This is a genomic window from Shouchella shacheensis (genome assembly GCF_001484965.1).
GTDB lineage: Bacteria > Bacillota > Bacilli > Bacillales > Bacillaceae_D > Shouchella > Shouchella shacheensis.
Genome location: NZ_KQ947395.1, coordinates 1 through 55,297, shown reverse-complemented (window position 1 = coordinate 55,297; position 55,297 = coordinate 1). Strand labels below are relative to the sequence as shown.

Here is a 55,297-nt window from a genome sequence, read left to right as displayed (position 1 = left end):
ACGACAGGACAACTCAAACTAAGAGAGGATGAATCGCTCTTTTTCTGATTGACAGACGAGGGCTTTTTCTGGAAAATAAGAAGAGAGAAGCAACGTATGACGAATAGGAGCGGGGGCTTAGAAAAATGAAATATGCTATTTTAGACGATCACATCGTTCCTGAAGAGGAGGTCAAGATCCAGCTAATGGACCGAGGCTATCACTTTGGAGACGGCATCTACGAAGTCGTACGGCTTTACAACGGATCTTTTTTTGCGATGGACGCTCACCTTGAGCGCTTGTTTTCTAGCGCTGCGAAGCTTGATATGGATATCCCTTTTACCCAGGAAAAATTAGTGAACTTGAGCACCGAGCTCGTGAAAAAGGAAGCCTTACATGATGGGGCGATTTATATGCAGCTAACCCGTGGAGCTACTCCGCGAAACCACTTGTACCAACGCGGCGAAAAGCCGATCCTCACCGGGTTCACTCTTCCAGCAAAACCGCCGGTGGAAGACCAGAAACAGGGCATTTCCGCCTACGTTACCGATGACATTCGCTGGCTCCGCTGCGACATCAAAAGCATCAACTTGCTCGGCAACGTCATGGCCAAACGAGAAGCGAGCGATCATGAGTGCGGAGAAGCGATCATGCACCGTGACGGCATCGTGACTGAGGGCTCCTCCTCAAACCTTTTCCTTGTTAACGACCGCACGCTTTACACGCATCCTGCAAACCATCTTATATTAAATGGCATCACCCGCCAGCAAGTGATTGAACTCGCAAAGAAACTCGATCTTCAAGTTGTCGAAGAGCCTTTTCCAAAAGAAGTGCTCGCCCAAGCAGACGAAGCCTTTGTTACGAGCACGTCAATTGAAGTGACGCCTATCACTACCTTTAAAGGTCAGGTGGAAGCCAGTCTTTCTATTGGCACTGTCACACGCGAGCTACAGGAAGCTTTTGCTTCCCTGATTCCGAAGTAAAGAGGGAAAGGAAAGAGCTTTTTCTAAAAATCCTGTATCACTTTAAAAGTGGTACGGGATCGCTTGTTTTGAGGTTCTTTTAACTGTTAAAGTGAGGACTAAAAATGGCTTTTTTATCCATAAAGGTGTGTGGAGGTGGGGACGCACCTTCAGCTTATGATTTCTCCGCTCCTGCTTGTAAAGTGTGTCGCGTCCCTCTTAACTACCTCAACTTTCGGAGTTTAAAAACATAGTTGACCCTCTCGTTTGGTCCGGATTATCACTGCTTGTTCGGATTCCTCCGACAGCGTCAGTGGCCTTAGTTCCTTTGTATCAGGGAATGAGTTGTATTTTACGTGTCCGAAAGTTGAGCTAACTACCCTTCGTGTACAGCTCTCCAGGCACAGCTTCCACCCACCGAGACGGCTGTCCAATCGAAAAGACCGCAAGCTTGTGCATCGCTCGTGTACATGCGGTGTAAAGATGGAATCGTTCCTGCTCTGCCCCATACACTCCATCGGAAGCATCGTAGACGATGACAGCATCGAACTCGATGCCTTTCGCCAGATAAACCGGCAATATCACCAATCCTCTTGCATACTCGTGATCATCCTGTTTGAGTAGCTGAATATCAAACCATTCACTCAAGCGTGCATGAGCATCTGCCGCCTCCCTTGCGGTTTTCGTAATGACCGCAACAGTCGCGATCTCTTCATCCGCGAACGCTTGGAGCTGGTCCTTCACTGGCGTGACAAGCGCTTCTTTTGAAGCTACCACGTTAAGCGTCGGTTTTGTCCCCTCCCGCTCAAAAGGCTGGACATCTGCCGGGTTTGGTAGAAGCTCTCGAGCAAATCGCATAATCGGCTCTGTGGAGCGGTAGCTTTTTGAAAAACGAAGCAGCCGCACATCCTCCTGCTCGCCCAGCTGCTGCAAGACCCCTTGACTGGTTGCATGTGTAAATAGTGCCTGACTTCTATCCCCGACAATCGTAAAGCGGGCAGCTGGATAGAGTCGCTGCATGAAAGCCAATTGAAAAGAGGAGTAGTCCTGCGCTTCATCGATAAACACATGCCTGATCGAACGATCGACGCGTAGTCCTTTCAAGCGGTCCTGCAAATACATATAGGGCGTGGCATCTTCGTACGGCAAAACTCCGTGGTCGAGCTGGTCCTTTGTCCAAAGGGCGATGGCACCCCAATGCTCCACGTTCCCATGGACGTCCGCAAACAAAAACGCCTCATACATTTGCTGATCATCAACAAAGCCGTACGTTTTGACCCACTTCTTGAGAGGCTTAAACGCTTCTGCCGTCAAATACCGAGCGAGCCGCTTATGCTGTTTTTCCTCCTCTGCAAACACATCCTCGTTCGGATACGCTTGCTGAATTTCATGATGAATCTTGAGCAGCGTTTCCTTATCAACAAGTTCTCGTTCTTGCTCGACCCACTCACTGGAACGCTCTCGCCCTTCCTCCTTCGCTAGCTCCTTTAATAGCCACTCCGCTGTCTGCCGAAGACGGTTTTGAATAGGATTGTCTTGATTCAAACAATAAAAATACGTCTGCAGATCGCTTTTGGAGACGAGCACGCGCCCACGGAAGGTCACGTCGTGAAACGAAAATCCATCTCCTTCCAGTTGATCAACATACGCATCAAGTCTGTCCTTAAACGAAAGCCCGGCCTTCTCCCTTATTCCCACCAGTCTAATCGTGTAGGCGCTGTCTTCCTTCGCACCAAGCACATACTCCAGCTGTTCAAAGCCGTTCTCGACCTCAAACCGCTTGCCTAGACGCTTGTATACATAAGTGCGAAACGTCATTTGCGCCATGTTTTCTTCTCCGAGCTCCGGCAGGACTGTTGAGACATAGCTTGCAAATAGCTGGTTGGGCGAGAAAAGAACAAGCTGGTTCGCATGAATCGAGTTGCGGTGCTTATAGAGCAAGTAGGCAGCGCGCTGCATCGCGACCGAGGTTTTTCCGCTCCCTGCCACCCCTTGAACAACGAGAAAACGGCTCTTGTGATCCCGAATTGCCGTGTTTTGTTCCTTTTGAATGGTTGACACAATCGTCTTCATCTGTGTATTCGCCTGGTGGCTGAGCGCTTCTTTCAAGCGCTCGTCGCCGATCGTAATCGCCGTATCGAACATTGTCTTCAGCGCTCCGCGCCGGAATACATACTGACGCTTGTTTTCAAGCATTGCGTGGACAACCCCTGCAGGAGCCTCGTAGTGCACGTCCCCCGGACCGAAGTCATAGTAGACGCTCGAGATCGGCGCCCGCCAGTCATAGATATAAAATTCATTTTCGGTTTCATCCATAAGCGAAGCAAGACCAATATAAATCGGCTCGGCTTTTGTTTCGCCTTCTTCGATCAAGTCAATGCGTCCAAAATACGGGGACTCCGCTAAGCGACGCAGCGTCTTCATATGTCGTTTCACCAGTTCTCCACTTCGTTCTCGTTCATTGAGGAGCTCCGCCTGCTGCTTGATGCTGGAAATGGTCTCTGCCGCGTCCTCTGTGTTCGAGAGGTTTACGGTCACATTCTCCCAAAACGTTTCCTTTAACTCCATTTCGTCAGACGAAACCCCTTCTGCCTTTTCACGCAGCAATGCTTGTTTCGTGCGGATATAGGCATGAATAAAGGCCGCTCGTTCTTGTTCGTACATCCAGTCATTGTTCGTGGACATGGGCCAACACGCCCTTTCTCATAGTGCTCTTTACAATTAACATAATATACCATTTATCCAATTCAAGTTTTATCATAGCATATTTCTAAACAGAGGCACAAGCATTCAACAGCCGAGAAAAACCGCTGCTCTACTGGTAGGCAGCGGTTTAGCGGCGATAGTTCCACTCGTCGGTTTCGTAGCGATTTTTGGCAATCGAAAGGACGGACTCTTCTTCTTCCGCGCTCAACTCGTAAAGCTCAAGCGTTATTCCAAGACCTTTCTCAAAGCCTTTTTTAAAGGCTGCGCTCGCCTCGTTTAAGTCAATAGGCGTCTCCCTTAACGCGTTAATAGCTACGGCTTTTTTTGAGAACTGCCGCTGCATCCGCTCACGCAAGCGTTCGTTTTTATAGTTAAAAAGGTCAAAGAGTTTATCTTCTTCCATATCAAGCAAAATCGAGCCATGTTGCAAAATCACGCCTTTTTGTCTCGTTTGCGCACTTCCTGCCACTTTCCGGCCCTCGACCACGAGTTCATACCACGACGGGGCATCAAAACAAACCGAAGAGCGAGGATTTTTTAGCGCCTCCTTTTCTTTTTCTGTTGAAGGAATCGAGAAAGAGGCATCCAGCCCGACCGCTCTAAACCCTTCAAGCAACCCCTCAGAAATTACCCGGTACGCCTCTGTCACCGACGTAGGCATACCCGAATGTTCTTCCGAGACTATGACGCTATAGGTCAGTTCATGCTCATGCAGAACTCCACGCCCGCCTGTTGGTCGTCTGACAAACCCAAGGCCATATTCCTTCACCGCTTCCAAGTTGATCTCTTTTTCGACTCGCTGGAAATACCCAACCGACAGCGTCGCAGGCTCCCAGCCATAGAAGCGAATTGTTGGGGGGATTTTGCCTTCACTGTGCCACTGCAGCAGCGCCTCGTCCAAGGCCATATTGTAGGATGGTGAACGCTTGCCTGAATCAATAAATCGCCATACCTCCGTCATCGTACATCTCTTCTTTCTGCTCTATGTATGCTACCTTCTATTCTAGTGTAGCAAACCTCGACGGGCGATGCCAAAAAAGAAGATTCTTCTCTGGAACAACATTGCGAAACCGTGTCAGACTAGCTATAATGAGGAGTGGAACTTGATATTGCAAAGGGGAGAACCACGGCTATTATGGAAACACAAATGATCATTTTGCTCATACTCACCGTTTTACTCACTATTTTTATGATAACGAGATTAAAGACACCTAGCTACTTAACAGCACTTACTCAAGAAGAATTCATTAAAGGATACCGCAAAGTTCAACTGATAGACGTTCGCGAAACAAAGGAATTCGACGGTGGTCACATTCTCGGCGCTCGGAACATCCCGATGTCCCAGCTCAAACAGCGCATGAACGAGGTTCGCACCGACCAAGCCGTCTACCTCTACGATCAAAACAGCACGCGCAGCAAGCAGGCGGCCAGACTCCTTAAGAAAAAGCGAGGCGTGAAAAACCTATACTACCTCAAAGGCGGTTTCCGAAAGTGGACGGGCAAGGTTAAGAAGAAAAAATAGAAAACACGCTCGCGTGAGGCGGGCGTGTTTTCTTTGGGACGGAGCAAGTGGTAGTGGCTTACTTAACGTTGCTCCAGCCCTTGTTGTGCTGAACTATATAGGCTTTATCCTCACACACGGATTTCGCTCACGCACATTCCCTCTCGCATCCGCGCTCTTCTCTCTCACATTCGTGCCCTTCTCACGCACATCCACGCTCCCCTACCAAGCACATGCAAAAAACCGCTCGAGCGTTTAATCTCAAGCGGCTTCATCCTCCCTTTAAACAGTCGCTGTTTCTTTTTGATACCGCAGCACCGGTTTCCGCGCAGCGAGCGTTTCGTCCAAGCGACCGATGACCGTGTGGTGCGGCGCTTCCTGCACGACTTCTGGCTCTTCTTCGGCCTCGCGCGCAATTTGAATCATCGCGTCGATAAACTCATCAAGCGTTTCTTTGGATTCCGTTTCCGTTGGCTCAATCATCATGCATTCTTCCACGTTGAGCGGGAAGTAAATCGTCGGCGGATGATAGCCAAAGTCAAGCAGGCGCTTGGCGACATCAAGCGTACGCACGCCGAGTTTTTTCTGGCGTTTGCCGGAAATCACAAATTCGTGTTGGCAGTGCTGCGTGTACGGCAAGTCAAAATGCGGCTCAAGACGACGCATCATGTAGTTGGCGTTCAACACGGCGAATTCTGAGACTTGACGCAGACCTTCTGGCCCCATCGTGCGGATGTACGTATAGGCGCGAACATTGATGCCATAATTGCCGTAATATGGCTTGACGCGACCGATGGAATCTGGACGGTCGTGATCAAAGCGAAACGCCTCCCCGTCTTTCACAAGAATTGGCTTTGGCAAGAACCGGCTTAGTTCTTTTTTCACGCCGACAGGGCCTGATCCTGGTCCGCCCCCGCCATGTGGACCGGTGAACGTCTTATGGAGGTTCAAATGGACGACGTCAAAGCCCATGTCTCCCGGCCTGGCAATGCCAAGAATTGCATTCGAGTTGGCTCCGTCATAGTACAGCTTCCCACCGGCACTATGAATGATCTCAGCCATTTCTTGGATGTGCGTTTCAAACAAACCAAGCGTATTCGGGTTGGTCAGCATTAGCGCCGCTGTGTCTTCGCCCACGACTTCGCGAAGATGATCCAAATCAACAAGCCCATGCTCATTCGTTTTGACCGTCACCGCTTCAAAACCAGCGACCGTTGCAGAGGCCGGATTGGTGCCGTGAGCCGAGTCGGGCACAATGACTTTTGTCCGCTCTGCCTCTCCATTTGCTTCGTGATAGGCGCGAATCATCATCAGTCCGGTCCACTCCCCGTGCGCGCCGGCGGCTGGCTGAAGCGTCACTTCATCCATGCCCGTAATTTCAGCAAGGGACGTTTGCAAATTGTACATGAGGCGCAAAGAACCTTGTACTTGTTCCACCGGTTGGTACGGATGCACGTGGGCAAGCCCCGGGATGCGAGCAACGTCCTCATTGATTTTCGGGTTGTATTTCATCGTGCAGGAACCGAGCGGGTAAAAACCAGAGTCCACCCCATGGTTTCGTTTGGAGAGCGCCGTGTAGTGTCTCATGATTTGCAGCTCAGAAACTTCCGGTAGATCAGGTGCTTCCTCGCGCATGAACTCTGCTGGAATCACTTCACTTACGTCAGTTTCTGGAATGTCTAGTTCTGGCAGGCTGTGTCCTACGCGATCCTGCTTGCTTCGCTCAAAAATAAGTGACATCTGGTTCGCCTTCATACAACAATCGCCCCCAATTCTTGTGCAAATCGATCGAGTTCATTTTTCGTCCGCAGCTCTGTTACGGCTAGAAGCATTTGGCCTTTGCGCTCCGTGTCATCCTTGCCAAGGTCATAACCGCCGATAAAGCCTTTTTCAAACAGCTTTTTATTCACGGTTGCCACTTCATCATTCATTTGAACGACAAACTCGTTAAACGTGGAGGCTTCATGAACAAGTGCGACACCGTTTTGCTTGAGCGCCTGTTTCAAATAGGTCGCTTTTTGCACATTCTGCGTCGCCATTTCCTTCACCCCTTGCTTGCCAAGAGCCGTCATCGCCACGGAGGCAGCAAGCGCATTGAGCGCCTGGTTGGAACAGATGTTGGATGTTGCTTTGTCGCGACGGATATGCTGTTCACGTGCTTGCAGCGTGAGGACAAAGCCGCGATCGCCGTTTTCATCAACCGTCTGACCAACAAGGCGACCAGGGGTTTTGCGCATCAGCTTTTTCGTGGTTGCAAAATAACCACAGTGCGGGCCGCCAAACTGTGTTGAGATGCCAAACGGCTGGGCGTCGCCTATAACAATGTCGGCGCCGAACGCACCTGGTGGCTTTAGCAGTCCGAGCGCAAGTGGATTGCTTGAAACAACAAACTGGGCTTTGCCCTGATGTGCAATGGCTTCAATTTCCGCAAGCGGCTCAAGGCTGCCAAAGAAGTTTGGATGCTGGACAATCACACAAGCTGTGTCATCGCCGTAATTCGCTTCTAAGTCTTCCACGTCCGTCGTGCCATTCGCCGCATCAATTTCCACTACATTGAACCCTTGTCCGTATGCGTTGGTCGCGAGAACCGCACGGGCTTCAGGGTGCACTGCTTTGGATACGAGAATCGTTTTCTTTTTCGTATGCCCGCAAGAGAGCATCGCCGCCTCCGATAACGCGGTCGGTCCGTCGTACATCGAGGAGTTGGCGATGTCCATTCCCGTCAACTCACAGATCATCGATTGAAACTCAAAAATCGCTTGAAGCTCCCCCTGCGAAATCTCTGGTTGATACGGAGTGTAAGCCGTGTAGAATTCCGAGCGAGAAATGACGTGGTCCACTATCGATGGAATGTAGTGTTCGTAGACCCCAGCCCCTAAAAAAGATGGGTAGTCTTTTACGGAGACATTTTCGTTGGCTAGCTTTTGAAAAAACGAGACAAGCTCCGGCTCTTTAAGGGCCTTCTCAATCTGTAATGACTTATTGTAGCGAATCGACTCCGGAATATCAGCAAATAAGTCGTCAATCGACGACACTCCGATGAGATCGAGCATCTCACGCTCATCGGCATTTGTCATCGGCAAATAGCGGTTATTGGTTGTCATTGCTGCACCTCCTGCTGGTTCTCTCTACTTTTCTCGTTTATAAAACGGGGTCTTAACGACAACGGCTTCGACGCGCTTGCCGCGAATCTCCACGTCCAGATGATTCTCAAGAACTGCTTGGTTCGCCTCCACAATTGCCAGCCCAACGTTTAAACCGAGAGTGGGCGACTGCGTTCCGGTCGTCACAAAACCGACTTCCGTTTCTCCGGCAAATACTTTATAGCCTGTGCGTGGAATGCCGCGGCCGGTCATCTTCAGACCTACGAGCTTACGGGCCAGCCCCCCTTCCTTTTGTTCCTTCAAAACCTCTTGGCCAATAAACGGGACCTCTTTGTTTACTTTCACAGCGAACCCGATCCCGGCCTCAAGCGGGCTAATCTCCCTCGTCAACTCCTGGCCGTACAAAGGCAGTCGTGCTTCGAAGCGAAGCGTATCCCTCGCCCCAAGCCCGCACAGAAGGAGTCCATGTTCCTCACCCGCTTCAAGCACAGCGTTCCATACGACCGGCGCTTGCTCGGCCCCGACATACAGCTCAAATCCATCTTCCCCCGTATACCCCGTGCGCGAAGCAAAAACGGGTACTCCAGCGATTTCCACGCCCTCTGAAAAGCGGAACGGACGAATGGCATCCAGGTCGCTAGAAGTCAGCTTTTGCAAGACCTCAACTGCTTTCGGTCCCTGTACCGCGAGCAGGGCTGTTTCTTCGGAAATATTGCGAAGGTTCACATCGCCCTCCACATGTTCGCTAATCCAAGCAATGTCACTCTCAATATTGGCAGCGTTTAACACGAGCAGATAGCGATTCTCATCACGACGATACACGATCAGGTCGTCCACGGTTCCTCCTGATTCGGTGCACATCGTGTTATACTGCGCCTGCTGATCACCGATTTTTGAAAGGTCGTTCGTAAGAAGCTTCTGTAAATTGGCAAGCGCGTCGCTACCCTCCACTTCTAGCTCGCCCATATGAGACACATCAAATAGACCTGCCGCCGTTCGTACAGCCTCATGTTCTTCTTTAATGCTAGAAAAGGACACAGGCAACTCCCACCCACCAAAATCGACGGTCTTTGCCTTGCCCGCCTTCGCATACTCGGGAAAAAGCGGTGTTCGTTTTAACGCAGTCATTTTCATTCCTCCTCATAATCCAGTTGCGGCGGGTAAAAGCTCGAGATTTTCGCCCTGGCAAGCGTTAGCCAAGATCGGAATTTCTTTTGTCAGGTCTCCAAAATTCTCGCTTCTGTTCGACCCGCCTCCACTTTTTTTATCAAAAAAGGACAGAGCAAACACATCTGTGTCTGCTCTGTCCTTGAACCAGAAAGTTTCCCCAAACGCTTTCGCGCCGGATTGTCTTCGTAGGTGGCCTGCCTTGCAAGCACTCTCCAGAGTTGCGTCAAGTAAAAGTCTTCTTTGCCTGAGAGATTCGCTTTCGCTTGCTCCTTCGGCGCTGCGCGACAGGCGCAGTCTCTCCCTTTACTCTCATCCGCCACTATTTTATGTACATAGTTTTTCCATTTGCCCGGCATACTACCCTATAAGACTGCAAAGCCTTGGATACTTCTAATCCTACCAATGCCGAGCAAGGTTGGCAACTCATTTTTTTAAAATACATGTATTCATCTGAAAAAATAAGGACGTGAGCACTCTGGATATTAACATTCATTTTGACGAAAGCTGGAATGTTCGGTTTTTGGAACGTGTCGAGCAAGATGGTCCGTGGTCAGACCTTGAAACCTTTAAACTCGCTTATGAAGCACAGGTTCACCAGCAGATTCCAGACTTTCATGGGTTGCTTGCCCCTAGCTACTTGCCGACGCTTCAACCCTTCGACCATCAAATCGAGGCCGCTCAAACGGTGATTGAACAAATGAACGGCAAAGCGATTCTCGCTGATGAAGTGGGGCTTGGGAAAACGATCGAAGCTGGACTCATTTTAAAAGAATACATGATTCGCGGCCTTGTTAAAAAAGCACTCATTCTCGTGCCCGCCTCTCTCGTTTCCCAGTGGGCTGTTGAGCTGAATTCGAAATTTCATATTCCGGCCGTCCCGCAAAAAAAATCGTACGTCTGGGAACAGTGCGAGGTGGTCGTCGCCTCCATTGATACCGCAAAGCGTCAGCCACATCGTGACATCGTTTTGAATCAACCGTATGACATGGTCATTATCGATGAAGCGCACAAGCTCAAAAACCCAAAAACAAAAAACTACGAGTTCATTCGCTTGCTGAAAAAGAAGTTCTGTCTGCTGCTTACGGCCACACCCGTACAAAACAAGCTCGAGGAAATCTTTAATCTTGTTTCTCTCCTGAAGCCTGGACACCTTGGAGACCTTGATTCGTTTGATAAAGAATATCGTTCCAACTCCCGCTCAGCCAAAAACGACGAGCAGCTTAAGGCGTTGATTCAAAAAGTGATGGTGCGAAACCGCCGCGAGGAAACAGGGATTGAGTGGACAAAACGAATCGTCGAAACGGTTCCGATCACGTTTAGCGACAACGAACGTTCCTTTTACGATACCATTGATGAACTCGGGGCTGGCATGAACCATTTCTCCTTGCTTACCTTGAAACGAGAGATTTGCTCCAGTCGTGAAGCCGTCTTTATGACGCTTAAGAGTATGATTGAACGCGCACAGGCCGATGAGCGCGATCCAGGTACCTATGTGAATCTGCTGAATCAAGCCGCGGGAATCGAAGGCCATGCCAAAGCCGAAAAAGCGCTTGAGCTCATTCAAAAAATCGACGACAAGGTGATTATTTTTACCGAGTACCGGGCAACACAGCTGTACTTACAGTGGTTCCTGAAGCAGCATGGCATTACTTCTGTTCCGTTTAGAGGTGGTTTCAAACGTGGCAAGAAGGACTGGATGCGTGAGCTCTTTCAAAACCATGCCCAGGTGCTGATTGCCACGGAAGCGGGCGGCGAAGGGATTAACCTTCAATTTTGTCACCATATTATCAACTACGATTTGCCATGGAACCCGATGCGGATTGAGCAGCGGATCGGGCGGATTCATCGACTTGGACAGCAGTCGGACGTCCATATCTACAACTTTGCTGTTCAAGACACGGTGGAGGAGAAAATCCTGGACTTGCTGTATGAGAAAATTCACTTGTTTGAATCGGTCATCGGCGAGCTTGACGACATCCTCAGCCGAATTGAGCTTCCTGAAATTGAAAATCATGTAAAATCCATTCTTGCCGGTTCAAGCTCTGACGGCGAGATGCGTATTAAATTTGATCATCTGGCAGCAGTGATGAACGACGCCGCAGAAGAACGCAAAAACGATCAAGAGCAGGAGGACGACGATGAAGCAGCAAGAAGTTCATAATTATGTGCGCCGTTATTTTGTCGCCAATGACAGTCGGGTTCTTGAAGAAACGCCAGCCTATTTAAAAGTCCAGCTCTCTGTGGACCTGGACAAGGAGTTGATGAACCGCCCCTTCTACTGGCACTACCTCGAGAAAACGGGCGGTGTGCCCAACCCGATGGCGCTTACATTGGTGACAGATGCCAACAATGCTCCGGAGGACGTCAAAGGAGAGCCGCTTCATTTTGGCTCTCCACGGCTGCGGCAAATTTTCAACTCTGCGCAGTCGCTCGGCTCGTTTATACGCCTTTATGAACATGTCCAATGGCCTCCCGATTCGAAACAATCGTCCCAGCCTTTTCATCCGTGGCTCTGCTTGAATGCCAACGTCTCTTTTCAATGCGACCGCAAAAAGGACGTCATCCTTTCCCTAGGTTTAAATTTAATTCACGGACAGATTGTGCCCAACTTTTATGAGCAAGTCATCAAAAAACCACTGACGCCCAAAATTCCCGACTACTGCTTCACCCTTTCTCCGCTGATCAAAGTTGAAAGCGGAATTCTCCGTCTACAAAAGATGATTCGGACATTCGCTGAAAATGAACCCGACGATTGGGCGATGGAAGCCGTCGAACGTTGGAATACCGACCTTGCGCTTCTTGAAGCGTTTTATGAAAACCAAGAGCAGAAGCCCAAGAGTTACGAATCGGAAAAACAAGCACTCCAGGAACAATATGAGCCGCATATTGAAGTCAAACTCATTAATGGAGGAATTTTTTACTTGCAGCAGCAAGTTTTTAAGCAGTGAAAAAACCAACCGATCGGTTGGTTTTTTCTATAATGGAGCTCCAGTTCCGTGAACAATCAATGAATAGAGAGTCGCTATAGAAAAGAAGCCGAACACCGCAACAGATATCAGGCTAAAGCCAACGGCAAAGAAGTTCTTTCCCTTAAAGCTTGTATACGCCCCTACCGCGGAAAAAATCGCTACGAGCAAAAACAGAATCGCTAAAAACATTTCTGTCCCCCCTTAAAATAGTGAAAGGCCATTCGAGCTACCTCTTAGTAGCATCTGTGATTTAAAAAAGGTATGATGAAACATGAAAAGATCATGCACTGGAGGCGATCCCATGAACAAACAACTTCCACTCGGACCTTTGCAGACCAATGCCTTTGTCCTGCAAAACAAAAGCAACGAATGCGTCATTATCGACCCAGGCGGAGACGGCGATGCGCTGCTGAGATGGCTCCATCAATCAGAGATGCACCCGCTGGCGATCCTCCTCACCCACGCCCATTTTGACCATATGGGGGCCGTCGACGACGTTCGCAACGCCTTTGGGTGCCCCGTTTACATTCACGAAGCCGAGCAGGAATGGCTGGTCGATCCGAGTCAAAATGGCTCCGAGCGCTTTGGTTTGCCCGCTATTAAAGCGAAGGCTGCCGATGTAGTTCTCACAGACAAGGACGAGGAGCTGACCATTGGAGCGTTCACGTTTTCACTATTGAAAACTCCTGGTCATTCCCCAGGAAGCGTCTCGTATTATTACCAAGAGGAGGCGATTGTTTTCTCTGGAGATGCCCTGTTCGCAAGCGGTATTGGCCGAACGGATCTCCCCGGAGGCAACCATGAACAGCTTCTCGCAAGCATTCACGAGAAATTGCTAACCCTCCCTGAGAATACAACCGTGGCCTGCGGTCATGGACCAGTGACCACCATCGGAGCCGAAATGGACCAGAACCCTTTTCTTTCGGGCTTTTAATGAAATGCTCAGGAAGAGCCGTTGCTCGCGCATGCCGCAAGCAACGGCCTATGTAAATTAATGCCCGAAACTTGGAACAAGCAAGAACGTGGAATAGTACGTGAACCCGACAAAGAAAATGGTGCAATACGCCGCAAAGATGTAGACGTACACCCTCTCAGAAAGTTTTAAATAGCTTAAGGCAAGAAGCACGCCTGTTTGCGCAAAAAACAGCAAGGCCATGTAAGGCATGTCGCCAATATAAAAAAGTACAGCAAAGATACCTGTCCAAAACGCAAGCACGCGGTACATACGCTCCATTGATTTCCCTCCTTTACATGAATCTCACCGCTAGACATTCGTCCTCTATATTATATACGAAGTAGACATTTGTTGTAAATGCTTACTTGTAGACCGAAAAGCGCAGGCGCCCTGCTCACGTGCGACAAGTTCTGGAGCGACGGCAGCATCAAGCCCGATTTTGGCTTGATCTGGCGGCGTGAAAAAACCTCGAGCGAGTGGGCGCCGGAGCTAGACTCGAAAAGCGTAGGCGGGTTGATCAGAAGCGCGGATTTTGGAAGGCCTGGACTAGAAATCCCGACCTTGGATTTCAGGCCAGGACTGAAAAATCCCGAGCTTCTACCCGCCGGAGCTAGACAACCCGAAAGGCGCAGGCGGGTCGAACAGAAGCGCGGATTTTGGAAGGCCTGCACGAGAAATCCCGAACTTGGATTTCCGGGCAGGACTGAAAAATCCCGAGCTTCTACCCGTCGGAGTTAGACAAGAAAAGCGCAGGCAGGTCACCTCGCCTGCGCTAGACACGCGCGGCGTCCGGGGTTGCCGCGCGTGCCCACCCTACTCCTTTTGTCGCTTCATTAGAGCAAAGGCCATCGGCATGACACCAAATGCTCGCATAGAAAACGACGCTTTTTGTTCCTTTCTTTCCTGTCGTTCGGCTAGACGTTCGACCTTTGGTTTGTCAATTTGACGCACCATTTCTTCCGTGGCGAACTTCACTAAATCTTGAAAGGACATAGTATCACCCCTTCCTTATTCTTGCCGGAAGCGGTGTATTTTAATCAAAGAGGCTCTTTATAAGATAGAAGCCTGCCTGTTTGAAGATCAAGTACCGCGCTGGCACTCCGTACATAGCCATTATCGAGTTCCGCATGCATCCGTATTCGCATTCCCTCCTCCGTTTCTTTAATCACCGCACGAACTTCCCCACTTGGGTAGTTCATTTGTTGGGTTGCTTCAATCAAGGGATCTTCCTGTACAACTTCAGAGAGCGCAAGCTGCAGAAGATTTTCAAGCTTCATTAAATACTCTTGTTCCTCGGTAAAGCGCAACTCACGTTCATACGTATACAGATGGAAAGAGAACATGCCACTGAGCAGAAAAAGAATGAACAGTACGAGCGGAAATATTCCTCCTCGCTCATTGGCCGCGAACATGTTGCACCGCCTTCCTGGCCGGCAGGAAGGTCCGTGTATACTCAGGGCCTTTTTCCATTTGCACGGTGCAGCGAACGTACTCGGTTTCCGTTGCACATTCGAAACGCTCTACCCCCTCAAGAACGGGGACATGTCCAGCACGATTTCGAAACCGCTGGATCGTTCCCGCGCGTCTGATCTCATAAGAGATGACAGAATCACTGGTTTCGTGCACTTGCAGCCCCTCCCCTCTCCAAACGACAAGCTCCGCCTCTTTCGCTTCTTTTGCAATGTGATTAAAGAACATCTGCACATCCTGCTGATGGACTTGCCCCGCCTGCAAGCTATGGGGTACCGCTTTTAACAACTGCGGGACAACCGCCACGATCAGAAAAAAGATCGCAAGCGCAACCAGCTGTTCAAGCAGCGTGAAGCCGCGTTCATCTGCTGCTCGCATAAAAGCAAATCTCATGGCTAGCTCCTCCCCGCCTTTCCCATGTCCCACAATAGGCGGTCAGGCCCTCTTGCTCTCGCTTATAGACACCTTCAACACCAGCAGGAGAACGTTGATTCGTATAATGGGAATGCACCGCTTCTTCAAGTTCCAGAAGCAGGGCTTGCTTTTCAGCGATCGCCGCTCGTTCTTCGTAAACAAGCACATACATCGGCAGGATGACCGATCCAATGACCCCCAGCAAGAGTAGGCTCATTAGCACTTCCATCAAAGCAAAGCCGTTAGAGTTCACGATACGTCACCCTCCCTTTGCCGATATGCAGTGTGTACGCATAACGCTTCCCGTGAACCGCCATTTCAAACGTGCCCGCGCGCTGAGGATGCCCGTTTGCTAAAAAGCCAATTTGCGCGATATCCATCGTTCGAGAGCTGAAGCTCATCCCTTCGTCAACATAGGGGATTTTTTCGAACGTTCGGCCATCCACAAAAATGAGCATGGCCTTTTCTGTTTGGCGAAATTGCACCCTCGCAGTCTTGCCTTGCGCCATCGCAACCTGCTGAGCGATAAGCAAGTCTTCACGGATTTTTCCGGCAATTTGCTTGGCTTCGTTGTTTTGGTGGAAGTTGGGAATTAAAAGAATAGGAAGTAAGATCATCATGGATAAGATGGTGAGAGAAAGGAGGAGTTCGACAAGGGTAAAGCCACGTTCGTTCATGAGGAGATGACGACTTCTTTACCGTTGAGTTGAAGAGTTTGACCGTTCGTACATGATGCGGTGTCTACGTATCCTTCTGTAACAAGCGTTTCTAAGTTTGCGGGAGGCGAACCTTGTTCAACTTCGTAGGCGACCACTTGCGTTTGCAAGAGTTTTTGCGTCGCCTCACAGCTTTTCCCGGCGGCTGTATCATTGTTTTTCGTCATATTCGGCAAAGCAATCAGCAACAAAATGGAAATAATCATCAACACGACTAGCATTTCAACAAGCGTGAAACCACGTTGGTTACGGAAAACCGTTTTCACTTTTAATCACCTCGGGGTAAGTTTTAGGGACGTATTGCGGGGACAAGGGACAAGCGATCCTCCCTTCGTATGTGGGTTCTTGCTATAATTAGACACGGAACGTGCGGTTTCCTGCTTCATCGACGAATATTTTTAGTTTTTTTGCGTCGCCGAGCATTTCATCTTTTGATATACTAGGCGACAAAGGTTGCTTTTTGAAAGGACTCCATTATGAGAAAATTACTGATCGCTCCGATTCGCTTTTACCAACGCTTTATTTCCCCATTAACCCCCCCTTCCTGCCGTTTTTACCCGACATGCTCCCATTACAGCATCGAGGCGATTCATCGATTTGGCCCGTTTAAGGGGAGCCTGCTTGCCATTCGGCGGATTTCAAAATGCCATCCCTTTCATCGCGGAGGGTTTGACCCTGTGCCTTGTAAGAACAGAAAAAAGCCTGAGTAGCTCAGGCTTTTTTGAACGTTATGAGCACACTTCCTCCGGCGCTTCTTTCCCCCTTGCGTATTGCATAGAAAAAAGGAGGCTACTCACCTCCTTTTTTTACCGACTGAACATTCCTGTTAACATCCCACTCTGCGGTGCAATTGGCTCAAAGCTTTTTCGATTAGCCAGGAATTCCGGTCTCGGCGATTGTCCAGAGAACGGTTGTACGAGTTTGTTTTCAACCGAGTTGAACACAAAGAACACGTTGCTGCGCGAATACGGAGATAAATTCCCGTTTGATCCGTGCATCGTATTGGACTCAAAAAACAATACCGAGCCAGCCGGACCGGTTGCACGGTCAATTTGACCATCCGCTTGTTCCGTCAACCAAGCAAGGCCTTCTTCATCAGGTGTACCTGCGACTTGCTGTTTTAGCGAGGATTTATAATTATCGGCAGGTGTTTCACCTGCACAAGAAACGTACCATTTATGAGAGCCAGGAATAAGCATCAACGGCCCGTTAAATTCATGGTTATCCGTAAGTATAATGGAGCAGCTGACGGCGCGCATATCCGGCATGCCGTCTTCCATATGCCATGTTTCAAAATCCGAATGCCAATAAAATTCTTTCCCTTTAAACCCTGGCTTGAAATTGATCCTTGATTGATTGATGTAGACCTGACTTCCAAGCAACTGCTCAGCAATTTTTATTAAACGCTCATTTTGCGCTAGACGCTGAAAAAATTGGCCATCCTTGTGAATTTCGAATACCGAACGAATTTCATTGCTCGTAGGCTCTTTAATGACATCTTCGCTTTCCCTGTGCTCATTCGCTTTCATGGTTTGAGAGAGTTCTGCTTTCATAAGCTCAACTTCTTCACTACTGAATACATTCTCAAGCATGATGTATCCTCTGTCTTCGTAGCTCTGAAGTTGGTCTTTCTTCAGTGGACCATCTGCACCACCTGGATATACGATCGGCGATTTCCTTTCAGAAATCTTCGCTTCGTCCCCTGTTCTTGATGGATACAAATCGTTCTGATAGTTCAAGTAAAACGCCTCCTATGAAATTGAAAGTTTCGTACACTTCATGTTGTACCCGCTTATTTCCTAATAAAACATCAATTTTGATATTTTTTTAGAAGTAAGCGGCGATAAATATTTCTTAATAGTATAACTTTTTTGGACAAATACCGATACGCGAAGACTAGTTGGTCATGAGCGAGAAATTCCCGCGATCTGACCCGCCGTTGGCTAACGCTTGCCAGGACGAAAAATCTCGACACTTCTACCTGCCGGAGCTAGACAAAAAAACAGCACATGAATGTTCTCATGCACTGCTTTTTTCATGCGGGTGAAGGGACTTGAACCCCCACGTCGTAAAGACACTAGATCCTAAATCTAGCGCGTCTGCCAATTCCGCCACACCCGCGCGTTCTTACTATTTTATAAAAATGGCGGAGAAGGAGGGATTTGAACCCTCGCGCCGTTCACACGACCTACACCCTTAGCAGGGGCGCCCCTTCAGCCACTTGGGTACTTCTCCATAAGGCTCGACCCACATTACGTAAGGGGANGTTCTTACTATTTTATAAAAATGGCGGAGAAGGAGGGATTTGAACCCTCGCGCCGTTCACACGACCTACACCCTTAGCAGGGGCGCCCCTTCAGCCACTTGGGTACTTCTCCATAAGGCTCGACCCACATTACGTAAGGGGATGGGCCTGAGTGGACTCGAACCACCGACCTCACGCTTATCAGGCGTGCGCTCTAACCAGCTGAGCTACAGGCCCCTACTTAAAGCGGGTGATGAGAATCGAACTCACATCATCAGCTTGGAAGGCTGAGGTTTTACCACTAAACTACACCCGCATATTAAAGATCATTCCAATGTAATTCGCCACGCCCACCATGCCTCTTCCTCTTCAAGCCTATTCACGGAAGCATCGCTCACGGCTGAGGGTTTACCACTAAACTACACACACATCTAATCAAAAGAGCGGAAGACGAGATTCGAACTCGCGACCCCCACCTTGGCAAGGTGGTGTTCTACCACTGAACTACTCCCGCAAAGTGACTGGGCTAGCTGGATTCGAACCAGCGCATGACGGAATCAAAATCCGTTGCCTTACCGCTTGGCTATAGCCCAACATTTATGTATGGCTACTATTACTACAAGTAAATTTGGTTGCGGGAGACGGATTTGAACCGCCGACCTTCGGGTTATGAGCCCGACGAGCTACCAGACTGCTCCATCCCGCGCTATTATAAATGAAATTTTCTAGTGCTTGCTTCCATTGAGCAAAGACTCTATCAGGATCGATTCGAGCTGAATCCATCGAAACAACTCGACGTTTTTTCGAAAGAAGTAACACTCGTTGCTCCATCTCGCTTTTATACAAATGGAATATGGCGGAGGAAGAGGGATTCGAACCCCCGCGCGGTTTAACCCGCCTGTCGGTTTTCAAGACCGATCCCTTCAGCCAGACTTGGGTATTCCTCCGTGTTGAATGTAAGATGTTGGACGTTGGGAAGTTTCTTTCTAACCTCCTACTTCCTACCTCTACCTTAGTATGGTGGAGCCTAGCGGGATCGAACCGCTGACCTCCTGCGTGCAAAGCAGGCGCTCTCCCAGCTGAGCTAAGGCCCCTTGTGTTTTTATGTACGTCTTAACAGCTTGTACAAAGCAACCGTTAGCGACATTTAATAATATAGCACAGGTTCTTAGGTGAGCGCAAGTGTTTTCCCTAAAAATTTTTGCTGCGTAAGAACCGTGCCCTTATTGTAGCCGTGATGGCAGGGCACGGTCAAGTACTTACCTAATCGAGCGCTCCGATCATTTCAAACATTGGCAGCATAACCGCTAAAAATAAGCCGAAAACAAACCCACCAATTAAAATCAAAAACACCGGCTGGAGCCACGTCAACCCCTTCTGCAATCCTTCATCCAGTTCCTGATAGAGGAGTTCGCTGTAGTGCTGCATGTCCGCTGCAAGATAGCCGGTTCGTGTGCCATTTTCAACGACAAAAGATAGCTCGGTTAAAAAATAGCTTTTTTTCTCAAGCAGTTCATGAAATGGCTCTCCTTTGGACAAATCGATTTTTAAGCGTGTCGCCTCGTCGCTAAAGAACTTGAGGTGGTTTTGCTTTTCAAAAACGTGCAGCGCTTGCTGCATCGACATGCCCGCATCGAGCAAACGGCCAAATTGAAGGGAAAAATAGTAGGTCAGCAGTCGTTTCGTTAGATGGTGGGTCGGTTTAAAAGCAAGCAGAAAAGCGACTTTTTCGTGGGGAGAACGAGGTTTCATCCTTCGCTGTACATAGAGAAAAACGAGTGCACCAAGCAAAAGGAGTGCGAACGCGACGTAGGGAAAATAAGACATTCCGTCTAAGAACAGGCCTGTTAAGAAGGGGGGTTCGCTGTTCATGGTTGAAAAAAGAGCCTGGAAATGTGGCACGATAAATTGATTCAGGACAATGATCACTAGCAAAGAGACCCAAATTAATAGCACCGGGTAACGCATTAGTTTTTGGATATTCTTTTTCGTTTGCTCACGCTTTTCGAATAATGCACCCGCTTGAATCAAGCCCCCAGCCACATTGCCTTGCTCCTCGTAAAAATAAACAAAAGAGAGAATCTCAGCTGGCAAGTGCAAGTGCTCTAGCCCTTCATGGACACGCTTCCCCAAACGCAAGTCTTTTTGCATCTCTGCAAGCCCCTGTTTGATTTCAGGCGAGACGTGGACACGTAGGAAAGACAGGGCAGCATCGGTTGTATAGCCTTGCATGAGCAAGCGTCCCAACCGAATGAGCATTCTCGCTCTTTCTGGGTTGTCCTTGACTCTTCTTTTAGCTTTCATATGGAGCCTCCTCGAGCATTTGCTTGCCAATATAGCCAAGCGCCCATGCTTTTCTAAGATGCGTTTTCATCCTTTGGTAGCTTGGACGCACTTCACGGGCAATCCCTTCTGCTAATGCGATTCCCCCCAAGGATTCAAAGACGCTCGCACGCTTGTGTCTGGTAAGACATTCGCCGTTCTCTTCCTCCTGACACACTTCACAAAGAATTGGCAGAAGCTGTTGGGAAATGACCAGCTTGCATGCTTCAAGCAAATCTGTTTTGGAGAGTCCGAATTCTCTTAAGCGAACAATCGCTCCGTAGGCGTCAGAGCTGTGCAAGGTAGAAATTACCAAATGACCACTCAACGACGCTCGTATCGCTAGCTGTGCGGTTTGCGCGTCGCGGATCTCTCCTACGACGATGACATCAGGGTCGTGGCGCAGTGCTGCTCGGAGGGCGACATCAAAGGTGACTCCTGCCCGTTCATTCGTTTCCACTTGAACGGCTCTTCCAATTGTACGTTCAATCGGGTCTTCAACGGTAACGATGGAGCGCTTTCCGGTTGAAAGAATTTCTTCAAGCATGGCATAAATGGTCGTTGTTTTTCCTGATCCCGTGGCCCCTGTAATAAGAACAAGGCCTTGAGTAAGGGTGGCGGCTGTAGAAAGGACTTTGCTTTGATAAGAAAGTAAGGGTAAATGAGACAAAGACTGAAGGGCATGCTGTGGAGAAATGCGAATGGTTAAGCTTTCGCGTGGCTTTGCGGGCAGAGTGGAAAGTCGTAGCGAGTAGGTTTTCTCTCGTAGTGGATAGACCATGGCTGTACTTTGTGGTTTCCTTCTTTCTCCGATATCCATCCCCGAGTGATATTTAAAATGGCTGATAAGACGATCGGCAAGCAGGGCATCCAACACTTTTACGTCTGTCAGAGACCCGGTCAATCGATAAAACACATGGTACCCATTGACGCCTGGCACAAAATGAATGTCGCTGGCTTCTTTTTGTATCGCTTCATTAAGCAAGTCACGGCTTGCCTGTTCAACATCAAACACAAGCTCCCACCTTTCTTTTTTAGAAGTACCTCACTATATTTCTCCCCCGCCTGAAAAAAATCCTTTATTTTTATGAATAACTTTATGCAAAATGAGCAAAGTAATAGCAGAGATGTTAGTGGGCCATAGCCAAGCGGTAAGGCAACGGACTTTGACTTCGTTATGCGTTGGTTCGAATCCAACTGGCCCAGTTTAACGCATGAACAACGAAGCGATGCTCACGCGAGCGTCGCTTCGTTGTTGTTGGACTCGTTTTTGGAGTGAATCTCTCCCCCTTTTAGGCCCAAAACATTGTCCTCTACCACAAGGCTAGCCGTTTGCTCTACCTCAAGCCAGCGAACAAACGAAAGGATCGCCGTGCGAAAGAGAGCATAGCGTCCGGGCTCTTCTACCTTAAGTCCTTGAAAAGTTAGGACGCGTGCAACGAGGTCACTTAGTGAGATAAAGTCCCTCCCAGAAACCTCTTTTTCCACCGCCACCTTGAGTGCTTCCTGTCGTTTCATGTTTACTTGAACCGTCTCTTGAAAGGTTTCTTCGTAATCGCCATGGCCGGGAAGAGCGCCTTTGATGTCGAGTTTAAGCAACTGTTCAAGTGTCTCATAGACTTGTTTGGCGTCGATTTGAAAAGGGATGACGTGCTTTTCTAAAGCTCGCCTGCCCAAGTAGGCATCCGCTGCGTACAGAATGCCATCAACTTCAAGTCCCACCTGGTTGTGGCTATGTCCGGGAAGCGCATGAATCACAACGTCGATTTCTCCAATTTTCTGCGCCCCCTCGCCGATGACACGATCGACCTTCACGCTCGGACCGAGCAAAAACTTCGATCGAAGGTCCTTCACCGGCTCGTTTCCTTGGAATAAGTATAGAGGTTCGAACAGTGGATAGGCTAACACCGCTTCCTCGAAAGCGGGTGCGTAGACAGAGGCCTCAGGATGCGCTTGTTGAATCGTTGGCGCCCCGCCAAAATGGTCCGTATGGGCGTGGGTAATCAACAGATGGGTTAGTGGGAGGCTTTCGGCCTCAAGCTGGCGAATGACTTTTTTGGCAATCTGCTTATCAAGGCCGGCGTCAATTAAAATCCCTGTATCCTCTCCCTTAATATAACCAATCGTAACGGCTCCGCTGAAATACCCCGCCCGCTCGTTGATCCATTGGAGTGCCATGAATTTCACCCTTTCGTTTTCTAGGAATCGTTTACCACTTCTACGAAATGCCTCTCCCCTCCTGCACATTTTTTTGCTACGATGGACAAAGACGATATCGAGCTTAAAAAGGAGCAACTGTCAATAACCCACGACTATAAGTCGCGGGCTTGAAAAAGTCCCTTATTGACTAGTCTAAGCTCAATGTGAGCTACGTTGGTTGGGTCATAACACCATAGAGTGCCAGCTCTAGCTCTATGCCACTGTTGCCAATCATTAAAAGTCCTGACGGGTAGGGACGGTGTGATTGGTGTCAAAAACCCTTCCAACATTGACGAAGAGCAGCTAACTCTATAAGAGGAGGACGTAACTTGAGAGTCTACGTCATTAATCAACGAAAAGAACCATTAATGCCAACAACCCCACAAAAGGCAAAGAAGTTGTTAAAACAAGGGAAAGCGAACGTTTACAAGCTTACCCCTTTCACCGTCCAGTTACAATACCCAACAGGGGAGAACAAACAAGACATTTCTCTTGGTGTCGATGCCGGTACGAAGAATATAGGATTGTCTGCGACAACCGAAGACAATGTGTTGTTCGAGGGAGAGGTGAAACTCCGAACGGATATTCAAGAGTTGTTAGCGACAAGACGCTCTGCACGATCTGTTAGAAGAAGCCGTAAAACTCGCTACCGCCAACCACGATTTCTTAATCGCAAGAAAGATCAAGGGTGGTTAGCTCCTTCTGTACAGAACAAGGTGAATATTCATTTAAAAGTCGTAAACCTCGTACACACCCTATTGCCAGTTAAAAACATAATTATTGAAGTGGCTCAGTTTGATACGCAAAAAATCAAGAATCCTTCTATTAGTGGTGACTTATATCAGAAAGGCGACCAGCTTGGGTTTTGGAATATACGCGAATATGTATTGTTCAGAGATCAGCATATCTGCCAATATTGCAAAGGGAAGAAGAAAGATAATATCTTAAATGTTCATCATATCGAGTCCAGACGGACAGGTGGAGACAGCCCAGACAATTTGCTCTGCCTATGCGAAACTTGCCATAAAGAAATTCATAGACAGGGCAAAGAGCATTTGTTCAAGCGTAAATCCGCAACGTTAAGAGATGCTTCTCAGATGACGGCTATGCGGTGGTTTATCTATAACAAAGGCAAAGAAATATACCCACACCTTAGATGGACATATGGATTCCAAACAAAGAGTACACGGATTATGAGTGGTTTAGAAAAAGACCATGCCGTTGATGCCCGTTGTATTAGTGGAAACCCTCTAGCAAAAGTAAGCAGAAACTCTTATCTATTCAAGCAGGTGAGAGAAAACAATCGCCAACTTCATAAATTTACGATCAATAAGGGGGGAACTCGTAAAAGCAATAAAGCAGAGACGTACGTCAAAGGCTTTCAAATTTTCGACAGGGTACTTTTTGGCGGCAAAGAATGTTTTGTTTTCGGAAGAAGAAAGTCCGGATACTTTGATTTAAGAACACTAGAAGGCGAATCAATTCATAAAAGCGCTAGTTTTAAGAAGTTACATGTGGTCGAGAAGGCCAATACGTTGTTAGTACAACTCAGAATAAGGAGAAAGGAAGTGAAAGCCGCCGACTCCTCGCATGACTGAAGTCACGAGTCTCCGGCAGCCAACACCTATGAAGACTGCACTTTATCAAAACCACCCGGTGCACTTGCCGACCTATGGTCGGGACAAGTGGCACAAGCTATATACCGCGAGCAAACATGGACAAGTTACCTGTCCTCACTGTGGGAAACCTCTGAAAATGTTGCTTTCCATTTATCATGAACCAGCGTTCATTCACCCGTCCACGACTCTATCCTGTGACAAGGAGGTAGCGGCCATGGAGGAGCAGATCATAACGAGTAAAAAGGAAGTAGCAGCAACAACGGTTCACGGCTTTAAACTACCGACGCGGCGTGGAATCGAGGGCGGTGAACACCAAGAGGTGAGCTGGCACAAACCTGAGAGGATCGAGGACCTCCCTGCCTTCAAAAATCGGGCGCAAACACAGGTTCAACCTTCAAGCGACTCATACCGGCAAAGGCTTGCCGATGCGAACACATTTCTAGATGATGCTCAATGGGAAGCAGTGCAGACAACAGAGGGCCCGCTCCTCGTTCTTGCCGGAGCAGGCAGTGGGAAAACGCGGGTGCTTACAAGTCGGGCCGCTTTTATGCTTGCAGAAAAAGCCATTCCCGCTTCTAAAATGGTGCTTGTTACCTTCACAGCGAAAGCTGCCAGAGAGTTGAAAGAGCGCATGCGCCATTACCCGGGGCTCGATTCCCAAGATGTCTCTCGGCTGGTGATCAGCACCTTTCACTCCCTGTTTTACAAAATGTTGATGCATCACGAACCTGACCGTTGGCACTCCACACGCCTTTTGAAAGCCGATTGGCAACGGCTTCAGCTTGTCAAAGAAGCGGGTCGGGAAATTGATTTAGAGGAGAAGGAATTTGCCTTTGATCAGGCGCTCACTCAAATTAGCTGGTGGAAAAATCACCTTCTTTCCCCCAAAAAGGTCAAGCCGAAGGACATTTTTGAAGAACGAAGCTCTTATCTCTACAAACGCTATGAGGAGATGCGTCTTGCGAATGGATCGTTTGATTTTGATGACATGCTTACAGGCTGCTATGACATGCTCAAGTCAAACGAAGAGCTCCTCAAACGGTACCAGGAACGCTTTGCTTATATGGCGATTGATGAGTTTCAGGATATTAACAAGATTCAATTTCAGCTTGTTCAGCTACTCGCCCATCCCCAGCAAAACATGTGCGTCGTCGGGGACGATGATCAGTCGATTTACGGCTTTCGTGGCAGTGACCCAAGCTATATTCGTTCCTTTCGCGCCTCCTATCCTAAGGCAAAAACGGTCGTCTTAAACGAAAATTACCGTTCAAGTCATGAGGTCGTCGCAAGCGCCAACCGTGTCGTACGCACAAACAAAAAACGACTCAGCAAAGAATTACGGGCGCAGCATTCATCCAAGCTCTCGCCAACTCTCTTTTACCCCTACGATGAAGAAGAGGAGGCGACGATGATTGTCTCTGACTTGAAAGAAAGGTTGGAAAGGGGAGAGACGCCTGCGGATTTCGCAATTCTCTACCGAACAAATGTAGCCGCGCGTGCGGTCGTGGAGCGACTGACAGATTCCTCCATTCCTTTCACGGTCGACAGTGACTTTGCCAGTTTTTATGAACGAAAAATGATTCGAGCAGCGCTCTCGTTTTTGCGCATTGCTTTTAATGAGGAGAAAAGCGAGGTCATGAGCGACCTGTTATCCGCGCTTTTTATTAAACGAGACCGCGTTCGAGACGTTCAGATGATTCAGCTCCAGGCTGGTTCAACGTTGCTAGAAGCACTGCCAAAGCTTGAAGGGCTGCCCGCCTTTCAAAAGAAGAAACTGCAAGGCCTTCCTGCCGAGTGCCGTAAGCTTCGTCATGCTCACCCGGAAGCAGCACTTACAACGATTGAACAAAAGCTTGGTTTGAAGGATTACGTCAAAAAGCAGGGACAGGAAGGCAACAAGATGGAAAAAGGAAGCGATGATTTGCGGCACCTGAAAGTGATCGCCCGGCAGTTTGATTCTGTCGAAGCCTTCATCGCCCACGTCGACCATATGATCGCCAAACATCAGGAAAAACGCGAGGAGCCTGTCAACGAAAATGGTGTGCAGCTTATGACGATCCACCGGGCGAAAGGCCTCGAGTACAAGCACGTCTATATCATCGGTGGCGTTGAAGGTTCCCTCCCCCACGATTATGCACTGGATGCCTGGCGCGAGGGCGATGACGGGCCCCTTGAAGAGGAGCGCCGGCTCATGTATGTCGCAATGACACGCGCGAGAGAAGAGCTCGCGATTTCCGTTCCTTTCTTTTATCGAGGGAAAAAGACGCAGCCCTCGCGCTTTGTCCGGGAAATGAAACGAAAAGAGCGTACGCAAATGGCCTCTACTTAGGGAAAGCAGGCGGGTTGTTCAGGAGCGAGAATTTTGGAGACCCGATAAAAGATATCCCGCCTTTGGATTTCGTTATCGGGGCGAAAAATCCCGCACTCCTACCCGTCAGAGCTAGACAAGAAAAGCGCAGGCGGGTTGTTCAGGAGCGAGAATTTTTGAGACCCGATAAAAGATATCCCACCTTTGGATTTCGTTATCGGGGCGAAAAATCTCGAAGCTCCTACCCGCCGGAGCTAGACAAAAAACCCGTCTGTTCATCCATCTTTGGAACAGACAGGCCCCTCTTTCTCCCTCCAATGAGTATATTTTTCTGCTCACACGCCATTTTAAGTATAAAGTCCTAAACAAAGGTGTGAACGTCATGGCAAATGTTTTTGAAGTTTTAAGAGACTATGTGAAAACAACGATGGACAACGAACCAAAGAACCCTCCCCATATTGGCGAGGCCTACGGGTGCTGGCTGTATTTCTCAACATTGGCAGAAGAACTTCCAATTTTGGAAACTGCTTTAAACACAACCATGGATGACGAATTAATACAACTAACGGAGGAGGCAAAGAAATTAGGCGAATCGCAATTGAAGCGCGTGGAGACTTTCATGTTGAAAGAAGGCATCCCGTTATCTCGTTCTTCGGAGCACAAGCCACCTTCTGATCCGAATAGCGTGCCTCTTGGCGTAAAAACGACGGATTATGAAATTGCCAATGTGATATCAGTCAAAGTGGCCACCAATATTACGATGTGTGCCACGAATTTGAGCCAATCCATCAGAAGTGACATTGGCTTAATGTGGACAGAATTGCAATCGGAAAAGGCGATGTACGGCATGAAGTTAAAAACCGCTATGCGGAAGCGCGGGTGGATTAAAGTTCCACCGTATTATTCTCCGCCAGGATTACCGAAAAGCAATTAACAATGCGGTTTTCAGTCAAAAAAGATTGCTTAAGCCAACAAGGGCTTTAAGCAATCTTAAATGTCTAGGGTTAAATCCAGGATTTCCTCATGCATGGTTAACAAGGGATATTTTTCATTCAGATAACAGCTGTTGTCAGCTCTTGCTTCCTCCCTTCGCCGCGATTAAATCCTCAAACCCACAACCGAATTTAGAGTCATGAATTGCATGGTTTTCATACTCACGTTCGGAATTAATGTGCAGTCATCTCATGTACAATCTCATGGTCATCCATTTCAAATGGGTAATAAGTAGGCCAGTTAGTGACTTCATCTAACAATTCTTCACGATCGTCCCCCCAGTAAAGGTGAAAATGGTGCGATTCAGTCGGGAAGATATGATGGTCACTAAATTGAATGTATTGAGGTAGCTTTTCCATAACTTCGCCTTCAGCTAATTTAAAACTATACCTGGCTCCTTTATTTCCAGCATCATACGTTAAAATTTCATAACCGTCATAAACGTACTCCCCCGTATACTCTTCTTCATCTTGGAAGAAAGTGACATGATTCTCTTCAATGACAATACGGTCAACGTCTGTTTCATACCCTACTTCATAGTAGTCCTTATATTCTTCAGCCGTCATGTCGCTACCTTCTTCACCTGCTTTATGAACAAAAACTTCATCTAATGTTCCCTCTTGTAAATAAGGATAAACGGATTGCCAATCTCCACTCCAATCAGAAAGTGTGCGATCCTTCACTTCACTATCTTCAAAATGTCCCTCATAAATTCTTTGGCTCTCCTCATCATGATCGTGACTATGATCATCATGAGTACCCTCGCTTTCCTCTGTACTACTAGTTGATGTTTGCTCATCTCCTCCAGATTCAAGAGAATCCTCTTCTATACCTGCGGCTTGACACGCTGCTAGTAGTGAACTAATTGCTAAAATGCTTACTCCTCTTTGAACAGAACCTTTCATTTACAACACTCCTTTATAAATCGTAATAATTACGTTTTATACGATATAGAAATTCTTTCTCACTGTCAACACAATAAACCAAAATACTTTGCTTCCTTTTTAGTGTGGGCCGTGTCCGTCTAACAGAAATGTTTGAGTAATCAGCATGGGCATGACAACGCTCCACTTAAAACGTGTACGAGTTACCGGTACCAAATCTTCGCTTTTCTCAAAATGTTTCGGATATACAATGTACAATCACCTGCTGGTATAACGGAATTACCTGCAGCTATTCTCAGCAGGGATTGAGCCTCATTCGGCAAGAGGAGCGCTCATACCGATAGGAGTAGCTTCATTCGAAACTTTAGTTATATAGCTGTTTTTCGCTTTTTCTAAGCCCAAAAAAGAGCTTGCAGACAGTTCAACGTCTACAAGCCCTTCTTTTATCTTCTGGTCAGCATACTCTAGTATCCTCCACCAACATAAGCAGCTCCTACGATAATAAGCAGGATAAACAAAACAACGATGAGAGCAAAGCCTCTGCCTCCACCTGCACCTGTTCCACCATACATTCGGCATTCCTCCTCCCTTTCTCTGTTCCTAACAAAGTATGTCAAAAGGGAGAAAGTGTTTGGACTCTTGGGGGATAACTCGCGAAAGACTAGACCTTGGTTACCTGTACCCAGTTGTTAGATAGGGCCGGGGCCGTCTAAAGAGCCCGCCAATCATGCTTCTTTTGTTCTCGTGTTTCCAATGGTATTGCTTAGAAATTGGGACAGAGGTTCAGGAGATGACGAAGCTGATGCGTTCGGTTATGCCGTGGATGAGAATCTGTTTCGGGAACTGGGATAGCAATAGGGGTTGTGAGCGTATACAAATATCGAAAAAATCGTTGGAGGCTCTGTCTTTCATCCACAAATGATGGGGACTCTTATCGAATGGTGTCACCATTTAATGCTGAGAGATTTAACAGGGTGGTAAAAAGGTTGCTGGAAATCTAAGTGTAGGACCTGCCTCTATAAAACAACCCAAAACATCCGTTGGTTCATTCTGATACTATTCGTGTAGGAAAGAACCGGTTTGCGAGAAAAAAATAAGCGGGGAGACGGCCGTTCTCAACACAAAAAGCTCACGAGTGAATTCTCATGAGCTCTTTCCACCGTTGTATTTTCCTTTACTCCACTCGACCGCTGCTAGAACTCGAACCAGACTTATTCTCTTCATACTCTTCACGAGTGAACACATTATCAACATTCATGTTAAATTCCACTAACTCCAAGCCTGTCATCGTTTTAAGGTTCCGGCTCACACTTTCTTTGACATTCTTATAAATGTCTGGAATATTTTGCCCGTACTCCACGAATACTTCAATGTCTATGGCTACTTGCTTTTCTCCTACATCGGCGTGAATGCCCTTCGTGATTTTCTCATCCCTGCCAAATGTCTCTTGAATCCCTTCGAACATGCTTCCACTCATCCCAAGAATGCCGTTAATTTCATTTGTTGCGAGAGCTGTGATCTTCTTAATGACTTCATCGTCAAAGGTCAAGCGCTCCCGATTTTGATTCTGCTCCTGTTGTTCACCTTGTTCTCTTTCTATCTGACCACTTGTTTTTTCAGTAGAACGTACATTAGTTGCCATGAAAAATCTCTCCCTTTTTTTGAATTTAATGATGACTGTTTCTATCGACGCCGATCAAACAGCGCCTCGATGTATGAACCTATATCCAAATCACGATCAAACCACTTTCCAACCAAAAAACCAATGAGGACAAAAATCGTTATTGCAATGGCATAGCCCAACCCCACGGTCAAGAAAAGCAGGCTGAAAATGATGGCTGAAACGAGTCCAACGATGCGCCCACGATAGCGCATGAATGTTTCTTTGTTATCCATAGCGCTCCTCCTTAAACGACGCGTTCTTTTTTGCTTGACTTGGCGTTTGCGTCTATGACATAGATTCGGACTTCACGAACAGAGACTTCTAGCCAAGATTCCACATCACGTTTCACACTCTCTTGCATTTGTTTTGCCGTTTGCTGAACGGGACTTGGTCCAAACGGTGTGTACGTGATGGATAATCTCACCTGTTCGTTCTTAGCGAAGATCCGTGCCTCAACATCAATCTGGCGCATTCCCTCAAACCTACGAATGCTTTTTAATGTTGTCGATTCAATCGATTGCTTGGAAATCCCAATGGTACCCATATCCGTGCGTACTTGAAGCTCTTTCTCAGAATTAGAGCTACGTGTGAAACTCGCTACCAAGAAGGCAAATGACATAAGACCAAGAAAAGTGAGTAAACCAATAAGTATCCAAAAAACTTCGTTCCCCTGCTGTAAGTTTAATAGCGCTGAAAAAGCATTGTATACGCCTGTTACAACTAAAATGACACTCGCCACTAGAAGAAGTGAGAGAAATCCATATAAACCAACGAGCAGTTTGATTCCAGCATTCATATTCTCACCTCCAGGTCAAAAAGCTACAGGACGACTCCTTATTTTTCTCTATTTTTGTCGTCACCCGATGCATCTTGCATGGATCCTTTGAATTTATCTTTCTTACCACCGGCCTGCATTTTCTTATTATTCGTTGCGTTTCCTACTTGATCTTTGATTTCGCCTTTTGCCTTGTTCACAGCACCTTTGAATTTATCAGAAGCTCCGTTAGTCATTTGGTTGTCACCTCCTCGTGTCATTAATATTGCCGCTTTCTTATGTCGGTAAACATTTTTTTTGACGCCTTGAAAAAACGGGGCGAGGTATCCTTCTTTATATGAACTACATTTTTGCAAGGTCGACTAAACCCCAACCTTTACCCAGAGCTTGCCGTCGACGATTTGAAAGCTCTTAATATTTCCAAGCGGGACGTAGCGAATTTTACTGATCTCATTAAGCTCAATGGTTATAAAATCTTGATCATAGTCAACAACGGGCTGCTGATTAAATAGTTTGCGCTTAATAAAACGATTGTTTAATGGTTTTAAGTAGTCGACCTGAAACGTAATGGTACGATTTTCCCCCTTAACTGGCTTTAACCTTATTTCAAATGGAATAGCAACGCCCAGCTTTTTAACTTTTCCACCAAATGTAATAAAGCCTTCTGAAAAAGTAAGATGGGGTTTTATGAGCGGAAGATCTTTCTTTTTTGTTAAACACCAGAGCAATACATCCGGGGTAATCGGAATAGGCACTCCTTGTTTCTTGATATATTCTTTAGTTTTATAGATGTATTGTTTTTCTCGCTGCTCTTTAATCACATTGTTAAATTTTTTATCCAACCTGGAAATTTTCTCTTTCATCAGCTGTTCCCCTCTCCATTTATAATAGTTAGGCGGTTGCTCCATATTTATATGCAGAGGCGAGTGGATATAATTGTATGTTTCTGTTGACGCGCAAAAAAACCTCTCGATTCCGCGAGAGGTTTTGCAGCTAAAGACGCTGTTTACATCGTCTTCCAGGGATATCCACGTATTCCTAAATACAAATAAATGTGGACCTAAGGAAACGGTTATTAAATTTTCCCCTTCATTTCACCGTTTTTATCACTGTTGCGTTCCGTATGATGGCATTGATTTCGCCGCCGATTAAAATCAGTAAGGACGAGAGGTAGAACCAAATCATCAAAATAACAATGGTTCCTAGGTTGCCATAGATCAGCGAATAGTTACTAATCCCAACATAATAGGAAAACCCCAAAGAAGCGAGCTGCCAACCAATGGTTGCAAATAAGGTGCCCGGAATAACGTCCTTCAACCGTAGTTTTTCATTGGGGGCAATATAATACAGGCAGGCAAACACCACAAATAGAATGATAAAACTGATGGACCAACGCAGAACGTTCCAGTCTTGCAGGAAAGACGTTGATAGACCGAGATGTGAAAAGACGAATTCCCCGATCTCTCTTCCAAACACCGGCAACAACAGCGAGATAATCACCCCGGTGATCATTCCAATCGTTAATAAGATCGCGACAGATATTGTTTGTATCACTGATCTACTTTCCTCGACTCGGTACGCACTATTTAACGTTCGAATTAATGCACTGGTCCCCATCACAGATAACCATATCGCAACCACCATACTGATGGACAACAAGTCGCCCCTTGTCACCTCAAGCACATGATACAAATTGCTTTCGATCAGTTGCATCGAGCCTTCGGGAGCATAAGGTCTGACAAGGTTCAATACAAATCCTGTCGAGATCGGCAAAAAGCTTAACAAGCTGAACGTTAAAATTAAAAAGGGAAATAGCGCAAGCAACAAATAATAGGCTAGCTGTGCAGCCATATCGAACACTTTATCTTGTAGAGAACGGTTTATTAACCTTTTTAAAAACCAGCGTATGCCCAGTGTATGTTGTCGTGTCATCAATCTCGCCTCAATTTCGTCAACTTGATTTTAAAGCCTCTATGTACAACCTTTATTCATTTTACAAGAAAGTATTCCTACTATGTATCATTTATGGGACAAGTTTGTCGAAAACCACGTCGTCGCGCTTAATGGAGCGTCATAATCCATCGTTTTTTTATTTTTTTTGTTATTTAATGATCCAAATTGGGCTTGCGTCCGTTACCTAGTTAGAAACAATACACCACAACTTACAAAGGAGCGATTTTCAAATGAAAAAGTCATTATTAGCTGTCCCTTTAACATGCGCCTTAGTTTTAGCCCCAACAGCAGGAGCACTCGCACACGATCATGGCGAGGGAGACCACGGCATGAGCGAACAATCTTCTGGTGTCTCAACGCCAGCAACTGATTTGCGTGCCTCCCTTGACCAGCTATTTTCAGAGCATGCCTTACTAGCCACCTATACGATGCAAAAAGGCGCGGATGGGGCTGAAGATTTTGAAGCGATTGCCGCTTCTCTTGATGCCAACACCGCGGACTTAACAGAGGCGATTACGTCCGTCTATGGAGAAGAAGGAGGCGCTGAATTTGAGCGGATGTGGAGTGAACACATCGGTTACTTCGTCGACTACGTAGAAGCAACGGGAGAAGGAGATGAAGCCGGACGTGAGGAAGCACTCGCCAATTTAGACAACTACCGTGCTGAATTTTCAACATTTCTTGAGACCGCATCCGGGGAACGTCTTGATGCTTCCATGCTTGCTGAAGGACTGCAGGAGCATGTCCAACAATTAATTACGGCCTTCGATAGTTATGTGGAGGGCGATTACGGCACTACGTATGATAATGCCCGTACAGCAGTCCATCATATGTTCGGTGTGAGCCAAGGCTTGTCCACAGCCATTACCGATCAATTCCCGGAGGATTTCGAGAACACGGATCCTAATACACCTGCCGCTGACTTGAGATCTGACCTGAATTATCTCTTCTCCGAGCATGCGGCTCTTGCGGCCTTCACCATGCAAAAAGGCATTGACGGGGAAGAAGATTTCGAGAACATTGCCTCAGCTCTTGACGAAAACACAGCTGATCTAACGGCAGCCGTTACCTCTGTATACGGCGAAGAAGGCGGAGAAGCCTTTGATGAAATGTGGAATGACCATATCAGTTTCTTTGTTGACTATGTAGTAGCCACAGGAGAAGAAGATGAAGCAGGGCGGGAAGAAGCGCTTACTCAACTTGACAACTATCGTGCCGATTTCTCAGAGTTTCTTGAGACAGCTACAGACGGTCGCCTTGATGCTACGGAATTATCAGAAGGACTGCAAATGCATGTGGATCAACTCGTAACAGCTTTCGATAGCTATGCAGACGGGAACTACGAAACCGCTTATGAGCAGGTTCGCGAAGCGTATGGCCATATGTATGGAGTCAGCGAAGGGCTATCTGGAGCGATTGTTGATCAGTTCCCAGAGAACTTTGAGTCTTCCATGCCTGATGAAATGCCACAAACAGGCCTCGGTGGGGCGAGTGCTACAGGAATAAATACCCAGATCCTTAGCGTACTCTTTGCTTTCGCCTTAGCAAGCGCAGGAATTTATGTCTTTGCTCGTAAACGTCAAAATGCCTAAAGAACAAAGGGAAACCTTTCAATAATAAGATGTCCAACTAAGCACCCCCTGTTCCATGAAAAGTGGAACGGGGGGTGTATTTTTGTATCAAGATGACTCTAGGAATTAAGTTAACCGTAAGGACCATCGTGAAGGACCTCTTAGGTGAACAACAAAAGAGGGCTTCACATATCCAAGCTAAAAATGGGGATACTTAAAATAGCATAACTTAGTAATTGGAGGGGCCCAAATGGAACCTGAAAAGAATGTTCGATTAACATCGGCAGAAATTACGCAGCTATGGACTGCTTACATGAATGATACTGCATTGATATGTCAGTTAAATTATTTCTTAGCCAAGGTTGAGGACGAGGAAGTAAAACCCATCATCCAACATACAGTAGATGTGACCAATGGACATATAGAAACATTAACAGGTATTTTCAACAAAGAGAATTACCCTATCCCTTATGGCTTTAAAATGGATGAGGATGTAGATATAACTGCTCCTCGATTGTTTTCTGATGCTTATGTTTTGGATTACCTTTACGTAATGGGGAGAATTTCTTTACAGGCATATAGCATAAGTGTAGGGTTGTCAGCTAGAAATGATATTTACAGCTATTTTAATGATTGTCTTAGAGAGATGACAGAAATTATCAGGGAAACAAAAGATGTCTTACTATCTAAAGGGTTGTATCTCAGACCTCCATACCTTGAAACCCCAGACAGCATTGACTTTGTAAAGAGCCAAAGTTTCCTTACAGGTTATTTTGGTGAAAGGAGACCACTGCTAGGTACTGAAATTGTCAACCTCTTTTCTAACTTCCAAAGAAATGCGATAGGCTCCGCAACCATGATTGGCTATAGTCAAGTTGCAAAGTCCAAAGAGGTTCGGACATTTATGGTTAAGGGAAAGGAAATAGCTAAAAGCCATTTTGGGGTGTTTGGCTCCATCATGAAAGAGGATGATCTCCCTATTCCTCAAACTTGGGAAACAGAAGTTACAAGCTCAACTACTTATATTTTTTCAGATAAGTTAATCATGTTCATGACGACTGCTTTGATTGGACTGAGTGTAGGTTATTACGGAACAAGCATGGCAATGAGCCCTAGAAGAGATTTAGGTGTACAGTATAGCAAGTTATCACTTGAGATACTAAGATATGCTGAGGACGGTGCAAATATTTTAATTAAAAATGGATGGATGGATGGAGGAACCACCTAGAGCTTTTGATAGGGATGAATTAGCAAAGAAAAAATAATCGGTACGTCGGCTTTCAAGGGACAATCTGGCATAACTGTAGCCCCCAAATGGCCTTTTATTTTAGGAGAGCACTGAATTTTTAGTGGCCTCTCTCCTTTACCTAAAACTGAAACTCCCGCTCGCCGGTTCATCCTGAGCCGCCTCGGCCTCACCGGTAATCACCACACCTTCCTCTCCACGCTGACCTGTTTGCCCTCTCCATAAATCGCCTCTGCACTCCGCTTCTCAAACAGACTCATCTGGTCCGATTCCATCACCACATGGGCGACTTCATCCGGCCTAAACTTTCCCAGGGCAACGAGGTTCTCGTTGTGAGTTTAATGTCGACAAGAAGAATTTGAACCGACTGCACCCAGTGCTTTTTTCTTCCAGCACCTCAGAATTCAAAATCGTAGTCAGGATAGTCGACCGAAAAGATCGTCCGTCCTCTTCATGCGCTCGCCCCCTTGGCTTGTCCGCCATCGTTTTCTGCTCGTGAAACGTCTCCGCCTCAATTTCCGCCACCGTCCGCCAGCTGTTGGTATGCCAGTTTTTCAAAATGCCCTTCACGTAGCCCCAGCGCTGTTTGTTGGCTTCTAGCGCAACCTTCATCGCGAGGATGATCACTTCGTCGGGTTCGTCAAACACATCCTCGTCATACCAGGCTTGGATCTCATCACGCAAATAGCCCTGCAGAAAGCCAAATCCGTTCTCCTCGTAAAAGGTGTAAACCGTGTTTGTTGTGGTTGTTTCATCTCCTTTCGTTTCATTTTCTTTTGTTTCGTTTACTAATACTCCCTCCGCTCCCCCCTCAGCGCCTCCCCTGGCTCCCTCCTTCGCTCCTTCCCAGTCTCCTTCCCCTTCCTTCTGTCCTCCCTTGCCTCCTGTCCGCTGTCCCTCCTTGCCTACTCCCCGCTCTCCTTCCCGGGCTCCTCCACGGGCTCCCCTCCCATCTCCTGCCTCGATCTGGATGGCGTCTTGATTTTGTGCATTGAACGCGTACAAAATGATGACTTTGTACATGGAAGCTTGTCCATGTTTCCCTTCTTGAACCAACACATATCCTTTCGTTTCCAACTCCTGCCTTGCCCGGTAAAACATTTTTTCCGATAGAGCTGCTTTAAGAATCAAAACGGCCACGGATGCCGAAAACCATTCCGGCCATTGCGCTCGGTTGCCCGTCATCATGAGGGCATGCCAGAGACTGACAGCCGCTAGTGTAAGCGGTTGCGTTTCTTGCCGATCGTAAAATGCATTGAGTTGTTTTAAGTAGTTCATGGGCTGCATCGTTTCTTCCTCCTTCATGATTCGTGAATACATATATTAAGACTCTGAATTTAACGGCGTTAAAAGTTCTCCGCTGGAACCTCCAACTGTTCACATAAAAGTCTTTCATCTCTTCCAGTTCCAGGGTTTGATCCGTGTCGAACCATCTTTAGGTTTTAGTTCTTTAGTCCATAGTTCTCCCAAGAGGGCACTTCCGTCCCGGACAGGCACAGAGCGAACGAAACACTCCGGTGATAGTCACCAGTGCTTCCATCTCCGCATCGCCCTTGACCCGCCGGAGCGAGACAAAACCCCGTAGGTATCCCACCAGCTACTTGAGTGTACACCGCTCGAATAGAGAAGTACACTATTAATTTTCCTTTATTGCCAATTGTCATATTTTATTACAGCAACGACAATTTTTCAGGATAATAATATTCCACCTGCGAACGATGACAAAGGACGATCACATCAGAAAAGCCATCCTTCAATAAAAGGAATACATTTTCATCAGCTGACGAATCAGTCAAGCTGCTGCTTTTTCCTTTGCATACTCAAAGTATCCGTTGACATTGCTACCTTTAAGGACGGCCAAATTTCACTTTATCCGTTATGACAGTCTATTCATATCTATATATAAGCGCATAAAATAATTAGAAGTTAATTGCGGAGCAGAATGGTTTTTATCTGTGGGGGTACTTTCCTTTTTCTGAGATACCTTCTGCTCGTAAATTATAAATATGGAATCCACTCGGTGGTCAATCAAAAGTGAGGAGATTTGTTATGAAAGTCGGGGTTATAGGAACGGGAAACATGGGAGAGAACCACGTTCGAACGTATAAGTCTTTATCCGACATTTGCCAATTGGTAGGGGTATATGATGTGAACGAAATCAAGGGCAAGGAAATTGCCAGTAAATATAATGTCAAACTGTTTCAATCACTAGAAGACCTTCTATCGGAAGTAGATGCTGTTAGCATCACGGTTCCAACCATGCTTCATTATGAAGTGGGTTTAACTTGTATTAAGCACACCGTTCACATGTTAATGGAGAAACCAATTGCGTCTACTGTGAACCAAGCAAAAACCTTAGTACAGAAAGCAAATGACACGGGAGTGAAAATTCAAGTTGGACATATTGAACTCTTTAACCCACTCATTCAAGCCTTAAAAAAAGAGCTTAAAAATGAAAAGGTCATTGCGATAGAGACTCACCGGATGACTCCCACTAAACTAAGAGAAATCGACGTTGTTCACGATTTGATGATTCATGACCTTTACATTCTCACCGAATTGCTCGATGATGAACTTAGTGAACTTTATACACTTGGAAAACTTACTGACACATCGCCAACGCATGCAACAGTGATCGCCAATTCAACAAAAGGCGTTGTGGTTCAGTTGACGGCTAGTTTTAAATCAAATAAGAGGATACGTTCCATTCAAGTCTTAACAGAAAATAAGTATATCATGGCGGATCTTTTGCAAATGGAGTTAAGTGTCACACACGCACCAAGAGAAGGAGAGTTCCACAGGTCTGTCATGGAACGGGTTCATATTCCAGCTTTCACCCAACCACTAGCCCTTCAATTAACTGACTTTCTTACCTGTGTGAAAAACGGACAAGTGCCCACTGTTGCAGGCGAAGATGGTATTCAAGCATTAATTCTCACCAGCAAAATCAGTGAAAACATTATAAACCATTCGTGACCAACCGCTGTGGAGTGAATCAAAGAAGAGGGCTGCCCCATAATCATCATAGGCGAGAAGATGGGCAGCCCTTTTTGGTTCAAAATCCATTGACACCAGTGAGAAGCGGTCTTCTAAATAGTACAGCGCCGATTTCCGAACCCACTGAGCTTAGTAACCAGATCAATCCCAATTTTCGAATAATTTATTTCCAATTACTTTGAAAGCATTTCGCAAAAAAAGCACCTCTAAAGCAGAATCAACTCCTATGTCAAGGATAATTACATCTACTATAGAGGTACTTTAGTTAAAGACAAGATTAGGGACCAGACGTAGTGATTAAGCTGCTACTGGAAAACGAACGAAATTAATTGCGCTAATTGAGATGTACACTAGGTTCTCAGTTCCATAACCAACACTTACTTCAATGGTAATAAGACCATCTGTAACACTTATGAGTGTACCCTCCACCAAATTGTTGTCTGTGGCTACTTCCACCGTTGTGTTTAGACGGTTTTCCAATTCAGCCGCAAAAGTATTTTCAAACAAGATTCACCCCTCCTTTTTACAATTCGTTTACAGATTCAATCTTGGCCAGTCGTACAAGAACTTGGGTACCTGTGTCATCAACCATTACAATGAAATCGTTTTGAACTAGAACAAGCGTACCTGATACAACTCCAAAAGGGGTTGTAACTTCGATTTGCTGAGCGACCAGGGTCTCAAGCAAGTCCCTGAGTGCAGAAGTACCCGACCCTCCGTCGTCCTCGATCCCTTCAATTGCATCAAGTATAGCTTGCAAAATATCTTGGAGTGCTTCTAGTGGGTTCGAAAGATTCAAAGAACCTTCCAAATTCAGTAAGTCTCCCAGCCCTAGAGAGCCCTCCAGGTCTACAAGACTCGAAGTAGCTTCCTCTGGAAGACTTGATTGCATTTGGTTGAGATTTGTACTGAGAAACTGACGTAACAAACGCTTTACAGCGGTTTTTCTTTGTGCCATTATAATCCTCCTTTTTAGTTACTACTTTAGTAAATGCAATGAATAATTACTTGTATAGGGAGATTTACCATTTTTACAAAAATGCCGCTGCTACCCAAGTAAAATTGACACCTTCCCTAAAAGACTCCGAGGCTATACAATAGCTAGAAAAAACGAAGAAACCTACGCTAGCATTGCTCATACATTAGAATAGAAAAAAGAAAAAGTGCTCAGTCACCCGTCAATTTTACTGCAACCCATGAGGGGGGAAGAAATTGAAAAGCATTACAGTGATACTTCTGGATTACACTGATCATAACGCCTTGAAAAGAGCCCTGCTTTCATTAGATAGGGTTAAGTGCAGAATTAAGTCAATTCTCCATGTTGGTGAGCAAAGTCCAGCCATGCGAAAGTCCATGTATCTCCAAGACATTCAGCATCTTATGATTCGAAACCAAGACATAGGTGCGGCTTTAAGCCTGGCCCTGCCTCACATTCAGAGCCCCTATATCCTACTTCTCCAAGATCAGGACTACCTCTCTCCCCTTGTGGGACCTTCGTCTCTAGAGCTTGATGCTTCAAAATCCGTGATGACGTGTCGTCACCAGCTGGGATCGATGGTCATTCGTCGGCCTTTTTTTATAAAAACCTCCTATTTAGTGACCACTACGTTCCCCTCTGTGAACCAACTGCCTTTTAAAGAAGCTCTTATCCCTTCCTGGCTTTCTAGAGTAGAAAAAGAGGATGTTTTACCGATCGAAAAAGAGTGGATCAAGCAGGCCAAGAAAAACAGCTCGGCTACTCAACGTGAAAAATTTAATTTTCTAAGGAAATATACCGCCGCCCCTCATACAGCGGGATGGACGCAGCCTACGCTTGCAGTAATCATTTCTTGTTTTAATATGGCACCGTATGTAGGAGCAACGATGTCTTCCTGTTTTTTTCAGCATGCTCAGTTCGAGCAATTATTGGTCATCGATGACGGATCAAGTGATCACTCTTACAAAGAACTAGAGAAGTGGAAGGGGAATGAGCATGTACAGGTGTTTCAAAAAGAGAATGGGGGAAAAGCCATTGCCCTTAATGAACTGCTCACCTACGTCACGACTGACTTTGTGCTGGAATTAGATGCCGATGACTGGCTGGACCCTAATGCTTTTTTGATCATCAAGGAGAAGCTCTCCACCCTTTCTCAAGATGTATCTGTGTTGTATGGAAACTTCAGAAAGTGGAAGCAGCTACCCACAGGAGGAGTGATGTATATAGGGACGGCAACAGGCAAAGCCGTTAAAAATCGCAAGGATCTACTGAATTACCGTTTCCCCCTCGGGCCAAGAATTTATCGTACGTCCTCTTTAAAAGAAGCAGGGGGATTTCCTATCGTTGATTTTGAAGACGGGCGGCTGTACGAAGACGTCAGTGTGTTGCTTCAATTACTCAAAGACAGCCGCTTTTCCTACCAAGATTTCACGGTCTATAATATCCGCGAACATGACGCTAGCATTACAAAAAAAAACCACTCCAAGTGGAATGATTTTAAACAATCTTTAAAATAGAATTATGCCTCTGTCGGCTCTTCCCTGCCGGTTTTGAAAAATGTTCTTACAGCTGCGATGATTTTGTTCTGTTGTTCGATCGACAACTCAGGCGAAATCGGAAGAGCCAGAATGTGTTTCGCTGTTTTTTCGGCAATCGGGAAATCCCCACCTTTATAGTGTAAATAGTGAAACGCTTCCTGCAGATGAAGAGGAATGGGGTAATAAACGGCCGAGGAAATGCCTTTATTCTTAAGATAGACCGCCAGTTCCTCTCTCCTATCTACTTTAATGCAATATTGGTGAAAGGTGTGTTCTCTTGTTTCTACGATCGGCGGAGCCTTGACTTCACGGTGCAGCTGTTCGGTATACCTTCGCGCAATTTCTTTTCGTTTATGCAAGAAAATGTCTAAATAGTTCAATTTAGTGAGTAAGATCGCCGCCTGAATTTCATCCAACCTGCTATTAATCCCAATCGATTCATGAGCATATTTGGTAGTACTGCCGTGATTGCGGAGTTCGCATACTTTCTCGTACAAATCTTGGTTATTAGTGACCACCGCTCCCGCATCTCCAAACGCGCCGAGGCTTTTGGACGGAAAGAAAGAAAAACAGCCTATATCGCCGATGGCTCCTGCTCGCCTGCCTTCGTATTCTGTACCGATCGCTTGGCAGGCATCTTCAATCACTTTTATCTTCCATGCCTGCGCTATTCTGAGGATCTCGTTCATCTTCGCAACTCTCCCAAACAAATGCACAACGATGATCGCTTTTGTTTTCGGTGAGACCACCTCTTCAATCTTAGTTGGGTCGATATTGTAACTTTCTTCGTCAATGTCGACAAAGACCGGCTTCGCTCCTACTTGGGCAATGGCTTCCCCTGTCGCAAAAAATGTGAAGGGTGTTGTAATGACCTCATCGCCAGGCTTAATATCTAGAGCTTTCAGAGCTAAATACAGTGCATCTGTCCCGTTAGCAACCCCAACAGCACATGTTGTGCCAACATAATCAGCTAACCGTTTCTCGAACTGCTCTCCTTTCTTCCCTAAGATGTAGGTCCCACTATCTAAAACTTCTGCAATGTCGCTGATAATGATCGGCTTTAAGATTTCCAACTCTTTTTTTAAGTCGACCATCGGGATCAATTTAGGGTTTTCCATACGTGTTGTTTTCCCTCCTTTCGTCTTTAACCACCAAGTCCCTCATAGGTGATTCCCGCCCGGGTAATGTCCTCTTTATTGAATTCGTTTCGTCCATCAAAGATCAACTTGCAATTAGTGAAATCTTCAAATCTAAGATCTTGATATTCGCTATGAAATGCTTGCAAAATCACGATATCAAGAGTTGATATCCTTGGGTCACCCAATGATAACGGCTCCATACTGAAAGACTTAATTTCCTCCTCTGTAAACATCGGATCATGGACGAAGACATTGGCGTTTTTCTTTTTTAGTTGTTCTGTCAATAACCAAGTCGTGGATTTTGTCGCTTCTTTTACATTTCCTCTATAGGAAAGACCTAAGATGAGAATGTTTTTAGTTTCAAGCGCTCCAACCTGGTTTTCGATTTTCGAAATCGCGTATTCGGCCATCCCATCGTTAACCTCTCTGGAAAAATGAGTCAATCCCTCCTTTAAACCTCGGTTCATAAAAAAATATGGATAAATCGGAATACAATGACCCCCTACGCCAATTCCCGGAGAATGGATATGAGAGTATGGTTGGCTGTTGCTTGCTTTAATCACATCGGAGAGCTTAACCCCTTTTTCATCCGCAAACTTGGCAAGCTCATTAGCAAGGGCAATGTTCACATCCCGATACACACATTCTGCGACTTTCGAAAATTCGGCGGTGTCTGTAGAATCGACTTCAATCACTTCGCATTGAAGCGCTTTTTTGTAAAAGGCAGAAGCGATTTGAAGACTTTTTTCATTTAATCCCCCTACCACTTTTGGATATTTCTCCAAACCGCTAAGGATGTGGTTGGAGTATACTCTTTCTGGACTATACGCTAAATAAAAATCATTCCCCGCTTTTAATCCAGACATGTCTTCAATTCTTTTACCAAACCGATTTTTCGTGTCACCAGGAGGCAACGTTGTTTCAAAAATAATCGTCGTATTCTTTTTGACTCCCTTTGCAATCTCTTCCACAGCAGAATCAATATACGAATAGTCCACGTCGTTTTGTTCATCAACGAGTACAGGAACGATCACAACGACAATCGTTGATTTCGAGACAGCCTCTTTCGTATTTAACGTCGCACGAAGTCGTTTGTTTTCAAACGCACGAAGAACCAGTTCGTCTAAACCTGGTTCATTTGCCACATGCGACTGACCTTGGTTTACCGTGGATACGACTTTATCGTTCACATCTGCCCCTATGACGTTAAACCCGTTGTTTGCGTAAACAGCGGCCAAGGTTAGTCCAATTTTTCCCAGACCCACAACGCAAACGGTTTGCGTTGCCTTTTCTTTGTGCATCTCTCCTACCTCTTTTCTTTGTGATTAGTTAAGTTCTTATTCCATACGTATGTGTTAATTTTTTTTATGACTGGACTTCTGTCGGCTCATTAGGCTTTTATCTTTTATCATCACATGTTACTAATTCCTAGTAGCTACCCTTTTATACACGGAATAAAGCCTGTTTGTCATATGCTCCCAACTATACTGTTCTTCCATTACTTTACGAGCATTTTCACTTAGTTCTCGAAGTTTGCTTTTATTTTCAAAAAGGAAAGCTAACGCATCCGCATAGTCGTCAGCCGATGCGTTTTCTTTATTCACCACAACGCCGCATTGATGTCTTTGAATAAACCTTTCCATGTCTACGCATTTGTTTGTAAGAACAGGAATTCCATTGTTTAAGTAACTAAAAAATTTATTCGGCATCGCGAACGTACGATTTAACGAATTCCTAACGTCAAGGTCGATCCAGCCGATATCTATCTTTTTCATGGCATCTGGGATCGATTCATACCGTATCCAACCTGCCATTTCTACTTTATCTTCTAAATGGGAAGGGACGATCCAATGACTATCTGTGCAACCTCCAATTATTTTCGCTCTCAAGCCGAATTTTTTGTTACATGCCTCTACGATTTCCATCAATTTTTGCGGGTTCCCTTTATTTTTATTTATGGTGCCTTCATATCCGATGACCAGTCGATTTTTATCATACAATTTTTTCTCATAGTGAGGGGTTAAGGGAGGGGAATTATAGATGACTTCTATAGGAAGCGTGGGATGGATCGATCGATACCAAGATTTGATCGATTCTGATACCGTGATGACGTAATCGACTTCCTTTAACATGATTTCAAGCGTTTGCTTCATTCTTTTCTTGATAGCTGCTCCTTCTAAAGTTTTCGGGTCAGGCACTAATTCATGACTATCGTAAATGATTTTCACTTGTTTCCCTTTCGCTCCTAGCGTTCGTTTGATGCCAATTCCCGAATAGAACGAAAGAAATTCATGAGCATGATAAATGTCTGCTTCTTGAGCAACACCAAGCCTCGTGAGTTGATCGTTAAACCGATGAAAACCACGTGATTGAATATTGTAATGGTAGGTTTTGATGTTTTTTTCCGAGTGCTTCTGTTCATACGTAACGATCTTAATTCCTTCGTGAATGAATGTAGATTCTGTGAATGTATCTGTAAAAGCTGTGCCATCAATATCAAACAAATGGCCGTTTCTCCTCGGAACAATCAGCGTCACATCGTACCCTTTCATGGAAAGACTTTTCGCTTCTTTCTTAAAAATTCTTGCATCCAAAAAAGGATGTTCGGACACTAAAAAACAAACCTTCTCTTTCATCGCTTTTCCTCCTTATACTAGTTGACTTCATGTCTTGTTCATCCAATGAATGCCAAAGCGACAGCCATCCTTTAGGGGTTCATCTATTTATGTTGCTCTCTGTGGCAAAGTGAAGCCGTTTTTCATATGTTTACTAGTATCGAATGATGGCACAAGGGAAATGTGCACGCGGGAGGAAAAAAGATGAAAATTTTAACGGTCATCGGGGCAAGGCCTCAATTCATCAAGGCTTGTCTATTATCAAAATTGTTTAAAGAAGATCCTACCATTAAGGAAATTCTCGTACACACTGGTCAGCATTATAACTCGAATATGTCTGATGTATTTTTTACACAGTTACAATTACCTTTTCCGGATTATAACTTAAGCGTTGGCTCTGGATCACATGGAACACAAACCGCCAACATGATCATCGAATTAGAACAAGTCATGATCAATGAGAAGCCGGACCTTGTTTTGGTTTATGGAGATACCAATTCAACCATTGCTGGCAGTTTAACCGCTGCGAAACTGCACATTCCGATCATTCATGTTGAGTCGGGACTTCGAAGTTTTAATAAACAAATGCCAGAAGAGATCAATCGTGTGGTGACAGACCACCTATCAACGTTGCTGTTCTGCCCTTCCCAAACAGCGGTTGACAACTTAAAACAAGAAGGAATCAGAACCGGGGTTCATTTAACGGGAGACATCATGTACGATGCCGTACTTTATTACAAAGATACCGCAATAAAGCAATCACAAGTCCTTTCTCGTCTTAACGTAAAACCGAAAGATTATTATCTTGCTACTATACACCGTGCCGAAAATACAGACGACCCTAAGCGGTTAAAGGGGATCATGGAAGGGTTTCAGCAACTGGATAAACAAGTCATCTTGCCACTACACCCAAGAACGAAAAAAACAATGGAGCAATGGAATGGAACGGACATCACACGTTATTCTAACATTACGTTCATTGAACCACTCGATTACTTTGACATGTTGGTCATCGAAAATCAGGCCAAATTGATCCTAACAGATTCCGGCGGCGTTCAAAAGGAGGCATTTATGATGCGTGTTCCTTGCATTACGCTTCGAGAAGAAACGGAGTGGAGGGAAACAGTTAACGCTGGATGGAATATTATAACGCCCCCCTCAAATCCTGAGACCCTTTTAGCGGCTGTATCTAAAATCCAGGAACCACGCCAATACCCAAACCTTTTTGGGAATGGTCGTGCAGCGGATAAAATGTATCAAGTAATAAAAAAACTCTCCTTTCCTGTGTAGCAGCATAGGGGGAGAGATTTTTAGAGATCTAGTCCAAGTAGAAGCTTCTAGATTGATTCGTTAGTAGTGAATGATAAATCGCGAGCATCCTATCCTCCATCTTCTCCCAACTGTATAATTCTTCCATAACCTTTCTTGCATTGATGCTCATTTGTTTTAACAAGTCTCGATTCTCATGTAAGTAAAGGAAAGCTTCTGCATAATCCTCGCCTGTAGCCTTCATCTTATTGATGACGACCCCACATTTATGTGTCCTAATAAAATCCTCCATTTCATGACACTTGTTTACAACGACAGGTATGCCGTTATTCAAATAACTGAAAAATTTATTTGGCAACGCGTAGGAACGATTAAGAGAATTACTAAGGTCATCAAAGTCGACCCAACCTACATCAATATCCGCCATATGTTTTGCAATTGATTGGAAATTGACCCATCCGGTTAACGAAATTTTCTCCTTTATTTGTTTGGGGATAGATAGAGTTTGACCATGTAAAACTCCACCGACGATTTTAAATGTAAAATCTTCAACCGTCTTTGAGCAGATCTCAGTTAATTCAAAAATTTTTTCACTACTTCCTTTTTTACTATCGGCAATGTGACCTTCGTATCCGACGGTGAGTGAACCTTTCTTAAGATTTTTAGGTTTATACGCCTCATTTAATGGTGGTGAGTTATATAGGAGTTCAATTGGGAGTGATGGTTCTTTGGAAATATACCAAGACTTAATCGAAGGGGACACCGTAATCATATGATCAATCTCTTTTAACATCGTATCTAATAACTTTCCCATCGCCAGGTTTCTCGGGTTTTGATCAAACGGATCAGGAATCAGATCATGGCTATCAAAGATGAGTTTGGTAGGTCTATTTGCTTTTCTCATCGCTCTTTTTATGCCAATCCCAGCAAACAACGAAGCAATTTCATGAGCATGATAGATGTCTGCCTTCTCCGCTAAACCAAGCTTTGTTAACGGGCTATTTAAAGCCAAACCCTGTGAATCTACATGCTGCTGCATATGTTCAACAGAAGGCTTAAAACTTTCTAAATCGTACGTAACAATTTTAATGCCTTCATGTACAAACGACTTTTGCCGAAACTTATCTTGAAACGGTTCCTTATTAATATTAAATAACTTTCCTTTTATTCTGGGTACAATCATGGTCACGTTATAGCCGTTTTTTTGTAAAGACTTTGCTTCCTTTTGAAAAATCCTCGTATCTAAAAAAGAATGGGTATGAACGAGCATGCATACCGTTTTCATTTTTTCTCTCCTCTCATGTGTTTTATGTCTATCATGGACAAAAGGATTTGTAGATGAATATTAATAATAACTTCTTATTCTCCGAGCAGGAACACCGGCAACCACTTTTTGGTCCCCAGTATCCTTGGTTACAACAGCCCCCGCTCCAACAATCGTTTTTTCACCGACTGTGACTCCAGGTAACAGAGAAGCGTTGTTTCCGATTTTTGCATCTTCCTTTATATGCGGTCCCTTCAAGGTATATTCTTTGGCACCCATGTATTTGTCATTCGACATGGACACACAAGGACCAATAAATACACGATCTTCTAAAACCGTATCTCCAGTAATATAAGCGAGCGTTTGTATCGTACAGTTATCCCCAATGGTTGTGTTGAGTTCCACTATAGCTGCTCTTCCCACAACGGTCTCTCTGCCAATCGACACGTTCTCTCGAATGCTGGCATGGTCTCCTACGAAGGCCTTATCGGACAGTACAGTGCCTGAGTAAATGGAAACCAAGTGGCCAATTTTCGTTCCGCTGCCGATAATGAGTTTATGAGCCCCGTTTTGAGTTTTGCGCATTCTGTTATTACCGCCGGGTTGTATTCCTAATACACAGTTGGCACCAATTTCTACATTGTCCCCTAGTTGAGTTCCGTTCATGATAACGGTATGATCGCCAATCACTACATTCTCACCAATGACAACTTCATTTTCGATCACTACATGATGCCCGATTTTAATGCTCGCTGGTAACTTGCTCATTTTACAACCTCATTTCTAGAGTCTATTTTTAATTTTATGTAACAATTGTTTAGCTCTAACTTCTGTCGAGTGCTTTTGATGGACAAAATTGTATCCTTGTTCGGAAATTCTTTCTCTTTCAGCGTCATGTTCTAAATAGTACGCAGCTTTTTCTCTATAATTATGTGCATCAATTGAAATAAAATGGGTTCCAGGGCGGAAACCAAGGTCCTCTAGTTCTTTAAACGTTGGAGCAAATAGAAGAGAATTGCATGCAAGCACTTCGAAGTATTTTTTTACCGGGTAATTGAAAATAGAGGGGCAGGTAAAAAATATTTTTGCTTTATTAATTTCTTGAGCATATCGTTCAGCGATAAAATGATGGCTTTCCTCCTCCGCCTTATAATTTCGGTAACCTGGATGATGATGATAGACAAAACTTTTATCGCCTTTGTATGAGTGGAGCACTTTTTGCCTCAATGGATAATAATCATTCACTGCTCCCATCATTAATTGATCAATCGCTTTTTTAAACCCGTAATCCTTAAACATTTCTGTATGAACAAAATGAGGGGACCACTCCATTTTTTGCTGATATTCCGGGTATATTTCTAAAAACTTACCTCTCGCAACCGTAAAAATATGCTGGATGTTATTTTTTTTAATGTAATTCCTGCGCAAGGTTTTAAATCTATGAATATCATTTACAAATAGCCCTGATGGAATATCAACAGTGGACAACCCTTTAACCACTGGATACATTTTTTCCCCAATATCATTAAGCAATAAAATAAAGTCAGGGCGGTCGGGAAGATGATTCAATATGTACTGAATGTGGCCAGGCTTTCTCCATACAGTTAAATGGGTGATTTTTGCGAGTTCTTTTTCAAGAAAGGAGAAATTTCTATCTATAAATTGAGAAGTATCTTTAGCGATAAACAATAATTTAATCACAAATTCACCTCTCTCCCTTTTTAAAACTTCTGCCTTCTTTTTAATTTATGTTTGCCATAACGAATTATGATTTTTAGGACTTGGATCAACAGCAATTGGGCTATCTTTGTCGTAAATAAAAGTTGTCGCATTTAAATGGTAAAAGGGAACCGAAATGCGAAGGCGGATTGCCCAGAAACACGGAGCTAGACAAAAAAGGAGAAAGTCTGCACGACCCTCTCCTTTCTTGTATTTACAGAATATCCAGTTCTACGATTAGAGCCAGCAGAATGGCGATCTGAATTTGGAGATTAATCGCCACTTGAGTGTCTGTTGTTTGAACAGAAACATCTTTAGAGTTCTCAATAATCGTTTTTTGGCGAGTAATTTGTTTAATCTTAGAGCTCTGAAGAATCTCTTGTGTGATTTCGTCAACATCATCACTGCCAGCAATAGAGATCTGGATGATTAATGCAATGGCAGCTTGGATCGCGACCTGTATCCCTACAGCTGCTTTTGTATCAGTAGTTTCTACATCCACTTTGCAAGAGTCTTTAATGAAAATAAGTTCTTCCGATACTTGAACTTCTTTCTTCGCTTGAGTTGCATTCTGGTCTATATTGCTATCGTCGTCCATGGGGTGACAACCGTAATGGTCTAAAGCAGACCACTTATAATCATCTTTCTTTTTGTACGAACAACCTCCATCACAGTCCTGGTAATGGCAGTCCGGTTGCTTACATTCAGAGTACTTGAACCTTGGCTTATCTAAAAATCTGGTGTACTGCTCTTTGCTCATTTCTTCTTTCCCCTCCTTGAATAGAATCTAATTTAAGATATGTTTCCTTTTAAAGCTTTGCTTGTGCGTTTTACTCAGGGACACAAGCCTAAATCGACAATACATTTGATTAGGACTTCTCCTCTTCATCTCTTTTCTTGTTGGACTTTTTCTTCAGACGATCATTCTTTTTAGACGCCTGTTCTGATGTATTCTCTGATTGGTCTTTGGATTCTTGTTTCTGCAAAAACCCTTCAACGTCTGATTGTAGGCTCGTTACAGCGTTTCTAATGCTTTCTTTATCAGCGTCTGATAAATCATTAGGCTTAGAGACGTTGTGTTTTTGCAAAATTCTCCGTACGACGACCTCTATAAGTTGCTGGTGAGCATTGTTCATTCTTTCTCCTCCTTCTATTTTATGTGGCAAGACACTAATACAATATGGGTTTAGCTTGTCTTAAGTGTTAAGGCAAACGCGGAGAAATAGTATGTATACGAAAAGCAGAACCCTTCCTTAAGGTCAGGAAACTGACGGAAAGATTCTGCTCTTTGATTTGAAAGTCAACTTACTCTTTACTATTGAAGTTCCTGCAATAGTGCTCCCAGTTCATTGATTGAAGCTTCGACCATTCGTTCATATAGAGCTAAAATCAATTGCCCGTAACGATCTCCCGGAACCGCCCACTTGCCGTTTAAAGCGACCCATGTTGGTGCACTTCCTCGCTGGACGAGATCAAAACGTGGGTCCACCAACGGGTATTTTTCGGGCAAGGGTTCTGAGGAAGCGTAAGCAAATAAATGCTGCAAGTGTGCAAGCACCCCGTCCCTAGGGGTATAGAAACTCGCACCAGGATTATCGGGCCCTGTGGCGCCAATTCCTGCGTAGTTGTTTTGATCCGGTTGGACCACGCCAGTAAAACGGAAATAGTCCGTTTCATGCAAGGCCTGTGCGAAAGCTACATCTCCCCTAATTCCGTAATACTCCCCAAACCTTAGATAATAGCTTCCCAGTAAAGGGGCATCAGGATGAATGCTTCGCGCATAACGATCCATTTGTTCTGGAGATAACCGGGAAGGGCCTAAAATCATATAGTCCGATACAGCAGTGGCGGCGATGTTCTGCTCAATAATAAATACATCTTCAATCCCAGCTTCCTTTATTTCCGACACCCTCTGCTGAGCGTTTTGTCGATTCCGGAAAGCCCCTGCCTGCACTCGATACCATAATTCTCCTGATATTTGCGTAGAACTAACAAAAGCATCAATTCCATTGGACTGTAGATTTTCGACCCGCTTTTCAGCATTTCCTTTCTCCTTAAAGGACCCGGCGATGACTCGATAAAGAGTTCCGGACGATTCTTTACGCTCAAGACCAAAGGCCGCCTCCAACCCATTGACATGCCCCTGGGCCACTGCTTGCCTCCAGGATGCCTCTCTCATTAGAGCAGCATCCGTATTGTTATCAATAAACCCATTCTCTGTTAATAGAGCTGACATCACGGTTTCGCGTAAAACGTGAAAGTTGGCCTTTTTTCGCCCTCTGTCAGGAAGGTTATTTTGTTTAAGCACCTCAGAATGGATAGTGGCTTGATACCTTGCTGTTTGTGAGGTATCAGAGAGACTACTGTGGATAAAGTCTTCATATCCACGCGCAGAGCCATTAAACGCATTGCAATGGATGGACAAAAAATAATCCGCTCCCCATGCGTTCGCTTCGTTGGTTCTCGCGCTTAAACTCACAAACCGGTCTGTCGTTCGACTCATGGTTACTTCTACATTGTTATAGTCGTTCGCTAAAATAGTACGAATGCGTAACGCAATGTCGAGCGCGATATTCTTTTCCTGCAACCCATTTCCTGTCGCACCCGGATCTCTTCCCCCATGTCCTGGGTCCAAATATAGTTTCATACGATCACTCCTTCGAATTTATTTTAGAACCATCATTTTTTCCTCAAAAACGTTTCTATGCATTTTTAAGTTCCAATTTTTGTTATATTGTCCCCCCTTTTTTCTTATCTGCTAGCTAATCTATGGTCCTCCGAATACGTTCGCTTGTTCTAAAGTCTATTACTGGTAAATTTAGACGAATGCTCCCGCTACCCTGTTGTGTTAGGCCTTAGACTCGTTAGGGCATTCTACTAATTTTATAAATAATAGGTGAAAGTCTTTTCACTCTATCAATGGTTGTCATAGGATACAGCAATCTTAAAAATAGGGGGAAAAGAAAAAAATGCACTTTTCTATGATTCAACTCGCTCGGAAGAGGGGACGAAAATTTGACAAATCTCTACGCCGAAAGATCGTCAAAAGCTATCAACCGTTTCGCCGTATGCCGTGTTTTATGCATAATTTGATGGAAACACTGCTCATGCGCTTTAAGCGACACCGCGTCGTTGTCCAATTTGATGAGCACTATACGAGCGATATGCCTCGGTTGCATCAGTTGGCCACAGGCACCTTTCGTTGTTCGTTTCATAAAGAGTTTCCCAGCATTGGTTGTTGTTCCGTAACCATGACCGGTCACATGATGAAACGACTATTAAACAGCGATGTTCCAATTCGAAAGATTTACGATGACCGAAGAGTAGAAGCGTTTCTCGATACAGCCCGTGAAAGCATCAATGTCACTTCATACAACCAGGCTGGGTTGACAGGGAGTGGGACAACGATTGCCATTGTGGATACAGGCATTGCCAACCACCCCGATTTAGAAAATCCAACCAACCGGCTTGTCGCTTTCCATGATGTGATCTCAGGTAGAACGGATGCTTATGATGATAACGGTCACGGCACGCATTGCGCGGGCGATGCCGCCAGCAATGGCTATGCCTCAGATGGCCTCTATCAAGGCCCTGCACCGGAAGCCAATCTTGTTGGTGTCAAAGTGTTAGATAAGATGGGAGCAGGTTCTCTATCGAATATCATTGAGGGCGTACAGTGGTGTATCGATCATCAGGAGGAACATGGCATTAATATTATTTCCTTATCACTCGGGAGTTCAGAAACGGAGCCTGCCGAGGATGACCTGATGGTACAAATTGTTGAAAGAGCCTGGGATGCCGGTATGGTCGTTTGCGCGGCTGCTGGTAACGAGGGGCCTGATGGCAACACGATCGCAAGTCCAGGTACTAGCCCGAAAATCATTACGGTCGGGGCCGTCGACAATACGAATACCCCTGACCGATCCGATGATACCGTCGCTGAGTTCTCCAGCCGTGGTCCAACGATGGACGGTCTCACAAAACCTGATTTGGTGACACCAGGTGTCGACATTGTTTCATGGCGAACGAATGGCTCGTTTACCGACAAAACCGCGAAAAACAGCCGTGTGGGTGATCGCTACATTTCCCTTTCTGGGACGTCAATGGCTACACCGATTTGTGCTGGCGTCGTCGCCTTGGTGATTCAAGATGACCCATCATTAACACCGGATGAAATCAAGGGACGCTTGCTCGCAGCCTGTGAGGATATCGGTCAACCGGAGAATGTACAGGGGCAAGGGTATCTGAACGTTGACCATTTATTTCAATAGGGTGCATGCAACCGCAACTTTTTGCGGTTGCATTTTTAAAACATTAACAAGGAAACAAAGGCACTGTAATTACATCTGAAAAATTAAGTATTTTCAGTTTATTATCGTGTGCATGCATTGAACTGCACTAACTAGACAACAGTTCCAATTTTTATCTACTAGCACAGGGAACCGTCAGCCCCAGTATCATTTTGTTTGAGTTTCTCATTGTTGTTAAAATAAACCGATGCCCTTTTCAGCAGTATGGCGTTAAGCCAAGTTATTTAATTCAGACAAAATGTTTAGTGAAAAATAAAAAAATACACCAATCTCTCGGTGTAAACATCTCAGAGATTGGTGTATTGCGTTTGCTAGAACGCACCTTAATACGGATAATAAGGATACGGGTACGGTGGGTAGTAGGGTGGGTAGAAATATGGATACAACGCTAGTGACGCCAATGCCGCTAGCGGGAAGTAGCGCGGGCGATAGCGACGATATCTTCTCTCATATCCCCCATACCCTCCATATTGTCGATGCTCTCCTTCTTCAACATCTTCTGGAACCAACAATGTTAGCTGGTCTTGATTGTAATCAGTTAGAATCCCATCATACGACTGTCCATCGGTGGTTTGGATCCCTACATGGAAATCTTTGTGCCTTTGACATTGCTCATACATCGATGGCTGGTTCCCCTGGTGATAAGGGTTGTTTTTTCTTTCATGATTCATCGTATCACTCCCTTTCACCACCCATGATATTCACCCAATCAAAGAAAAGTTACAGTGAGTCTCTTCTTAAAAACATGAGCTGCGTTGGTATCCAGCAAGTAAGAATAAACCTTCTTAACCGGGGTTACTGTCCAAACAGCACTTATATCCATTACATAGTATAAGTTACGTTTACAAAAGAGGAGGGAAGCAATTGCGCTATTATAACCATGAAAGAGCTCCAAAGAAATATGTCTCAGATGAAAATGACACTACAAATGTTATGAAATTGGTGCCAAAGCGTATGGACACGAAAAGTCTAGTCAGTCAGAGTGGGAATTCAGATGTAGATGTAACCGTTACTATTGATACGACGGCTCTTTCCTATGCCTTTGCTTGTTATTTATACGCTGATGGTCGCCTAAGTGAAGAACAGTATCAAACGATGCTTCAAGAACTGGATCGACAGTACAGCAAAAGAGGATTTGAGACGGCAAAAGAAAGCTAACCCTAAATAAAGGCTGACTTCTCCTGTTTAGGAAAGGTCAGCCTTTTATTTTTTAGTTTCTATGGATTATTACCTTCCTACTTCGAAACGGTGGTCTGTGTTAAACACAGCACAGCAAAAAAGGGACTACGAGTTGCCGAAGTCCCTATGTCAGGAGTATAAAGTTTAGTCTATGCAAGATAGTTAGAGAGAGTCTCACGTAAAAGGAAATAGTGAGGGCTAGAAAGACTAGCCCTCCCTTTTAATACATCCTCTTCTTTCTGCTTTTTCTTTTTTTATCGTCGTCATCTTTGTCGTCTCTGTCATCGGCTTCGTCTTCTTGACGCGCCTTTGCAAGAGCCTTTCCATCCACGTATACCTCAACATCTGAATTTCCACTGTCTTCAACGTTGGCATGGTTGAAATTAACGTTTTTATCTTTTAGCTTGTTTACGATGTCGTTTTCAACATCGATATCCGTCCCGGTATCCATCCACTTTCTCTGGCGGTTAGTACTCATTTTTCTTCCCCCCTTCTGTTACAACTTAATACAGACTATGTATCCTGCATTCCCGGGTATCTGTAACGAGGAAAGCTAATTAAACCATT

55 protein-coding genes, 11 tRNA genes and 1 riboswitch are annotated in these 55,297 nt (G+C 45.4%); of the genes, 17 read left to right on the top strand and 49 right to left on the bottom strand.

All coding sequences use genetic code 11. The features are described from left to right. The first annotated feature begins 125 nt into the window (after positions 1-125). The gene (gene dat / locus AVZ68_RS04125) at positions 126-962 is read left to right on the top strand and encodes a D-amino-acid transaminase (protein WP_059103264.1); all 837 of its coding nucleotides are present in this window, start codon (positions 126-128) and stop codon (positions 960-962) included. Between the two features lie 351 nt (positions 963-1,313). On the opposite strand, the gene helD is transcribed toward dat, so the two are convergent. Both helD and AVZ68_RS04115 read right to left on the bottom strand, forming a co-directional pair. After that, a complete protein-coding gene (helD, locus tag AVZ68_RS04120; protein WP_059103263.1) occupies positions 1,314-3,626 on the bottom strand; it encodes an RNA polymerase recycling motor HelD in 2,313 nt (770 codons plus the stop codon). 148 nt (positions 3,627-3,774) lie between these two features. After that, positions 3,775-4,608, bottom strand: coding sequence for a lipoate--protein ligase family protein (locus AVZ68_RS04115; protein ID WP_059103262.1), 834 nt, complete (start codon positions 4,606-4,608; stop codon positions 3,775-3,777). A gap of 174 nt (positions 4,609-4,782) precedes the next feature. Between AVZ68_RS04115 and AVZ68_RS04110 the strand changes: the two genes are divergently transcribed. Beyond that, positions 4,783-5,169 carry a rhodanese-like domain-containing protein gene (locus tag AVZ68_RS04110; RefSeq protein ID WP_059103261.1) on the top strand — a complete coding sequence of 129 codons (387 nt, stop codon included), beginning with the start codon at positions 4,783-4,785 and terminating at the stop codon, positions 5,167-5,169. A 261-nt stretch (positions 5,170-5,430) separates the two neighbouring features. Here the strand turns inward: AVZ68_RS04110 and gcvPB are convergent, their stop codons facing one another. The 3 genes from gcvPB to gcvT are packed head-to-tail and all read right to left on the bottom strand — an operon-like array spanning position 5,431 to position 9,380. Beyond that, entirely contained in the window at positions 5,431-6,903 is a 1,473-nt protein-coding gene (gene gcvPB, locus AVZ68_RS04105; protein ID WP_059103260.1) for an aminomethyl-transferring glycine dehydrogenase subunit GcvPB, read from the bottom strand. After that, positions 6,900-8,252 carry an aminomethyl-transferring glycine dehydrogenase subunit GcvPA gene (gene gcvPA / locus AVZ68_RS04100; protein ID WP_059103259.1) on the bottom strand — a complete coding sequence of 451 codons (1,353 nt, stop codon included), beginning with the start codon at positions 8,250-8,252 and terminating at the stop codon, positions 6,900-6,902. The genes gcvPB and gcvPA overlap by 4 nt, the downstream gene beginning before the upstream one ends. 24 nt (positions 8,253-8,276) lie before the next feature. Beyond that, entirely contained in the window at positions 8,277-9,380 is a 1,104-nt protein-coding gene (gene gcvT, locus AVZ68_RS04095) for a glycine cleavage system aminomethyltransferase GcvT (protein ID WP_059103258.1), read from the bottom strand. A 263-nt stretch (positions 9,381-9,643) separates the two neighbouring features. After that, positions 9,644-9,735: riboswitch (glycine riboswitch) on the bottom strand. Positions 9,736-9,897: 162 nt separating this feature from the next. Between gcvT and AVZ68_RS04085 the strand changes: the two genes are divergently transcribed. Beyond that, positions 9,898-11,583, top strand: a complete 1,686-nt coding sequence (locus tag AVZ68_RS04085; protein ID WP_059103314.1) for a DEAD/DEAH box helicase — start codon at positions 9,898-9,900, stop codon at positions 11,581-11,583. Then, positions 11,561-12,370, top strand: coding sequence for a YqhG family protein (locus tag AVZ68_RS04080; RefSeq protein ID WP_059103256.1), 810 nt, complete (start codon positions 11,561-11,563; stop codon positions 12,368-12,370). Before AVZ68_RS04085 ends, AVZ68_RS04080 begins: the two co-directional genes overlap by 23 nt. Before the next feature lie 27 nt (positions 12,371-12,397). Here AVZ68_RS04080 and AVZ68_RS04075 read toward each other — a convergent pair whose 3' ends face one another. Further along, positions 12,398-12,580 (bottom strand): DUF2759 family protein, encoded by a 183-nt coding sequence (locus tag AVZ68_RS04075; protein WP_059103255.1) that lies wholly within the window; start codon positions 12,578-12,580, stop codon positions 12,398-12,400. Positions 12,581-12,692: 112 nt separating this feature from the next. Between AVZ68_RS04075 and AVZ68_RS04070 the strand changes: the two genes are divergently transcribed. Then, complete coding sequence (locus AVZ68_RS04070) at positions 12,693-13,325, top strand: MBL fold metallo-hydrolase (RefSeq protein ID WP_059103254.1); 633 nt, start codon at positions 12,693-12,695, stop codon at positions 13,323-13,325. A gap of 57 nt (positions 13,326-13,382) precedes the next feature. Here the strand turns inward: AVZ68_RS04070 and AVZ68_RS04065 are convergent, their stop codons facing one another. The 7 genes from AVZ68_RS04065 to comGC all read right to left on the bottom strand — a co-directional run bounded on the left by AVZ68_RS04065 (position 13,383) and on the right by comGC (position 16,212). Next, positions 13,383-13,625 (bottom strand): DUF2626 domain-containing protein, encoded by a 243-nt coding sequence (locus AVZ68_RS04065; RefSeq protein WP_059103253.1) that lies wholly within the window; start codon positions 13,623-13,625, stop codon positions 13,383-13,385. A gap of 534 nt (positions 13,626-14,159) precedes the next feature. Continuing rightward, positions 14,160-14,339 carry a YqzE family protein gene (locus AVZ68_RS04055; RefSeq protein WP_059103251.1) on the bottom strand — a complete coding sequence of 60 codons (180 nt, stop codon included), beginning with the start codon at positions 14,337-14,339 and terminating at the stop codon, positions 14,160-14,162. A gap of 44 nt (positions 14,340-14,383) precedes the next feature. Beyond that, positions 14,384-14,758 (bottom strand): competence type IV pilus minor pilin ComGG, encoded by a 375-nt coding sequence (gene comGG / locus AVZ68_RS04050; protein WP_059103250.1) that lies wholly within the window; start codon positions 14,756-14,758, stop codon positions 14,384-14,386. Then, on the bottom strand, positions 14,742-15,209 hold the full coding sequence (comGF, locus tag AVZ68_RS04045) for a competence type IV pilus minor pilin ComGF (RefSeq protein ID WP_059103249.1): 468 nt from the start codon (positions 15,207-15,209) through the stop codon (positions 14,742-14,744). The genes comGG and comGF overlap by 17 nt, the downstream gene beginning before the upstream one ends. Continuing rightward, a complete protein-coding gene (locus AVZ68_RS04040) occupies positions 15,178-15,483 on the bottom strand; it encodes a type II secretion system protein (RefSeq protein ID WP_059103248.1) in 306 nt (101 codons plus the stop codon). Before AVZ68_RS04040 ends, comGF begins: the two co-directional genes overlap by 32 nt. Then, a complete protein-coding gene (gene comGD / locus AVZ68_RS04035; protein ID WP_059103247.1) occupies positions 15,473-15,907 on the bottom strand; it encodes a competence type IV pilus minor pilin ComGD in 435 nt (144 codons plus the stop codon). Before comGD ends, AVZ68_RS04040 begins: the two co-directional genes overlap by 11 nt. After that, the gene (gene comGC / locus AVZ68_RS04030; RefSeq protein ID WP_082676296.1) at positions 15,904-16,212 is read right to left on the bottom strand and encodes a competence type IV pilus major pilin ComGC; all 309 of its coding nucleotides are present in this window, start codon (positions 16,210-16,212) and stop codon (positions 15,904-15,906) included. The genes comGD and comGC overlap by 4 nt, the downstream gene beginning before the upstream one ends. Positions 16,213-16,422: 210 nt before the next feature. Here comGC and yidD point away from each other — a divergent pair, with 210 nt between their 5' ends. Next, a complete protein-coding gene (yidD, locus tag AVZ68_RS19655) occupies positions 16,423-16,656 on the top strand; it encodes a membrane protein insertion efficiency factor YidD (protein ID WP_082676295.1) in 234 nt (77 codons plus the stop codon). 96 nt (positions 16,657-16,752) lie between these two features. On the opposite strand, the gene thpD is transcribed toward yidD, so the two are convergent. From thpD to comGA, 13 genes are all read right to left on the bottom strand, one after another. Beyond that, positions 16,753-17,685, bottom strand: coding sequence for an ectoine hydroxylase (gene thpD / locus AVZ68_RS04025; protein WP_059103246.1), 933 nt, complete (start codon positions 17,683-17,685; stop codon positions 16,753-16,755). Positions 17,686-17,984: 299 nt separating this feature from the next. Next, positions 17,985-18,067, bottom strand: a tRNA-Leu gene (locus AVZ68_RS04020). Positions 18,068-18,090: 23 nt separating this feature from the next. Then, positions 18,091-18,181 (bottom strand) — tRNA-Ser (locus AVZ68_RS04015). Positions 18,182-18,233: 52 nt separating this feature from the next. Continuing rightward, positions 18,234-18,324 (bottom strand) — tRNA-Ser (locus AVZ68_RS04010). Between the two features lie 30 nt (positions 18,325-18,354). Further along, positions 18,355-18,428, bottom strand: a tRNA-Ile gene (locus tag AVZ68_RS04005). A gap of 8 nt (positions 18,429-18,436) precedes the next feature. Beyond that, positions 18,437-18,507, bottom strand: a tRNA-Gly gene (locus AVZ68_RS04000). Positions 18,508-18,633: 126 nt separating this feature from the next. Continuing rightward, positions 18,634-18,705, bottom strand: a tRNA-Gly gene (locus AVZ68_RS03995). 7 nt (positions 18,706-18,712) lie between these two features. Beyond that, a tRNA-Gln gene (locus AVZ68_RS03990) sits at positions 18,713-18,784 on the bottom strand. A gap of 36 nt (positions 18,785-18,820) precedes the next feature. Next, positions 18,821-18,897: transfer RNA gene (locus tag AVZ68_RS03985), tRNA-Met, on the bottom strand. 148 nt (positions 18,898-19,045) lie between these two features. After that, positions 19,046-19,138 (bottom strand) — tRNA-Ser (locus AVZ68_RS03980). Between the two features lie 71 nt (positions 19,139-19,209). Continuing rightward, positions 19,210-19,285, bottom strand: a tRNA-Ala gene (locus AVZ68_RS03975). Between the two features lie 169 nt (positions 19,286-19,454). Continuing rightward, positions 19,455-20,495: a competence type IV pilus assembly protein ComGB gene (comGB, locus tag AVZ68_RS03970; protein ID WP_059103245.1), complete on the bottom strand. Its 1,041-nt coding sequence runs from the start codon at positions 20,493-20,495 to the stop codon at positions 19,455-19,457. After that, on the bottom strand, positions 20,485-21,528 hold the full coding sequence (gene comGA / locus AVZ68_RS03965; RefSeq protein ID WP_059103244.1) for a competence type IV pilus ATPase ComGA: 1,044 nt from the start codon (positions 21,526-21,528) through the stop codon (positions 20,485-20,487). Before comGA ends, comGB begins: the two co-directional genes overlap by 11 nt. Before the next feature lie 119 nt (positions 21,529-21,647). Between comGA and AVZ68_RS03960 the strand changes: the two genes are divergently transcribed. Beyond that, a tRNA-Gln gene (locus tag AVZ68_RS03960) sits at positions 21,648-21,719 on the top strand. Between the two features lie 27 nt (positions 21,720-21,746). Here AVZ68_RS03960 and AVZ68_RS03955 read toward each other — a convergent pair. After that, positions 21,747-22,691: an MBL fold metallo-hydrolase gene (locus AVZ68_RS03955; RefSeq protein WP_059103243.1), complete on the bottom strand. Its 945-nt coding sequence runs from the start codon at positions 22,689-22,691 to the stop codon at positions 21,747-21,749. A gap of 350 nt (positions 22,692-23,041) precedes the next feature. On the opposite strand from AVZ68_RS03955, the gene iscB reads away from it, so the two are divergent. The 3 genes from iscB (at position 23,042) to AVZ68_RS03940 (ending at position 27,573) form a co-directional block, all read left to right on the top strand. After that, positions 23,042-24,310, top strand: a complete 1,269-nt coding sequence (iscB, locus tag AVZ68_RS03950; RefSeq protein ID WP_059103242.1) for an RNA-guided endonuclease IscB — start codon at positions 23,042-23,044, stop codon at positions 24,308-24,310. 235 nt (positions 24,311-24,545) lie between these two features. Beyond that, positions 24,546-26,660 carry an ATP-dependent helicase gene (locus AVZ68_RS03945; RefSeq protein WP_367576325.1) on the top strand — a complete coding sequence of 705 codons (2,115 nt, stop codon included), beginning with the start codon at positions 24,546-24,548 and terminating at the stop codon, positions 26,658-26,660. Positions 26,661-27,021: 361 nt separating this feature from the next. Next, entirely contained in the window at positions 27,022-27,573 is a 552-nt protein-coding gene (locus AVZ68_RS03940) for a DUF3231 family protein (protein ID WP_059103241.1), read from the top strand. A gap of 232 nt (positions 27,574-27,805) precedes the next feature. Here the strand turns inward: AVZ68_RS03940 and AVZ68_RS03935 are convergent, their stop codons facing one another. The 8 genes from AVZ68_RS03935 to AVZ68_RS03910 all read right to left on the bottom strand — a co-directional run bounded on the left by AVZ68_RS03935 (position 27,806) and on the right by AVZ68_RS03910 (position 32,886). Continuing rightward, the gene (locus tag AVZ68_RS03935; RefSeq protein WP_059103240.1) at positions 27,806-28,537 is read right to left on the bottom strand and encodes a metal-binding protein ZinT; all 732 of its coding nucleotides are present in this window, start codon (positions 28,535-28,537) and stop codon (positions 27,806-27,808) included. Positions 28,538-28,980: 443 nt separating this feature from the next. Then, positions 28,981-29,088 (bottom strand): YjcZ family sporulation protein, encoded by a 108-nt coding sequence (locus tag AVZ68_RS19650; protein WP_082676293.1) that lies wholly within the window; start codon positions 29,086-29,088, stop codon positions 28,981-28,983. Positions 29,089-29,690: 602 nt separating this feature from the next. After that, complete coding sequence (locus AVZ68_RS03930; protein WP_059103239.1) at positions 29,691-30,158, bottom strand: Asp23/Gls24 family envelope stress response protein; 468 nt, start codon at positions 30,156-30,158, stop codon at positions 29,691-29,693. A 41-nt stretch (positions 30,159-30,199) separates the two neighbouring features. Continuing rightward, positions 30,200-30,412: a DUF2273 domain-containing protein gene (locus AVZ68_RS03925; protein ID WP_059103238.1), complete on the bottom strand. Its 213-nt coding sequence runs from the start codon at positions 30,410-30,412 to the stop codon at positions 30,200-30,202. 11 nt (positions 30,413-30,423) lie between these two features. Further along, positions 30,424-30,975, bottom strand: a complete 552-nt coding sequence (gene amaP / locus AVZ68_RS03920; protein ID WP_059103237.1) for an alkaline shock response membrane anchor protein AmaP — start codon at positions 30,973-30,975, stop codon at positions 30,424-30,426. A 38-nt stretch (positions 30,976-31,013) separates the two neighbouring features. Next, complete coding sequence (locus tag AVZ68_RS19645) at positions 31,014-31,190, bottom strand: CsbD family protein (RefSeq protein ID WP_082676292.1); 177 nt, start codon at positions 31,188-31,190, stop codon at positions 31,014-31,016. Positions 31,191-31,316: 126 nt separating this feature from the next. Next, a complete protein-coding gene (locus AVZ68_RS03915; protein WP_059103236.1) occupies positions 31,317-31,817 on the bottom strand; it encodes a hypothetical protein in 501 nt (166 codons plus the stop codon). Between the two features lie 226 nt (positions 31,818-32,043). Continuing rightward, complete coding sequence (locus tag AVZ68_RS03910; protein ID WP_059103235.1) at positions 32,044-32,886, bottom strand: YihY/virulence factor BrkB family protein; 843 nt, start codon at positions 32,884-32,886, stop codon at positions 32,044-32,046. Between the two features lie 251 nt (positions 32,887-33,137). Between AVZ68_RS03910 and AVZ68_RS03905 the strand changes: the two genes are divergently transcribed. Both AVZ68_RS03905 and AVZ68_RS03900 read left to right on the top strand, forming a co-directional pair. After that, complete coding sequence (locus AVZ68_RS03905; RefSeq protein ID WP_059103234.1) at positions 33,138-34,499, top strand: hypothetical protein; 1,362 nt, start codon at positions 33,138-33,140, stop codon at positions 34,497-34,499. A 229-nt stretch (positions 34,500-34,728) separates the two neighbouring features. After that, the gene (locus tag AVZ68_RS03900) at positions 34,729-35,706 is read left to right on the top strand and encodes a DUF3231 family protein (protein ID WP_367576324.1); all 978 of its coding nucleotides are present in this window, start codon (positions 34,729-34,731) and stop codon (positions 35,704-35,706) included. A 318-nt stretch (positions 35,707-36,024) separates the two neighbouring features. Here AVZ68_RS03900 and AVZ68_RS03895 read toward each other — a convergent pair whose 3' ends face one another. Next, on the bottom strand, positions 36,025-37,011 hold the full coding sequence (locus AVZ68_RS03895; protein ID WP_059103233.1) for a DnaD domain-containing protein: 987 nt from the start codon (positions 37,009-37,011) through the stop codon (positions 36,025-36,027). A gap of 762 nt (positions 37,012-37,773) precedes the next feature. On the opposite strand from AVZ68_RS03895, the gene AVZ68_RS03890 reads away from it, so the two are divergent. Then, entirely contained in the window at positions 37,774-38,700 is a 927-nt protein-coding gene (locus AVZ68_RS03890; protein WP_059103232.1) for a Gfo/Idh/MocA family protein, read from the top strand. Positions 38,701-39,018: 318 nt separating this feature from the next. On the opposite strand, the gene AVZ68_RS03885 is transcribed toward AVZ68_RS03890, so the two are convergent. Beyond that, positions 39,019-39,228: a hypothetical protein gene (locus tag AVZ68_RS03885; RefSeq protein WP_059103231.1), complete on the bottom strand. Its 210-nt coding sequence runs from the start codon at positions 39,226-39,228 to the stop codon at positions 39,019-39,021. A 16-nt stretch (positions 39,229-39,244) separates the two neighbouring features. Continuing rightward, on the bottom strand, positions 39,245-39,679 hold the full coding sequence (locus tag AVZ68_RS03880) for a DUF2642 domain-containing protein (protein WP_059103230.1): 435 nt from the start codon (positions 39,677-39,679) through the stop codon (positions 39,245-39,247). 254 nt (positions 39,680-39,933) lie between these two features. Between AVZ68_RS03880 and AVZ68_RS03875 the strand changes: the two genes are divergently transcribed. Further along, positions 39,934-41,214, top strand: coding sequence for a glycosyltransferase family 2 protein (locus tag AVZ68_RS03875; RefSeq protein WP_059103229.1), 1,281 nt, complete (start codon positions 39,934-39,936; stop codon positions 41,212-41,214). Positions 41,215-41,216: 2 nt separating this feature from the next. On the opposite strand, the gene AVZ68_RS03870 is transcribed toward AVZ68_RS03875, so the two are convergent. The 3 genes from AVZ68_RS03870 to AVZ68_RS03860 form a co-directional block, all read right to left on the bottom strand. Next, complete coding sequence (locus tag AVZ68_RS03870; protein ID WP_245628052.1) at positions 41,217-42,353, bottom strand: DegT/DnrJ/EryC1/StrS family aminotransferase; 1,137 nt, start codon at positions 42,351-42,353, stop codon at positions 41,217-41,219. A 26-nt stretch (positions 42,354-42,379) separates the two neighbouring features. After that, the gene (locus AVZ68_RS03865; RefSeq protein ID WP_059103228.1) at positions 42,380-43,675 is read right to left on the bottom strand and encodes a nucleotide sugar dehydrogenase; all 1,296 of its coding nucleotides are present in this window, start codon (positions 43,673-43,675) and stop codon (positions 42,380-42,382) included. Positions 43,676-43,795: 120 nt separating this feature from the next. Further along, the gene (locus AVZ68_RS03860) at positions 43,796-45,010 is read right to left on the bottom strand and encodes a glycosyltransferase (RefSeq protein ID WP_059103227.1); all 1,215 of its coding nucleotides are present in this window, start codon (positions 45,008-45,010) and stop codon (positions 43,796-43,798) included. Between the two features lie 183 nt (positions 45,011-45,193). On the opposite strand from AVZ68_RS03860, the gene wecB reads away from it, so the two are divergent. Further along, entirely contained in the window at positions 45,194-46,279 is a 1,086-nt protein-coding gene (wecB, locus tag AVZ68_RS03855) for a non-hydrolyzing UDP-N-acetylglucosamine 2-epimerase (RefSeq protein ID WP_059103226.1), read from the top strand. Positions 46,280-46,307: 28 nt separating this feature from the next. Here the strand turns inward: wecB and AVZ68_RS03850 are convergent, their stop codons facing one another. From AVZ68_RS03850 to AVZ68_RS03825, 6 genes are all read right to left on the bottom strand, one after another. Beyond that, positions 46,308-47,543 (bottom strand): glycosyltransferase, encoded by a 1,236-nt coding sequence (locus tag AVZ68_RS03850; protein WP_059103225.1) that lies wholly within the window; start codon positions 47,541-47,543, stop codon positions 46,308-46,310. A 60-nt stretch (positions 47,544-47,603) separates the two neighbouring features. Beyond that, positions 47,604-48,290: an N-acetyltransferase gene (locus AVZ68_RS03845; RefSeq protein ID WP_059103224.1), complete on the bottom strand. Its 687-nt coding sequence runs from the start codon at positions 48,288-48,290 to the stop codon at positions 47,604-47,606. Between the two features lie 15 nt (positions 48,291-48,305). Further along, a complete protein-coding gene (locus AVZ68_RS03840) occupies positions 48,306-49,223 on the bottom strand; it encodes a glycosyltransferase (RefSeq protein WP_059103223.1) in 918 nt (305 codons plus the stop codon). Positions 49,224-49,455: 232 nt separating this feature from the next. After that, the gene (locus AVZ68_RS03835; RefSeq protein WP_059103222.1) at positions 49,456-50,001 is read right to left on the bottom strand and encodes a spore coat protein; all 546 of its coding nucleotides are present in this window, start codon (positions 49,999-50,001) and stop codon (positions 49,456-49,458) included. A gap of 109 nt (positions 50,002-50,110) precedes the next feature. Continuing rightward, a complete protein-coding gene (locus tag AVZ68_RS03830; RefSeq protein ID WP_059103221.1) occupies positions 50,111-50,377 on the bottom strand; it encodes a hypothetical protein in 267 nt (88 codons plus the stop codon). A 179-nt stretch (positions 50,378-50,556) separates the two neighbouring features. Next, positions 50,557-51,888, bottom strand: a complete 1,332-nt coding sequence (locus AVZ68_RS03825) for an N-acetylmuramoyl-L-alanine amidase (RefSeq protein ID WP_059103220.1) — start codon at positions 51,886-51,888, stop codon at positions 50,557-50,559. Positions 51,889-52,210: 322 nt separating this feature from the next. Here AVZ68_RS03825 and AVZ68_RS03820 point away from each other — a divergent pair, with 322 nt between their 5' ends. Continuing rightward, the gene (locus AVZ68_RS03820) at positions 52,211-53,512 is read left to right on the top strand and encodes a S8 family peptidase (RefSeq protein WP_059103219.1); all 1,302 of its coding nucleotides are present in this window, start codon (positions 52,211-52,213) and stop codon (positions 53,510-53,512) included. A gap of 362 nt (positions 53,513-53,874) precedes the next feature. Here AVZ68_RS03820 and AVZ68_RS03815 read toward each other — a convergent pair whose 3' ends face one another. Beyond that, positions 53,875-54,222, bottom strand: coding sequence for a hypothetical protein (locus tag AVZ68_RS03815; RefSeq protein ID WP_059103218.1), 348 nt, complete (start codon positions 54,220-54,222; stop codon positions 53,875-53,877). 193 nt (positions 54,223-54,415) lie between these two features. On the opposite strand from AVZ68_RS03815, the gene AVZ68_RS03810 reads away from it, so the two are divergent. Continuing rightward, complete coding sequence (locus tag AVZ68_RS03810; RefSeq protein ID WP_059103217.1) at positions 54,416-54,709, top strand: hypothetical protein; 294 nt, start codon at positions 54,416-54,418, stop codon at positions 54,707-54,709. Between the two features lie 241 nt (positions 54,710-54,950). Here the strand turns inward: AVZ68_RS03810 and AVZ68_RS03805 are convergent, their stop codons facing one another. Beyond that, positions 54,951-55,208 (bottom strand): hypothetical protein, encoded by a 258-nt coding sequence (locus AVZ68_RS03805; protein WP_059103216.1) that lies wholly within the window; start codon positions 55,206-55,208, stop codon positions 54,951-54,953. Between the last annotated feature and the right edge of the window lie 89 nt (positions 55,209-55,297).

What these genes read in the sequence shown, in the direction of transcription:
- dat (WP_059103264.1), top strand. Translation starts at nt 126, where the DNA reads ATGAAATATGCTATTTTAGACGATCACATCGTTCCTGAAGAGGAGGTC.
- helD (WP_059103263.1), bottom strand. Translation starts at nt 3,626, where the DNA reads ATGTCCACGAACAATGACTGGATGTACGAACAAGAACGAGCGGCCTTT.
- AVZ68_RS04115 (WP_059103262.1), bottom strand. Translation starts at nt 4,608, where the DNA reads ATGACGGAGGTATGGCGATTTATTGATTCAGGCAAGCGTTCACCATCC.
- AVZ68_RS04110 (WP_059103261.1), top strand. Translation starts at nt 4,783, where the DNA reads ATGGAAACACAAATGATCATTTTGCTCATACTCACCGTTTTACTCACT.
- gcvPB (WP_059103260.1), bottom strand. Translation starts at nt 6,903, where the DNA reads ATGAAGGCGAACCAGATGTCACTTATTTTTGAGCGAAGCAAGCAGGAT.
- gcvPA (WP_059103259.1), bottom strand. Translation starts at nt 8,252, where the DNA reads ATGACAACCAATAACCGCTATTTGCCGATGACAAATGCCGATGAGCGT.
- gcvT (WP_059103258.1), bottom strand. Translation starts at nt 9,380, where the DNA reads ATGACTGCGTTAAAACGAACACCGCTTTTTCCCGAGTATGCGAAGGCG.
- AVZ68_RS04080 (WP_059103256.1), top strand. Translation starts at nt 11,561, where the DNA reads ATGAAGCAGCAAGAAGTTCATAATTATGTGCGCCGTTATTTTGTCGCC.
- AVZ68_RS04075 (WP_059103255.1), bottom strand. Translation starts at nt 12,580, where the DNA reads ATGTTTTTAGCGATTCTGTTTTTGCTCGTAGCGATTTTTTCCGCGGTA.
- AVZ68_RS04070 (WP_059103254.1), top strand. Translation starts at nt 12,693, where the DNA reads ATGAACAAACAACTTCCACTCGGACCTTTGCAGACCAATGCCTTTGTC.
- AVZ68_RS04065 (WP_059103253.1), bottom strand. Translation starts at nt 13,625, where the DNA reads ATGGAGCGTATGTACCGCGTGCTTGCGTTTTGGACAGGTATCTTTGCT.
- AVZ68_RS04055 (WP_059103251.1), bottom strand. Translation starts at nt 14,339, where the DNA reads ATGTCCTTTCAAGATTTAGTGAAGTTCGCCACGGAAGAAATGGTGCGT.
- comGG (WP_059103250.1), bottom strand. Translation starts at nt 14,758, where the DNA reads ATGTTCGCGGCCAATGAGCGAGGAGGAATATTTCCGCTCGTACTGTTC.
- comGF (WP_059103249.1), bottom strand. Translation starts at nt 15,209, where the DNA reads ATGAGATTTGCTTTTATGCGAGCAGCAGATGAACGCGGCTTCACGCTG.
- comGD (WP_059103247.1), bottom strand. Translation starts at nt 15,907, where the DNA reads ATGAACGAACGTGGCTTTACCCTTGTCGAACTCCTCCTTTCTCTCACC.
- yidD (WP_082676295.1), top strand. Translation starts at nt 16,423, where the DNA reads ATGAGAAAATTACTGATCGCTCCGATTCGCTTTTACCAACGCTTTATT.
- comGB (WP_059103245.1), bottom strand. Translation starts at nt 20,495, where the DNA reads ATGAAAGCTAAAAGAAGAGTCAAGGACAACCCAGAAAGAGCGAGAATG.
- AVZ68_RS03955 (WP_059103243.1), bottom strand. Translation starts at nt 22,691, where the DNA reads ATGGCACTCCAATGGATCAACGAGCGGGCGGGGTATTTCAGCGGAGCC.
- AVZ68_RS03945 (WP_367576325.1), top strand. Translation starts at nt 24,546, where the DNA reads ATGGAGGAGCAGATCATAACGAGTAAAAAGGAAGTAGCAGCAACAACG.
- AVZ68_RS03940 (WP_059103241.1), top strand. Translation starts at nt 27,022, where the DNA reads ATGGCAAATGTTTTTGAAGTTTTAAGAGACTATGTGAAAACAACGATG.
- AVZ68_RS03935 (WP_059103240.1), bottom strand. Translation starts at nt 28,537, where the DNA reads ATGAAAGGTTCTGTTCAAAGAGGAGTAAGCATTTTAGCAATTAGTTCA.
- AVZ68_RS19650 (WP_082676293.1), bottom strand. Translation starts at nt 29,088, where the DNA reads ATGTATGGTGGAACAGGTGCAGGTGGAGGCAGAGGCTTTGCTCTCATC.
- AVZ68_RS03930 (WP_059103239.1), bottom strand. Translation starts at nt 30,158, where the DNA reads ATGGCAACTAATGTACGTTCTACTGAAAAAACAAGTGGTCAGATAGAA.
- AVZ68_RS03925 (WP_059103238.1), bottom strand. Translation starts at nt 30,412, where the DNA reads ATGGATAACAAAGAAACATTCATGCGCTATCGTGGGCGCATCGTTGGA.
- amaP (WP_059103237.1), bottom strand. Translation starts at nt 30,975, where the DNA reads ATGAATGCTGGAATCAAACTGCTCGTTGGTTTATATGGATTTCTCTCA.
- AVZ68_RS19645 (WP_082676292.1), bottom strand. Translation starts at nt 31,190, where the DNA reads ATGACTAACGGAGCTTCTGATAAATTCAAAGGTGCTGTGAACAAGGCA.
- AVZ68_RS03915 (WP_059103236.1), bottom strand. Translation starts at nt 31,817, where the DNA reads ATGAAAGAGAAAATTTCCAGGTTGGATAAAAAATTTAACAATGTGATT.
- AVZ68_RS03910 (WP_059103235.1), bottom strand. Translation starts at nt 32,886, where the DNA reads ATGACACGACAACATACACTGGGCATACGCTGGTTTTTAAAAAGGTTA.
- AVZ68_RS03905 (WP_059103234.1), top strand. Translation starts at nt 33,138, where the DNA reads ATGAAAAAGTCATTATTAGCTGTCCCTTTAACATGCGCCTTAGTTTTA.
- AVZ68_RS03900 (WP_367576324.1), top strand. Translation starts at nt 34,729, where the DNA reads ATGGAACCTGAAAAGAATGTTCGATTAACATCGGCAGAAATTACGCAG.
- AVZ68_RS03895 (WP_059103233.1), bottom strand. Translation starts at nt 37,011, where the DNA reads ATGCAGCCCATGAACTACTTAAAACAACTCAATGCATTTTACGATCGG.
- AVZ68_RS03890 (WP_059103232.1), top strand. Translation starts at nt 37,774, where the DNA reads ATGAAAGTCGGGGTTATAGGAACGGGAAACATGGGAGAGAACCACGTT.
- AVZ68_RS03880 (WP_059103230.1), bottom strand. Translation starts at nt 39,679, where the DNA reads ATGGCACAAAGAAAAACCGCTGTAAAGCGTTTGTTACGTCAGTTTCTC.
- AVZ68_RS03870 (WP_245628052.1), bottom strand. Translation starts at nt 42,353, where the DNA reads ATGGAAAACCCTAAATTGATCCCGATGGTCGACTTAAAAAAAGAGTTG.
- AVZ68_RS03865 (WP_059103228.1), bottom strand. Translation starts at nt 43,675, where the DNA reads ATGCACAAAGAAAAGGCAACGCAAACCGTTTGCGTTGTGGGTCTGGGA.
- AVZ68_RS03860 (WP_059103227.1), bottom strand. Translation starts at nt 45,010, where the DNA reads ATGAAAGAGAAGGTTTGTTTTTTAGTGTCCGAACATCCTTTTTTGGAT.
- wecB (WP_059103226.1), top strand. Translation starts at nt 45,194, where the DNA reads ATGAAAATTTTAACGGTCATCGGGGCAAGGCCTCAATTCATCAAGGCT.
- AVZ68_RS03850 (WP_059103225.1), bottom strand. Translation starts at nt 47,543, where the DNA reads ATGAAAACGGTATGCATGCTCGTTCATACCCATTCTTTTTTAGATACG.
- AVZ68_RS03845 (WP_059103224.1), bottom strand. Translation starts at nt 48,290, where the DNA reads ATGAGCAAGTTACCAGCGAGCATTAAAATCGGGCATCATGTAGTGATC.
- AVZ68_RS03835 (WP_059103222.1), bottom strand. Translation starts at nt 50,001, where the DNA reads ATGAGCAAAGAGCAGTACACCAGATTTTTAGATAAGCCAAGGTTCAAG.
- AVZ68_RS03830 (WP_059103221.1), bottom strand. Translation starts at nt 50,377, where the DNA reads ATGAACAATGCTCACCAGCAACTTATAGAGGTCGTCGTACGGAGAATT.
- AVZ68_RS03825 (WP_059103220.1), bottom strand. Translation starts at nt 51,888, where the DNA reads ATGAAACTATATTTGGACCCAGGACATGGGGGAAGAGATCCGGGTGCG.
- AVZ68_RS03820 (WP_059103219.1), top strand. Translation starts at nt 52,211, where the DNA reads ATGCACTTTTCTATGATTCAACTCGCTCGGAAGAGGGGACGAAAATTT.
- AVZ68_RS03815 (WP_059103218.1), bottom strand. Translation starts at nt 54,222, where the DNA reads ATGAATCATGAAAGAAAAAACAACCCTTATCACCAGGGGAACCAGCCA.
- AVZ68_RS03805 (WP_059103216.1), bottom strand. Translation starts at nt 55,208, where the DNA reads ATGAGTACTAACCGCCAGAGAAAGTGGATGGATACCGGGACGGATATC.